General features: G+C 67.3%; 45 protein-coding genes (1 of these 45 running past the window's edge). 26 read left to right on the forward strand and 19 right to left on the reverse strand.

Features of this window, described 5'->3' with window-relative positions; all coding sequences use genetic code 11:
• Nucleotides 1–145 precede the first annotated feature (145 nt).
• The 12 genes from OXR60_RS14535 (at nucleotide 146) to OXR60_RS14590 (ending at nucleotide 15,737) form a co-directional block, all read left to right on the forward strand.
• Nucleotides 146–1,216: a putative urea ABC transporter substrate-binding protein gene (locus tag OXR60_RS14535; RefSeq protein WP_267396655.1), complete on the forward strand. Its 1,071-nt coding sequence runs from the start codon at nucleotides 146–148 to the stop codon at nucleotides 1,214–1,216.
• Between the two features lie 146 nt (nucleotides 1,217–1,362).
• A complete protein-coding gene (locus OXR60_RS14540; protein WP_267396656.1) occupies nucleotides 1,363–2,181 on the forward strand; it encodes an ABC transporter permease subunit in 819 nt (272 codons plus the stop codon).
• Nucleotides 2,178–2,966, forward strand: coding sequence for an ABC transporter ATP-binding protein (locus tag OXR60_RS14545; RefSeq protein ID WP_267396657.1), 789 nt, complete (start codon nucleotides 2,178–2,180; stop codon nucleotides 2,964–2,966). Before OXR60_RS14540 ends, OXR60_RS14545 begins: the two co-directional genes overlap by 4 nt.
• Nucleotides 2,963–3,772, forward strand: coding sequence for an urea amidolyase associated protein UAAP1 (locus OXR60_RS14550; protein WP_267396658.1), 810 nt, complete (start codon nucleotides 2,963–2,965; stop codon nucleotides 3,770–3,772). The genes OXR60_RS14545 and OXR60_RS14550 overlap by 4 nt, the downstream gene beginning before the upstream one ends.
• 4 nt (nucleotides 3,773–3,776) lie before the next feature.
• The gene (locus tag OXR60_RS14555; RefSeq protein WP_267396659.1) at nucleotides 3,777–4,400 is read left to right on the forward strand and encodes an urea amidolyase associated protein UAAP2; all 624 of its coding nucleotides are present in this window, start codon (nucleotides 3,777–3,779) and stop codon (nucleotides 4,398–4,400) included.
• A complete protein-coding gene (uca, locus tag OXR60_RS14560; protein WP_267396660.1) occupies nucleotides 4,400–8,005 on the forward strand; it encodes an urea carboxylase in 3,606 nt (1,201 codons plus the stop codon). Before OXR60_RS14555 ends, uca begins: the two co-directional genes overlap by 1 nt.
• Complete coding sequence (gene atzF / locus OXR60_RS14565) at nucleotides 8,002–9,783, forward strand: allophanate hydrolase (protein ID WP_267396661.1); 1,782 nt, start codon at nucleotides 8,002–8,004, stop codon at nucleotides 9,781–9,783. The genes uca and atzF overlap by 4 nt, the downstream gene beginning before the upstream one ends.
• Entirely contained in the window at nucleotides 9,780–11,219 is a 1,440-nt protein-coding gene (locus tag OXR60_RS14570; RefSeq protein WP_267396662.1) for an ATP-binding protein, read from the forward strand. Before atzF ends, OXR60_RS14570 begins: the two co-directional genes overlap by 4 nt.
• The gene (locus tag OXR60_RS14575; RefSeq protein ID WP_267396663.1) at nucleotides 11,206–12,135 is read left to right on the forward strand and encodes a DNA-binding response regulator; all 930 of its coding nucleotides are present in this window, start codon (nucleotides 11,206–11,208) and stop codon (nucleotides 12,133–12,135) included. The genes OXR60_RS14570 and OXR60_RS14575 overlap by 14 nt, the downstream gene beginning before the upstream one ends.
• Nucleotides 12,136–12,144: 9 nt before the next feature.
• On the forward strand, nucleotides 12,145–13,728 hold the full coding sequence (locus OXR60_RS14580) for a tetratricopeptide repeat-containing sulfotransferase family protein (protein WP_267396664.1): 1,584 nt from the start codon (nucleotides 12,145–12,147) through the stop codon (nucleotides 13,726–13,728).
• 104 nt (nucleotides 13,729–13,832) lie between these two features.
• Complete coding sequence (locus OXR60_RS14585) at nucleotides 13,833–14,726, forward strand: sterol desaturase family protein (protein WP_267396665.1); 894 nt, start codon at nucleotides 13,833–13,835, stop codon at nucleotides 14,724–14,726.
• Between the two features lie 171 nt (nucleotides 14,727–14,897).
• On the forward strand, nucleotides 14,898–15,737 hold the full coding sequence (locus OXR60_RS14590; RefSeq protein ID WP_267396713.1) for a YncE family protein: 840 nt from the start codon (nucleotides 14,898–14,900) through the stop codon (nucleotides 15,735–15,737).
• Nucleotides 15,738–15,773: 36 nt separating this feature from the next.
• On the opposite strand, the gene OXR60_RS14595 is transcribed toward OXR60_RS14590, so the two are convergent.
• From OXR60_RS14595 to OXR60_RS14605, 3 genes are all read right to left on the reverse strand, one after another.
• The gene (locus tag OXR60_RS14595) at nucleotides 15,774–16,703 is read right to left on the reverse strand and encodes an MBL fold metallo-hydrolase (RefSeq protein WP_267396666.1); all 930 of its coding nucleotides are present in this window, start codon (nucleotides 16,701–16,703) and stop codon (nucleotides 15,774–15,776) included.
• A gap of 84 nt (nucleotides 16,704–16,787) precedes the next feature.
• Complete coding sequence (locus OXR60_RS14600) at nucleotides 16,788–17,117, reverse strand: UrcA family protein (RefSeq protein WP_267396667.1); 330 nt, start codon at nucleotides 17,115–17,117, stop codon at nucleotides 16,788–16,790.
• Nucleotides 17,118–17,230: 113 nt separating this feature from the next.
• Nucleotides 17,231–17,599 (reverse strand): hypothetical protein, encoded by a 369-nt coding sequence (locus OXR60_RS14605; RefSeq protein WP_267396668.1) that lies wholly within the window; start codon nucleotides 17,597–17,599, stop codon nucleotides 17,231–17,233.
• Between the two features lie 208 nt (nucleotides 17,600–17,807).
• Here OXR60_RS14605 and OXR60_RS14610 point away from each other — a divergent pair, with 208 nt between their 5' ends.
• The 3 genes from OXR60_RS14610 (at nucleotide 17,808) to OXR60_RS14620 (ending at nucleotide 21,974) form a co-directional block, all read left to right on the forward strand.
• The gene (locus OXR60_RS14610; protein WP_267396669.1) at nucleotides 17,808–20,255 is read left to right on the forward strand and encodes a TonB-dependent receptor; all 2,448 of its coding nucleotides are present in this window, start codon (nucleotides 17,808–17,810) and stop codon (nucleotides 20,253–20,255) included.
• A gap of 129 nt (nucleotides 20,256–20,384) precedes the next feature.
• Nucleotides 20,385–20,702 (forward strand): 2Fe-2S iron-sulfur cluster-binding protein, encoded by a 318-nt coding sequence (locus OXR60_RS14615; RefSeq protein WP_267396670.1) that lies wholly within the window; start codon nucleotides 20,385–20,387, stop codon nucleotides 20,700–20,702.
• Between the two features lie 27 nt (nucleotides 20,703–20,729).
• Nucleotides 20,730–21,974 carry an FAD-dependent oxidoreductase gene (locus OXR60_RS14620; protein ID WP_267396671.1) on the forward strand — a complete coding sequence of 415 codons (1,245 nt, stop codon included), beginning with the start codon at nucleotides 20,730–20,732 and terminating at the stop codon, nucleotides 21,972–21,974.
• Here the strand turns inward: OXR60_RS14620 and OXR60_RS14625 are convergent.
• Both OXR60_RS14625 and OXR60_RS14630 read right to left on the reverse strand, forming a co-directional pair.
• Complete coding sequence (locus OXR60_RS14625; RefSeq protein WP_267396672.1) at nucleotides 21,964–23,358, reverse strand: alpha-amylase family glycosyl hydrolase; 1,395 nt, start codon at nucleotides 23,356–23,358, stop codon at nucleotides 21,964–21,966. The two genes, OXR60_RS14620 and OXR60_RS14625, sit on opposite strands and share 11 nt — an antisense overlap.
• Entirely contained in the window at nucleotides 23,358–24,830 is a 1,473-nt protein-coding gene (locus tag OXR60_RS14630; protein ID WP_267396714.1) for an MFS transporter, read from the reverse strand. Before OXR60_RS14630 ends, OXR60_RS14625 begins: the two co-directional genes overlap by 1 nt.
• A 229-nt stretch (nucleotides 24,831–25,059) precedes the next feature.
• Here OXR60_RS14630 and OXR60_RS14635 point away from each other — a divergent pair, with 229 nt between their 5' ends.
• The gene (locus OXR60_RS14635) at nucleotides 25,060–25,731 is read left to right on the forward strand and encodes a DUF6445 family protein (RefSeq protein ID WP_267396673.1); all 672 of its coding nucleotides are present in this window, start codon (nucleotides 25,060–25,062) and stop codon (nucleotides 25,729–25,731) included.
• Nucleotides 25,732–25,749: 18 nt separating this feature from the next.
• On the opposite strand, the gene OXR60_RS14640 is transcribed toward OXR60_RS14635, so the two are convergent.
• Nucleotides 25,750–26,772 (reverse strand): substrate-binding domain-containing protein, encoded by a 1,023-nt coding sequence (locus tag OXR60_RS14640; RefSeq protein ID WP_267396674.1) that lies wholly within the window; start codon nucleotides 26,770–26,772, stop codon nucleotides 25,750–25,752.
• A 315-nt stretch (nucleotides 26,773–27,087) separates the two neighbouring features.
• Here OXR60_RS14640 and OXR60_RS14645 point away from each other — a divergent pair, with 315 nt between their 5' ends.
• The 6 genes from OXR60_RS14645 to OXR60_RS14670 all read left to right on the forward strand — a co-directional run bounded on the left by OXR60_RS14645 (nucleotide 27,088) and on the right by OXR60_RS14670 (nucleotide 38,912).
• Complete coding sequence (locus OXR60_RS14645; protein ID WP_267396715.1) at nucleotides 27,088–29,937, forward strand: TonB-dependent receptor; 2,850 nt, start codon at nucleotides 27,088–27,090, stop codon at nucleotides 29,935–29,937.
• 72 nt (nucleotides 29,938–30,009) lie between these two features.
• Nucleotides 30,010–31,521 carry a tryptophan halogenase family protein gene (locus OXR60_RS14650; RefSeq protein WP_267396675.1) on the forward strand — a complete coding sequence of 504 codons (1,512 nt, stop codon included), beginning with the start codon at nucleotides 30,010–30,012 and terminating at the stop codon, nucleotides 31,519–31,521.
• The gene (locus OXR60_RS14655; protein WP_267396676.1) at nucleotides 31,518–33,317 is read left to right on the forward strand and encodes an alpha-amylase family glycosyl hydrolase; all 1,800 of its coding nucleotides are present in this window, start codon (nucleotides 31,518–31,520) and stop codon (nucleotides 33,315–33,317) included. The genes OXR60_RS14650 and OXR60_RS14655 overlap by 4 nt, the downstream gene beginning before the upstream one ends.
• 5 nt (nucleotides 33,318–33,322) lie before the next feature.
• On the forward strand, nucleotides 33,323–34,936 hold the full coding sequence (locus OXR60_RS14660) for an alpha-amylase family glycosyl hydrolase (protein WP_267396677.1): 1,614 nt from the start codon (nucleotides 33,323–33,325) through the stop codon (nucleotides 34,934–34,936).
• Nucleotides 34,933–36,435, forward strand: coding sequence for a tryptophan halogenase family protein (locus tag OXR60_RS14665; RefSeq protein ID WP_267396678.1), 1,503 nt, complete (start codon nucleotides 34,933–34,935; stop codon nucleotides 36,433–36,435). Before OXR60_RS14660 ends, OXR60_RS14665 begins: the two co-directional genes overlap by 4 nt.
• A complete protein-coding gene (locus tag OXR60_RS14670) occupies nucleotides 36,432–38,912 on the forward strand; it encodes a TIM-barrel domain-containing protein (RefSeq protein WP_267396679.1) in 2,481 nt (826 codons plus the stop codon). Before OXR60_RS14665 ends, OXR60_RS14670 begins: the two co-directional genes overlap by 4 nt.
• Nucleotides 38,913–39,264: 352 nt before the next feature.
• On the opposite strand, the gene OXR60_RS14675 is transcribed toward OXR60_RS14670, so the two are convergent.
• The 4 genes from OXR60_RS14675 to OXR60_RS14690 all read right to left on the reverse strand — a co-directional run bounded on the left by OXR60_RS14675 (nucleotide 39,265) and on the right by OXR60_RS14690 (nucleotide 42,073).
• Entirely contained in the window at nucleotides 39,265–39,768 is a 504-nt protein-coding gene (locus OXR60_RS14675; protein WP_267396680.1) for an SRPBCC domain-containing protein, read from the reverse strand.
• A 108-nt stretch (nucleotides 39,769–39,876) separates the two neighbouring features.
• Nucleotides 39,877–40,386: an SRPBCC domain-containing protein gene (locus tag OXR60_RS14680; RefSeq protein ID WP_267396681.1), complete on the reverse strand. Its 510-nt coding sequence runs from the start codon at nucleotides 40,384–40,386 to the stop codon at nucleotides 39,877–39,879.
• A gap of 29 nt (nucleotides 40,387–40,415) precedes the next feature.
• Entirely contained in the window at nucleotides 40,416–41,534 is a 1,119-nt protein-coding gene (locus OXR60_RS14685) for an NADH:flavin oxidoreductase/NADH oxidase (RefSeq protein WP_267396682.1), read from the reverse strand.
• Between the two features lie 38 nt (nucleotides 41,535–41,572).
• Entirely contained in the window at nucleotides 41,573–42,073 is a 501-nt protein-coding gene (locus OXR60_RS14690; RefSeq protein WP_267396683.1) for a lactoylglutathione lyase family protein, read from the reverse strand.
• Nucleotides 42,074–42,159: 86 nt separating this feature from the next.
• On the opposite strand from OXR60_RS14690, the gene OXR60_RS14695 reads away from it, so the two are divergent.
• Nucleotides 42,160–43,035: a LysR family transcriptional regulator gene (locus OXR60_RS14695; protein WP_267396684.1), complete on the forward strand. Its 876-nt coding sequence runs from the start codon at nucleotides 42,160–42,162 to the stop codon at nucleotides 43,033–43,035.
• Nucleotides 43,036–43,166: 131 nt separating this feature from the next.
• Nucleotides 43,167–44,294, forward strand: coding sequence for a zinc-dependent alcohol dehydrogenase family protein (locus OXR60_RS14700; RefSeq protein ID WP_267396685.1), 1,128 nt, complete (start codon nucleotides 43,167–43,169; stop codon nucleotides 44,292–44,294).
• A 61-nt stretch (nucleotides 44,295–44,355) separates the two neighbouring features.
• Here the strand turns inward: OXR60_RS14700 and OXR60_RS14705 are convergent, their stop codons facing one another.
• Nucleotides 44,356–44,790, reverse strand: coding sequence for a MarR family transcriptional regulator (locus tag OXR60_RS14705; RefSeq protein ID WP_267396686.1), 435 nt, complete (start codon nucleotides 44,788–44,790; stop codon nucleotides 44,356–44,358).
• 114 nt (nucleotides 44,791–44,904) lie between these two features.
• Here OXR60_RS14705 and OXR60_RS14710 point away from each other — a divergent pair, with 114 nt between their 5' ends.
• On the forward strand, nucleotides 44,905–45,330 hold the full coding sequence (locus OXR60_RS14710) for an organic hydroperoxide resistance protein (protein WP_267396687.1): 426 nt from the start codon (nucleotides 44,905–44,907) through the stop codon (nucleotides 45,328–45,330).
• A 105-nt stretch (nucleotides 45,331–45,435) separates the two neighbouring features.
• On the opposite strand, the gene OXR60_RS14715 is transcribed toward OXR60_RS14710, so the two are convergent.
• The 5 genes from OXR60_RS14715 to OXR60_RS14735 form a co-directional block, all read right to left on the reverse strand.
• Nucleotides 45,436–47,283 (reverse strand): Tad domain-containing protein, encoded by a 1,848-nt coding sequence (locus tag OXR60_RS14715; RefSeq protein ID WP_267396688.1) that lies wholly within the window; start codon nucleotides 47,281–47,283, stop codon nucleotides 45,436–45,438.
• 408 nt (nucleotides 47,284–47,691) lie between these two features.
• Nucleotides 47,692–48,183 (reverse strand): metallophosphoesterase family protein, encoded by a 492-nt coding sequence (locus tag OXR60_RS14720; protein ID WP_267396689.1) that lies wholly within the window; start codon nucleotides 48,181–48,183, stop codon nucleotides 47,692–47,694.
• Between the two features lie 67 nt (nucleotides 48,184–48,250).
• The gene (locus OXR60_RS14725; protein WP_267396690.1) at nucleotides 48,251–49,237 is read right to left on the reverse strand and encodes an aldo/keto reductase; all 987 of its coding nucleotides are present in this window, start codon (nucleotides 49,235–49,237) and stop codon (nucleotides 48,251–48,253) included.
• Nucleotides 49,238–49,305: 68 nt separating this feature from the next.
• Entirely contained in the window at nucleotides 49,306–50,532 is a 1,227-nt protein-coding gene (locus tag OXR60_RS14730; protein WP_267396716.1) for a multidrug effflux MFS transporter, read from the reverse strand.
• Nucleotides 50,533–50,651: 119 nt separating this feature from the next.
• On the reverse strand, nucleotides 50,652–51,968 hold the full coding sequence (locus OXR60_RS14735; protein ID WP_267396691.1) for an NAD(P)/FAD-dependent oxidoreductase: 1,317 nt from the start codon (nucleotides 51,966–51,968) through the stop codon (nucleotides 50,652–50,654).
• A gap of 86 nt (nucleotides 51,969–52,054) precedes the next feature.
• Between OXR60_RS14735 and OXR60_RS14740 the strand changes: the two genes are divergently transcribed.
• Nucleotides 52,055–52,681 carry a TetR/AcrR family transcriptional regulator gene (locus OXR60_RS14740; RefSeq protein ID WP_267396692.1) on the forward strand — a complete coding sequence of 209 codons (627 nt, stop codon included), beginning with the start codon at nucleotides 52,055–52,057 and terminating at the stop codon, nucleotides 52,679–52,681.
• A gap of 14 nt (nucleotides 52,682–52,695) precedes the next feature.
• Here the strand turns inward: OXR60_RS14740 and OXR60_RS14745 are convergent, their stop codons facing one another.
• From OXR60_RS14745 to OXR60_RS14755, 3 genes are all read right to left on the reverse strand, one after another.
• Nucleotides 52,696–54,084, reverse strand: a complete 1,389-nt coding sequence (locus OXR60_RS14745) for a carbohydrate porin (protein WP_267396693.1) — start codon at nucleotides 54,082–54,084, stop codon at nucleotides 52,696–52,698.
• An 80-nt stretch (nucleotides 54,085–54,164) separates the two neighbouring features.
• On the reverse strand, nucleotides 54,165–56,612 hold the full coding sequence (locus OXR60_RS14750) for a membrane-bound PQQ-dependent dehydrogenase, glucose/quinate/shikimate family (protein WP_267396694.1): 2,448 nt from the start codon (nucleotides 56,610–56,612) through the stop codon (nucleotides 54,165–54,167).
• Between the two features lie 263 nt (nucleotides 56,613–56,875).
• Nucleotides 56,876–57,671, reverse strand: partial view of a substrate-binding domain-containing protein gene (locus OXR60_RS14755; protein ID WP_267396695.1) — the 3' portion only. 11 nt of this gene lie beyond the right edge of the window; 796 of the gene's 807 nt are visible here — the last part of the coding sequence; the start codon falls outside the window, past its right edge; it ends in the stop codon at nucleotides 56,876–56,878.

Below are 57,671 nucleotides of genomic sequence, written 5' to 3' on the forward strand. Positions count from 1 at the left end.
GTACCGCGGCAACCCTATTGCCAGGGGTAATGCCTTGAACTGCTGTTCTGATTTGGCCGCGTCCGCCTGTCGGGCGCCGCCGTGTCGGGTCGCGTCAGGCTGATGAAGGGACGCGTTTATGGTAGGTCGATCGTGGCTTGGCGGCGTGGCGGCGATAGCCGCCTTGCTGGCGCTCGGCGGCTGCAACAGCAAGCCGGCCGGCTCGACAGCCGCGGGCGCGGGCGTCGCCAAGAAGGATTTCACGATCGGCTGGTCGATCTACACCGGCTGGATGCCATGGCCCTACGCCCAGCAGGCGGGGATCGTGAAGAAATGGGCCGACAAGTACGGCATCAACATCCGCGTGCTGCAGGTGAACGACTATGTCGAGTCGGTGAACCAATATGCCGCCGGCAAGCTTGATGGCGTGGTCGCGACGACCATGGATGCGCTCACCATCCCGGCGGCGGGCGGCAAGGATACCACCGTCCTGCTGATCGGCGATTATTCCAACGGGAATGACGGCGTGGTGCTGAAGGACGGCCGCAGCATGGCCGACATCAAGGGCCGCTCGGTCAAGCTGGTCGAGTTGTCTGTGTCGCACTTCCTGCTTGCCCGCGGCCTCGAGCTGAACGGCCTCAAGCTGGCTGACGTCAAGACGGTGAACACCGGCGATGCCGATATCGTCGGCGCCTTCGCCTCGCCCAGCGTCACCGCGGTTGCCACTTGGAACCCGCAACTGTCGACGATCCGGGCGACGCCGGGTGCGACCGAGGTGTTCGACAGCTCGAAGATCCCCAACGAGATCCTCGATACGCTCAACGTCAGCACCGAGACGCTTAAAGCCAATCCGAACCTCGGCAAGGCGCTCGCCGGCATCTGGTATGAGACGATGGCGATCATGGCCCGCAACGACGCCACCGGCCGCGCCGCCCGCGCTGCGATGGCCAAGGCCGCCGGCACCAGCGAGGCGAGCTTCGACGATCAGCTCAAGACCACGCATCTCTATGCCCGCGCGCAGGATGCGGTGGCCTATGCCGAGAATCCGGATCTCGTCACCGTCACCGACCGGGTTCGTCAGTTCAGCTTCGCACATGGCCTGTTCGGGCCGAGCGCCAAGTCGGTCGACGCGATCGGGATCAGCTTCCCCGGCGGCAAGGCGCTCGGCGATCCCAAGAACATCAAGCTGCGGTTCGACCCGAGCTACATGAAGCTGGCGGCGGACGGCAAGCTGTAGCCTAGCGCCAAGCGACGGAACGGCGACGCCGGGGCAGGGGGTCTCGGCGGAGGAGGCGATGCGCCCGCAGGGCGCCGCACGGAATGTGGGAATGCGATGAAGCTGCTGCCTGTCCATTCTGATCGCTTGCCGACGCGGCGCCGGCCGTGACGCGGCTGGTCGACCTGCGTCCGCGGCGGACGGTGCGGCTGCTGCTCGGCGCGCTGCCGATCCTCGCGCTGCTGCTGCTGTACCTCGTCGCCTCGGAAGCGCGGCACGCCGGCAATCCCGCCGACAAGGTGCTGCCGACCTTCGCGGCGATGGCCGAGGCCGTCCACGGCTTCACGACCGATCGCGACCCTGCTAGCGACCGCATCGTGCTCGTCGCCGACACGCTGGCGAGCCTGTACCGCCTCGGCATTGGGCTCGCCATCGCCACCGCGAGCGCGCTGATCCTTGGACTGCTGCTCGGCACCGTGCCGCTCGCCCGCGCCATCTTGGGGCCGGTTGTCGCCATCGTCGCGGTGATCCCGCCGGTCGCGGTGCTGCCGATCCTGTTCATCGTGCTCGGGCTCGACGAGGCCTCCAAGATCGCGCTGATCGCGATCGGCATCGCGCCGTTCATGACCCGCGACCTCACCGGCTTCGTCGCCGGGCTGCCCGCCGAGCAGTTCGCCAAGGCGCAGACCTTGGGCGCGAACAGCTGGCAGATGGCGATCAGGGTCGCGCTGCCGCAACTGATGCCGCGGCTGATCGAGGCGCTGCGGCTGTCGATGGGCCCGGCCTGGGTGTTCCTGATCGCCGCCGAGGCGGTCGCCTCCGATGTCGGGCTCGGCTACCGCATCTTCCTGGTCCGTCGCTATTTCGCGATGGACATCATCCTGCCCTATGTCGCCTGGATCTCGCTGCTCGCGATCCTGGCAGACGCGCTGCTGCTGTTCGTCAGCCGGCGCGCCTTCCCCTGGGCGCACGGAGGCGGCCGATGATCCCGCTGCTCGAATTGCGCGACATCTGGGTCGAATATGGCGACAAGATCGTGCTCGAGCGGGTCTCGCTCCAGCTCAATGAGGGCAGCTTCGTCGCCGTGGTTGGCCCATCAGGTGCCGGCAAGAGCACCTTCCTGCGACTGATCCTGGGGCAGGAGGCGCCTACCCGGGGCCAGGTGCTGCTGGCGGGCACGCCGATGCGCGCCGAATGCGGCCCGGATCGTGGCGTCGTGTTCCAGCGCTATTCGGTGTTCCCGCACCTCACCGCGCTCGGCAACGTCCTGTTCGGGATCGAATGCGCGCAGGCGCCGGTGACGGCGCGGCTGTTCGGCGCGCAGCGGCGCGCGGCGCGCGACACCGCGATCGCGATGCTCGCCGCCGTCGGCCTCGAGCACAGCCTCGATGTCTACCCGGCGCAGATGTCGGGCGGCATGCAGCAGCGGCTCGCGATCGCGCAGGCGCTCGTCAAGCACCCGCGGGTCCTGCTGCTCGACGAGCCGTTCGGCGCGCTCGATCCCGGCATCCGCCTCGACATGCACGCGCTGATCACCCGATTGTGGGCCGAGCATGGGCTGACCATCGTCATGGTGACCCACGACATCGGCGAGGCGTTCAAGCTCGGCACCCGCGTGCTCGCCTTCGACAAGCGCCGGCACGACCCGCATGCGCCGCACCGCTTCGGCGCCACCGTGACCTATGATCTGTCGCTCGATCGCAAGACCCTGCCGCCGCCGGCGCTGGTCGACGCGCTCGGCGGCGAGCTTGCACAGAGAGACCTCGCATGACGACCAGCACCGCCGATCCGTCCGGCGCCCGTGAACACGCCCGCGCCATGGCGGGCACAAGGGTCGAGGCGATGCCGACGCTCCCCGCCGCCGCGGCCGACGCGCCCGGCACCGTCACCTGGGAAGAGACGATCGCCGCGGGCGGCTATGCATCACGCCGCGTGGCGCGCGGCAGCCGGTTGCGGCTGATCGATCTCGCCGGCGATGCCTGCGCCTCGATGCTGCTGTTCAACGCCGAGATGCCCACCGAGCGGCTCAACGTCGCCGACACGCTGAAGGTGCAGTGGAACGGTTATCTCGGTGCCGGCCGCCTGCTGCTGTCGGATCTCGGCCGGGTGATGATGAGCATCCTCGAAGACGATGCCGGCACTCACGATGCGTTCTGCGGCGCCTCCAATGAGGCCTCGAACGCGCGGACCTACGGCAGTGGCAAGAACTATGGATCGCAGCCCAACGCCCGCGACCGCTTCATGCTTGGCGTCGCCAAGCACGGGCTCGGCCGCAAGGACGTCCACCCCTGCATCAACTGGTTCAAGGGCGTGCGCGTCGCTGAGGACGGCACCACCGAGCCGCAGATCGGTCCGTTCGCGGTCGGGCGCACGCTGCTGCTGCGCGCCGAGATGGAGCTGATCGTGGTGATCGCCAATTGCCCCCATGTGCTCGACACACGGCCCGGCTATGCCGTCACCCCGTTGCGCGCGACCGCCTGGCGCGGCGACCCGGCGGCGGCCGATGACGCGATCCGCACCGCGACGCCGGAGGGCCTGCGCGCCTTCCTCAACACCGACGATCTGTATGCGCGCTGAAGAGATGACCACCATGACCATGCCCGGCACCATCCGCCACGACGAGACCGTGCCTGCGCGCGCGCCGTGGATGCACCGCATCAACGCCGGCGAGACGCTGCGCATCATCGATCTCGAGGGCAATCAGGCGGTCGACTTCCTGATGTACGCCGCCGCCGACGATGCCGAGCGCTACAGCGCGCAGGACACGATCGCGGCGCAGCGCAACCTGTTCTTGCGGACGGGTACGGTGCTTCTGTCCAACGAAGGGCGCCCGATGATGACGATTACCGGCACCAACGTCGCCTATCACGACACGATCGGCGGCGCCTGCTCCTGCGAATCCAACACCCTCCGCTACGGTCATCACACCAAGTCGCAGCATAGCTGCGTCGACAATTTCCTCGACGCGAATGTCCGCGCCGGCCGCGGCAAGCGCGACATGGTGTCGAACATCAACTTCTTCATGAACGTGCCGGTCGAGGCCGACGGCACGCTCGGGATCGTCGACGGCATTTCGGCGCCGGGGCTGACGGTCGACCTGCGCGCGGAGATGGACGTGATCGTCGTCGTCTCCAACTGCCCGCAGATCAACAATCCGTGCAACGGCTTCAACCCGACGCCCGTGCGCATGCTGGTGTCGGCGTGATGTTCACGAAAGTCCTTATCGCCAATCGCGGCGCGATCGCCTGCCGCATCATCCGTACGCTCAAGGACATGGGCGTCGGTTCGGTCGCCGTGTTCAGCGACGCCGATGCCAGCTCCGCGCACGTCGCGCAGGCCGACGAAGCTGTGCGCATCGGCCCCGCGCCCGCGGCGGAAAGCTATCTCAATGTCGAGGCGATCCTCGCCGCGGCCGAGGCGACCGGCGCGCAGGCGATCCACCCGGGCTACGGCTTCCTGTCCGAGAACACCGCCTTCGCCGAAGCGTGCGCGGCGCGCGGCATCGCCTTTATCGGCCCGACGCCCGACAATATCCGCGCGTTCGGGCTGAAGCATACCGCGCGCGATCTCGCCGCCGCACAGGGCGTGCCGCTCGCGCCGGGGACCGACCTGCTGCGCGATCAGGACGCGGCAGTCGAGGCAGCCGCCGCGATCGGCTACCCCGTGATCCTCAAGGCGACCGCCGGCGGCGGCGGCATCGGCATGAAGGTGTGCGCGGACGAAGCCGACATCCGCGAGGGCTTCGCCACCGTCGCCCGCCTCGGCGCGGGCAATTTCGGCGACGGCGGCGTGTTCCTCGAACGCTATGTCGCGCGTGCGCGGCATATCGAGGTGCAGGTGTTCGGCGATGGCGCCGGTCATGTCGTGGCACTCGGCGAACGCGATTGCTCGCTCCAGCGCCGCAACCAGAAGGTGGTGGAGGAAACCCCGGCGCCGCTGCTCCCCGCCGCCACGCGGCAGGCGCTGATCGACGCCGCGGTGCGCCTCACCAGCGCCGCGCACTATCTCTCGGCGGGGACGGTCGAGTTCCTCTACGATTCCGAACGCGACGACTTCTTCTTCCTCGAGGTCAACACCCGGCTGCAGGTTGAGCACGGCATCACCGAGCAGGTGACCGGCGTCGACCTCGTCGCCTGGATGGTGCGCGGCGCGGCCGGGGACTTCGCGTTCCTCAACGGCTTCGAGGCCAAGCCCGAGGGCGCGTCGATCCAGATCCGCCTCTATGCCGAGGATCCCGCGCAGGATTACCGCCCGAGCTCGGGCCGCCTCGTCGGCGTGTCCTTCCCGCAAGGCCCGCGCGTCGACAGCTGGATCGCCGCCGGCACCGAGGTGTCGGCCTGGTACGACCCGATGCTTGCCAAGCTGATCGTCACCGCCCCTACGCGCGACGCCGCAGTGGCGGCGATCCAGGACGCGCTCGACCACACGATGATCGCCGGAATCGAGACCAATCTCGACTGGCTGCGTACCGTCGTGCGCTCTGACGTGTTCACCAGCGGCGAAGTATCGACACGTGCGCTTGCCGACATCGCCTATACGCCGCGGACGATCCGCGTGCTCGCCGGCGGTGCCTCGACCACGGTGCAGGACTATCCCGGCCGCCTGGGGCTCTGGGACATCGGCGTGCCGCCGTCGGGGCCGATGGACGCGCTCGCCTTCCGCCTCGGCAACCGCCTGCTCGGCAACGACGAGGGCACCGCAGGACTCGAGATCACCGCCGCCGGGCCGACGCTGTTCTTCAACACGCCCACGCGCCTGTGCCTGACCGGCGCCGACTTCGGTGCGAGCCTCGATGGCGCGCCGGTCGCTACCTACCTCCCCATCGACATCGCCGCCGGCCAGACGCTCAAGATCGGACGCGTCACCGGCGGCGGCATGCGCGGCTATATCGCGGTCGCGGGCGGGCTCGACGTGCCGCTGTTCCTCGGCAGCCGCAGCGCCTTCACGCTCGGCGAGTTCGGCGGCCATGCCGGTCGCGCGGTGATGACCGGCGACACGCTGCACCTCGCCCGCACCGATCCGGCGCAGGCACCGACCGCCGCGCTGGCCCCCGCGGACCAGCCCGCGATCACGCGCGAATGGACGCTGGCGGTGCTCTACGGCCCACATGGCGCGCCCGATTTCTTCACGCCCGACGACATCGCGATGCTGCGCGAGACCGCGTGGAAGGTGCATTACAATTCCAACCGCACCGGCGTGCGCCTGCTCGGCCCCAAGCCGCATTGGGCGCGCCAGGACGGCGGCGAGGCGGGGCTGCATCCGTCGAATATCCACGACAATGCCTATGCGATCGGCGCGGTCGATTTCACCGGCGACATGCCGATCATCCTCGGCCCCGACGGCCCGTCGCTCGGCGGCTTCGTCTGCCCGTTCGTGGTCGCGCAGGCGGATCTGTGGAAGGTCGGCCAGCTCGCCCCCGGCGACAGCGTCCGCTTCCTCCCCATCGACAATGCAACCGCGGTCGCCGCCGAAGTGGCGCAGGATCAACTGGTCGCCACGCTCGCCGGCGCGCCGGCGCATGACGTGGCAGACCATCTCGGCTCGCCGATCCTGCGCGCGATCGACGCGCAGGGCGTGCGCCCCGCCGTCACCTATCGCCAGCAGGGCGATCGCAACCTGCTCGTCGAATACGGCCCGATCATGCTCGATCTCGAGCTGCGGCTGCGCGTCCACGCGCTGATGCTCGAGATCGACACGTTGGGCCTGCCCGGCATCATCGACGTGACGCCCGGCATCCGCTCGCTGCAAATCCATTACGACAGCCGCCAGCTGAGCCAGGCCGCCTTGCTCGACGCGCTCGCCGCGGCTGAGGATCGGCTCGGCGGGCTCGACGATTTCGAGATCCCCTCGCGCGTCGTCTATCTGCCGCTGTCGTGGAAAGATCCGGCGATCTACCAGACGATCGACAAGTACATGGAGTCGGTGCGCGACGACGCGCCCTGGTGCCCCGACAATATCGAGTTCATTCGCCGCGTGAACGGGCTCAAGAGCATCGACGACGTTCAGCGGATCGTGTTCGACGCCGAATATCTCGTGATGGGTCTCGGCGACGTCTATCTCGGCGCGCCGGTGGCGACGCCGATCGACCCGCGCCACCGCCTCGTCACCACGAAGTACAATCCGGCGCGCACCTGGACCCCGCCCAACGTCGTCGGCATCGGTGGCGCCTATATGTGCATTTACGGGATGGAGGGCCCGGGCGGTTACCAGCTGTTCGGCCGCACCATTCAGGTGTGGAACGCCTGGCGCCAAACCGACGCGTTCCGCGACGGCAAACCGTGGCTGCTGCGCTTCTTCGACCGAATCCGCTTCTTCCCCGTCAGCCATGACGAGCTGGCCGAATGGCGCCGCGACTTTCCGCTCGGCCGTCGCGCGATTCGCATCGAGGAGGAGGTGTTCCGCCTTTCCGAATATCGCGCCTTCCTCGCCGACAATGCCGGCTCGATCGACGCGTTCCAGGCGCAGCGACAGGCCGCGTTCGACGAGGAGCGCGCCGACTGGGAGCGTTCCGGTGAGTTCGACCGCGTTGCCGCGCTGACCGAAGAGGCCGGTGGCGGCGCCGCGGTCGCCGAGATCGACCTGCCCGACGGCTGCGAGCTGGTTGAAGCCCCGTTCGGCGGCAGCCTGTGGAAATTGCTCGTCGCCGAGGGTGCGCATGTCACGGCGGGCGAGACAATCGCCGTGATCGAGGCCATGAAGATGGAATCGGCCGTGACCAGCCCGGTCAGCGGCACGGTGCGCCGCCTGTATGTGCAGGAAAAGCAGCCGCTCGCACCCGGCGGCGCGATGCTGGCGGTGGAGGTGGCATGACGGACGTCCTTGAAGTCGGCGCCATCGCCGCCGCCGTCTCATCCGGCCAGACCGACGCGGTGACGGTCGCCGGCGAGGCGCTCGCGCGTATCGACGCCTATGCCGCGGTCCAGCCCGCCGTGTGGATCACCCGCATTGCCCACGCCGACGTGCTTGCCGCCGCCAGCCGCGTCGATGCGCGGATCGCCGCGGGTGAGATCCTGCCGCTCGCGGGCGTGCCGTTCGCGATCAAGGACAACATCGATCTCGCCGACGTGCCGACCACCGCCGCCTGTCCCGACTTTGCCTATACCCCTGCCGTCTCGGCGGAAGTGGTCGAACGCCTTATTGCGGCCGGCGCGATTGCGATCGGCAAGACCAATCTCGATCAGTTTGCCACCGGGCTCAACGGCACGCGCAGCCCCTATGGCGCACCCGCCTGCGTGTTCAATCGCGCCTATGTCAGCGGCGGCTCGAGCTCCGGCTCGGCGGTGGCAGTCGCGGCGGGGCTCGTCGCCTTCGCGCTCGGCACCGATACCGCAGGCTCGGGCCGCGTGCCCGCCGCGTTCAACGGCCTGGTCGGCATGAAACCGACCAAGGGTCGCTGGAGCACGACCGGTCTCGTCCCCGCCTGCCGCACGATCGACTGCATCACCGTCCTTGCGCACAATATCGCCGACGCGCGCATGATCGATGCCGCTGTCGCCGGCTTCGACGCGACGGACTCCTATTCGCGTCCCCAGGAGGATCGCCCCATCGCCCCGCGCCGCATCGGCGTGCCGCGCCCGGACCAACGCCTCTTCCTCGGCGACGCCGCCGCCGAGCGGCTGTACGAACAGGCACTGGCGACGCTGGCTGCGGACGGCGCCGAACTGGTCGACATCGACATCACCCCGCTCCGCGAAGCCGCGATGCTGCTCTACGGTGGTCCTTGGGTCGCCGAGCGTACTGCCGCCGCGCTGCCCCTGCTCGACGACCACCCCGAGGCGATCGACCCCACGGTCCGCGCGATCATGGAAGAGGGCAGGTCCATCAGCGGCGTCGACGTGTTCGAGGGCCAGTATCGCCTCGCCGCGCTGCAGCGCCTCGCCGAGGCGATGTGGCGGGACATCGACCTGCTCGCCTTGCCGACCACGCCGACCATCTACCGCATCGCCGAGATGCGCGCGGCGCCGATCGCGCTCAACAGCAACCTCGGCATGTACACCAACTTCGTGAACCTGCTCGACATGGCCGCGCTGGCGCTGCCCGCGGGCTGGCGCGACAATGGCACCGGCTTCGGCATCACGCTGATCGCACCCGCCTGGACCGATCAGGCGCTGCTCGACGCCGGCGAGGCCTATCTGGCGGCGGCCGATCTTTCCCCACCTCCGCCCCTGAACATCGAGGACCCTATGGAAACCGTAAAGCTCGCCGTTGTCGGCGCTCATCTCGAAGGCATGCCGCTCCACTGGCAGCTCACCTCCAGGAATGCGCGTCTCGTCACCGCGACCACCACCGCGCCGACCTACAAGCTCTACGCGATTGCCAATTCGACGCCGCCCAAGCCCGCGCTGATCCATGACGCCGACGGCGCCGCGATCAAGGTGGAGGTCTATGAGCTCGACGTCGCCGCGTTCGGCAGCTTCGTCGTCGAGGTGCCCGCACCGCTCGCGATCGGCTCGGTCACGCTCGCCGATGGATCGACCGTCAAGGGCTTCGTTGCCGAACCCCGCGCGATCGCCGGCGCTGCGGACATCACCGACCTCGGCGGCTGGCGCGCTTATATCGACACGCTGCAACGCCCGGGGGGATCATGATCCCGCAGGACGTACCCACTGCACCGGCACTGGAGGCGCTTCAGCGTGCCAAGGCGAGCGCCGAGGCCGCGAACGAGGCCAAGACCCGCTATCTGGTCGCGGTCAGCCACGAGATCCGCTCGCCGCTGAACGTGATCTACGGCTATGCCCAGCTGCTCGAGCGCGACCAGGGCATCTCGGGCGCCGAGGCGGGAACGATCATCCGCCGCTCGGCCGAGCATGTCACCAATCTCGTCGAGGGACTGCTCGAGATCTCGCGGATCGAAAGCGGCGTGCTGACGATCCGCGCCGATCTGGTCGATTTTCGCGGGATGCTGCACCATGTCATCGACATGTTCCGCATGCAGGCGGCGGCCAAGGGACTGTCCCTGACGCTGGAGATTGATCCGAGGCTGCCCGTAGAGGTCAAGGCCGATGGAAAGCGGCTGCGCCAGATCCTGATCAACCTGGTGTCCAACGCGATCAAATATACCCAGGCGGGCAGCGTCGCGGTGACCGTCGGCTATCGCAGCCAGGTCGCCGACGTCGCGGTGAGCGACACCGGTATCGGCATCGCCGCCGATGACCTGGAGCGCGTGTTCGCTCCCTTCGATCGCGGCAGCTCGGCGGAGGCGCAGCTTCAGCCGGGGATCGGGCTCGGTCTCGCCATCACTCGGGTGCTCGCCAGCGTGTTGGGTGGGGACATCGCGGTGACCAGCACCCCCGGCGTCGGCAGCGTGTTCCGGTTCAGGGTGATGCTGCCTGCCCCCGTCTTCGCCGCCAAGGCAGCAGGGCAGGGGACGCGCATCATCGGCTATGAAGGGCCACGGCGCAGCGTGCTGGTGATCGACGACGATCCCGCGCAGCGCACGATCCTGTGCTCGCTGCTGGAGGCGCTCGGCTTCCAGGTGGCGACGGCCGCGGATGGCGTGGACGGTCTGGCACGCGCCGCGGCATCGCGGCCCGACATCGTCCTGCTCGACATCCAGATGCCCGGGATCAGCGGGTGGGAGGTCGCGGCGCGGCTCCGCGCCGACCATCAGGGCGCGCTCCGCATCGTCATGGTCTCGGCCGACGCTCACGAGATCCAGGCCGGCGGCGATGGCCGCAGCAGCCACGACGCCTTCATGACCAAACCGGTCGAGCTCGACGCGTTGGTGACGCTGATCGGCAGCCAGCTCGATCTGCGCTGGGAAAGGGCGGAGGCGACTGCGCCGCGCGAGGCGCCGCGGCCTTCCACCATATCGTCTGACGCCCTTCCGTCCGAGGCCCGGCCCTGGCTCGAGCAGCTGCGCGGCGTCGCCAAGGTCGGGCATGTCCGTGGAATCGAGCGCGCGCTCGACGACCTCGACAAGGCCGTACCGGCCGCCGCCGATTTGGTCGCGGTGCTCCGGTGCCAGCTGGGTGATTTCGACCTCCGCTCGCTGTTGAAGACGATCGACGATGCCGCAGGTTAGATCCCGCGAGCCGACCCGGCCGACGATCCTGGTGGTCGACGACACGCCAGAGGCACTGCGCTTCCTCACCGCGACGCTGGAGGACGCAGGGATGAGCGTGCTGATCGCGATAGACGGCCTCGCCGCGCTCGATCTGCTGAAGAGCGTCACCCCCGATCTCGTCCTGATGGACGCGGTGATGCCGCAGCTTGACGGCTTCGAGACGACGCGACGGATCAAGGCCCAACCTGCCTTCCAGCACCTGCCGATCATCTTCATGACGGGGCTTACCGAAACCGAGCATGTGGTGCGCGGGCTCAACGCCGGCGGCATCGATTTCGTCGGCAAGCCGATCGTGATCGACGAACTGCTGGCGCGGATCCGCGTTCACCTCGCCACCGCGCGGGTCGCCCACGGCAGCCAGCTTGCGCTTGACACGAGCGGTCGCCCGGCGCTGGCGGTCGATGGGGCAGGGGAGCCGCACTGGCTGACCCCGGCGGCGGCCGACATGCTCGAGCGGCTGTTTCCCGGCTGGTCGTCCGCATCGGGCGCGCTGCCGGCCCCCTTCCTGTCGGCGCTGCGGGAGCTGCAGGCGCGCGCGCCAACACCGGGCGCCCGCGTCATGGTAGCCGCGGGCGAGCGCACGCTGGAAGCCGGCCTGCTGCGCTGCACCGCCGCGGGGCAATGGGTGTTCCGCCTGTCCGAGCGTCACGAGGGCGAGGAGAAGACGATCCTCGCCGCACAGCACGGGCTGACCTCGCGCGAGGCCGAGGTGCTGCTGTGGATCAGCCGCGGCAAGCAGAACCGCGAGGTCAGCGAGATCCTCCAGATCAGCCCGCGCACCGTGAACAAGCATCTCGAACAGATCTTCGAGAAGATGGGGGTGGAAAATCGCGCGTCGGCCACGGCGATCGCGGTCACCACCCTGACGCGCTAGGGCCAGCCCATGGATCAATCCCGGCCCACCACCGCGCGCGCCGCGGCCATCCGCGCCTCGCTCGCCCGCGGCGGCATCGATGAGGCGTTCGCGGCTGCCACCCGCTGGCGCATCGAGGCGCCGCATGCCGCCGAAGCCCATTTTCTCGCTGGCATCAGCGCCGCGATGCTCGGCAAGGTGACCACCGGCATTGCCTTGGTCGAGGCGGCGGTCGCCCGTGACGGGCAGGGCGAATACCTTGCCCAGCTCGCCCGCCTCTATACCTTGGTGCGCCGCGACGAGGACGCAGCCCGCATGCTCCAGGCCGCCGAGGCGTCGCCCCCGGCGGATGCGCTCGGGCGGGACACGATGGGCTGCGTCTATGCGCGGCTCGGCGATCATGCCGCCTCGCTGCCGCATTTCGCCGAAGCGGTCCGGCTCGAGCCGGCCAATATCGCCTTCCGCTACAACGAGGCGGCGGCCTTGAGCTTTGTCGGGCAGCCGCAAGCCGCTGAGGCGGCGCTGGAAGCGCTGATCGCGCTGGCGCCGGCCGATGCGCGCGCGCATCATCTGCTCGCCGGGCTGCGCAAGCAGACCCCGGACAGCAACCATGTCGACCGGCTCGTCGCCGCGCGCAAGGCGGCGCGCGCGCCGCGCGACCGGCTGCTGCTCGGCTATGCGCTCGCCAAGGAGCTCGACGATCTTGGCGATCCAACCGGCGCCTTTGCGATCTTGGCAGAAACCAACGCCGAGCATCGCGCTACCTTGCCCTATCGCTTCGGCGACGATGCGGCGACGTTCGACGCGGTCGAATCCTGCTGGCCGCAGGTCGCCGCCGCGGTAGTGGTGAGCGCGCCGCAGGCCGCGCCGATTTTCGTGGTCGGCATGCCGCGGACCGGCACAACTCTGGTCGACCGTATCCTTTCGTCCCATCCCGATGTGGAAAGCGCGGGCGAGCTCCAGGCGATGCCGCTGGCGGTTAAAGCCGCCGCGGGCACCCGCAGCCCCACGGTGCTCGATCCCGCGACAATTGCCGCGGCGGCCAACGCCGAGCTTGGCGCGATCGGTCGCGATTACCTCGCCCGTGCCGCCGCGCATGTCGCGGGCGGCAAGCCCCGCTTCATCGACAAGTTTCCCGGCAACTTCCTCTACGTCGGCCTGATCGCGCGCGCGCTCCCCGAGGCGACGATCGTGTGCCTGCGCCGCAACCCGATGGACACGATCCTCGCGAATTTCCGCAACCTGTTCGCGATCGGCTCGCGCTACTACGATTACAGCTACGACCTGCTCGACATCGCGGCTTATTATCATCGTTTCGACCGGCTGATGGCGATGTGGCACGAGGCGCTGCCGGGGCGCGTTCTCGAACTTCACTATGAATCGCTCGTCGCCCGCCAGGAGCCGGAAACCCGGCGCCTGCTCGACCATTGCGGGCTGAGCTGGTCGGACGCCTGCCTCGACTTTCAGGCCAACGCCGCGCCGGTGTCGACGCCCAGCGCCGCGCAGGTCCGCCGCCCGCTGTACAAGGATGCGGTGGATCGCTGGCGGCGTCACGCCGAAGCGATGGCGCCCGCGCGCGCCTTCCTCGGGGATCACGGCATCGTCGTCGACTAACGGGCGGGGCTACGTCATTTGCCCACCTGTGCCGATTACCCCTCGCCTTATCGTCAGACGCTGATGCCGGGCCAGGGTGCTCGCCGGCGTTCGGGGCAGGTGTGATGAAGAAGACCATGTTGAGCTACGTGCAGCCGGTGATGGTCGCGGCTATCCTGCTGGCATGGGCATTCGCGCCCGCCGCCTGGACCAACAATCCCTGGTCGATCGTGGTCGCGACCTTGCTGACGACATCGCTGATCCAGGGGCTAGAATGGGTCAACGAGCGCCATTCCAGCTGGCGCCTCACCAAGCGCGAGTTTGCCACCGACGTCTTCTACGTGACGCTGAACTATACGGTGATCTCCTGGCTGTCGCGCACGCTGGCCGATGATCCGCTGACCGCGGCCAAGCAATCGCTCGGCATCGCCACCCCTTGGGCGATGCACCTGCCGTTCGTGGTGCAGGTGGCGATGGTGATCGTGCTGATTGAATTCGGGCAATATTGGATGCACCGGCTGATGCACAATCAGGCGTTCTTCTGGTCCACTCACGCGCCGCACCATCACATCACCCAGCTCAACGCGATGAAGGGCGCGGTCGGCAATCCGATCGAACTATTCCTGATCAGCCTCAGCGTGCTCGCGCTGTTCGATCTGCCGCTGCCGGCCGAGTTCTGCGCGCTCAACATCCTGGCGGTGATCTCCACCTTTGCCCACGCCAACACGCGTTTCGATCCGCCCCGCTGGTATGCCTTCTTGTTCACGACCATCCAGCACCACAGCCTCCATCATTCGGTGAGTTACGAGGACACGCGCTGCAACTACGGCAATTCGCTGATCCTGCTCGATCGCCTGTTCGGCACCTATAGCGATGGCGAGGCCGAGCTCGTCGGCCAGGACGAGCGCCGGCGCCTATCGATCCGCGAACAGTTCCTGTTCCCGGCGCAGCCCCTGATCGACCGGGTCAAGGCGCGCCGCGGCGATCGCGAGGCGGAAGGCACCGAAGTCGCGGCCTAATCGAAGCAGAGACGATCAACGACACGCGGGCGGACCATCCGGGCTGCCTGCCAGGGGAGGCATGGATTGAGCATGAGATTGCTGACGACGACCTGGGGTACCATCGCGATCGCGAGTTGTTGCTGGGCGGTGACGCCGGCGCGGGCGGAAGCGCCACGCGAGCAGGTGCAGATGGTGCCGGGTTTCGCCGATTTCCTGGCGGTCGATGGCAAGACGGTGTGGGCGACCAATGTCGGCCGCGTCGAGCGCTGGTCGCGCCACGGCAAGCGCGCAGAGGTCGCCCTGGCGCATCCCTGCGGCGCGATGGCGATAGCGTTCAAGTCGCTCTGGGTCGCGGACTGCAAGCAGCGCACGCTCAACCGCATCGATCTCAAGACGGCCAAGATAACAGCGACCATCGCCACGGGGATCGCCAACCCCAAGGGCGAGCTCAACGTCGTCGCCGGCGCCGGATCGATCTGGGTAGCGAGCGAGGAGGGCGGCGCGATCGCGCGCGTCGATCCCGCTACCAATGGCGTGATCGCCTCGATCCACGCCAATCCCGGCAGCTATTATCTCGCGTTCGGCCTTGGCGCGCTCTGGGCGGTCAGCGGCACCCAGCAGAGCGTCCAGAAGATTGACCCTGCCACCAACAGCGTGGTGGCGACCACGGCGCTCGGGCGCGAGCCCGGCTTCCTGGTCGCGGGCGAGGGTGCGGTGTGGGTCCAGGAGCAGGGCGACGGCACCGTGGCGCGGATCGACCCCGCGAGCGGCGCGGTATCGGGGCGGGTCAAGGTGGACGAGACGCTGAAATATGGCGACATCGATGCCGGTGGCGGCAAGGTGTGGCTGCGCACCACCGCCGGCCAGACCTTTGTCGTGATCGATCCGGTGACGCTCGCGATCAAGGCGCGCGTCGGCGCGGCGGCAGGCAGCGGCGCGCTGCGCTACACCCGTGCCGGCGTGTGGACGACCGCGCATGACGCGCACACGCTGTCGTGGTGGGGCAAGCCGGGCAAGATCGGCGGCTAGCCTCCATCGTGCCTGACCGCTGCCCGTCGGCGGCGGTCAGGCAGGTTTCGGCGCGACCGGGTAGACGATGAAGTCGGCATGGCGATCGATTGCCGGTGGCGACGGGGCTGCCGTCACCGCTTTGTCGAGTTCGTCGATCGCGGTCGGTGGCAGCGCCAGGCCATGCTCGGACGGGTGCGCCGAGGCCTGCATCGGATAATCCTGCCCCGGCGTCGTTGTCATCTCAATATGAGCGCCGAGCAGCGCGCGGATGGGGTGGGTCTTGGCAAAGGAGGCGAGCCGGTCGGCGCTCGCACGGAAGACGTTGAACCGGTCGCGCGGCACGTAGAGCCGCCCCGGATAGAGCATGTCGCCCGAGAACAGCAGACGGGTGCGGGCATCGTAGATCATGATGTGCGCAGGCTCATGACCGGGCGTCGGCACGATGGTGAGCCGGCGGCCGCCGAGATCATAGCCGCCGATCGCCTGTGGCCATTCACGGATGGCGAAGAAGGCGGCGACCTGCTCGGGCTTGAGGCCGACCACCTCGGTGTCGGGACGAACGCGGAACTCGTCGTCGCCGGCGTGATGATCGCCGTGGCCATGCGAATGGGCGACGATCAGGCGGATCGGGCGCCCGCCGTGCCGTGCCTGCCACGCGGCGATCAGCCGGTCCACCATCGGCCGGACGAGGAGCCCGCCTGCGCCGCTGTCGATCAGCAGGGCACGGTCGTGGCCAAACAGCAGATAAAGGAACGGTGCCTCGAAGTTGGTCTCCACCGACTGGCGGATGACGAACGTATCGGCGTCGATACGCTGAACCTGGGTCTCGGGCTCATGCGGCGTGGTGCCGTTGATCCAGGGGGCAAAGCGGGGCCCGGTACCGCCCGGCGCCGCGCCGATCAGGATCAGCGCGGCGGCGGCCAGCGTGCTCGCCCGACACAGGGTGGCACCATGACGGCTGGCGTTCGTAATCTGTCGTTTCATCCCGCCAGCCTAGATACGGCGGGCCGCCCGACCATGAGGCGTTTGACGGAGCCGTTACCCGAGGCAGCGGCTCCGATCAGATCGTCAGCGCATCGCCAGCTGCGTGCCGCGGCCGGTGTCGCGGGCCGCGGTGGCTGTCGCGATTTGGCTGCGGATGTTGGCAATAACGTCGGCGCGGCAGCCACGAGCCTGCTCGCCGAGCGCGAGATGGATGCTGCTCATGCCTTCGCCGCACACCTTGCTGGCAACCTGATCCATGCGGATCGCCAGGCGCTGCTGACCCTCGACGCTGGTAAGATCGATGCCGCGAAGGTTGAGCACGGCGCTATCGGCCGAGAAGGGGTTGGCGCCGGGGGTGGCGACGGCGGGGGCTGCCGCCAGGATTGCGGCGCAAGCCGCCAGACCGATCTTCATCATCATCTCCTGCATTCACTGGCCCCTCGCTCTTGCGGCGATGAGGTGGCAACCATGTAGGGATTGCCCTGCGCCTCCACAAGCGCAACGCGGATGGAGCGGAGGGCTGAGGCTCAGTGGGCGCTGATCACCAGCGAGGCGAGTTCGAGCCGAGCGCCGAGCGCGCCAGGGGGTAGCAGCACCGTCATGCGCCGCTCCTTACCCGCGTCCGCCAGCGTGACGTCCAGCCTATCGCCACGCGCGATCGGCCAGGTCCGCGCGACTGACAGCGGTACGGTCATCCACCAGGCACGGCCGCCTTCGACGGCAAGGTCGCGCCCGTCGACGCGGACTGCAATGGCGACGCGCTCGCGATGCCCCGAGAGACGCAGGCAGGTGTCGGCGCCGCAATGGACCAGAGTCGCCCGGGGCGCACGCTCTGCCATCGCCGGTGCTGCCGTCACCGCCATCATCGAGGCGAGAAGAAGAGCGCGGTCTGCCATGGTCGGTGCGTAGCCCGCCTGCACTGAGAGCGGCATTCGCCGTTTGACGTAGGTCGCGTCCACATCGGCCGCTTACGTCAAACGCCCCATATGGCTTCGCCGCCAATGTCCACAGTCTGTCGCTCGAGCGAATGGCCCCGTCCGAGGCGCCGACGCCGACCAGCGCTTCGCGGAGGGGCGACGAGTTTTCGGTTTCAAGGGGGCATTGATGGCAGTAGGTTTCTCTCGCGCAGGCTTATTGTGCGCGACCGCGTTGATGGGCGTTGCCGGCACACCGGCACTGGCACAAGAAGCCCCCACCGACCCCGCTACCACCACCACGACGACAGCCATCACCGCCGATGCGAATGACATCGTGGTCACCGGCAGCCGGCGCCGGACGACGCTCCAGGATGCGCCGATCAACATCAGCGCGGTGTCCGCCGACACCATCAAGTCGCAGCGGCTGGACGATATCCGCTCGCTCGCCAACTTCACCCCGGGCGTTACCGTGGCGGACACCGGCCCGGCGAGCACCGGGCGGATCATCCTGCGCGGCATTTCCTCCAGTGACACCAACACCGGGGGCGCCAACAGCGCCAATGCCGTCGGCGTGTACCTCGGCGAAGTGCCGCTCTACCTCGATTTCAAGCTGATCGACGTCAACCGGGTCGAGGTGCTGCAGGGGCCGCAGGGCACGCTTTACGGGCTCGGCACGCTCGCCGGTGCGGTGCGCTACATCCCCAACCGCCCCGATACGGACAAGTTCACCGTCGATGTCCATGGCCGCGGCTATGCGGAATCGCATTCCGACGATTTCGGCGGGGTCGGCGATGTCGCGATCAACGTGCCGATCGTGAAGGATCACATCGCGTTCCGCACCGCCACCGGCTATTACGACAACGCCGGCTTCATCGATTACAACTATCTGCTGCAGCAGCCGGGCGTCTCCGACCCGCAGCCCGGCCGCGCCACGGCGACCTCGACCGGGTCGCTCGGCACCAACGCCGATTACCTCGCCAATTTCAAGCGTAAGGAGGATGTGAACTACGAGCACACCTTCACCACGCGCAACCAGCTGCTGCTTGAGGTCAACCCCGACATCAAGGCGTATCTGACCTATGCCCATCAGAGCACCAAGACCGGCGGCAGCCAGTCCAACGGCGCCGGCGTGCTCGGCACCGGCAATTACGAGTCGCCGGGGCGTTACCTCGAGCCGGTCAACCGCAAGGCTGATCTGTTCGCCGCCGAGTTCAACATCAACCTCGGCAACATCGCCCAGCTGGTCAGCACCACGGCCTATACCAAGCAGCACGTCACCAGCACCGAAGACAATACCGATCTGCTGCTCGATCTGGACTATGGTTATGAGGCGTTTCCCGCCTTCTCCTCCTACGCCAACAACGAGCAGCATTATAAGCAGTTCAACCAGGAGGTCCGCCTGGTCTCCACCCATGGCGGGCCGTTCAGCTGGGTGCTCGGCGGCTTCTACAACCGCCTGAAATATGATAGCAACCGTCATGAATACACGCCGGGCTTCGCCGAATATTTTGACATTCCGCGGCCGGATAATCTTGAGTATATTTCGCAGCTCAACACCAAGACAGTGGAGAAGGCCGCTTATGGCGAGCTGACCTTCCACCCGACCCACGCATGGCAGATCACGGGCGGCCTGCGTTACTTCAAATATGACGCCGACGTGGTGGGCGGATCGGCCTTGCCGCTGATCGGCGCGGGTATCGGCGATTACCCGTCCACCACCATCAATGCCAACCGGTTCCAGCCGGGGACGACCGGCAAGGACGGCCTCGTGTGGAAGGCGAACACCTCCTACAAGTTCAGCGACAATCTGCTCGCCTATTTCACCTATTCGACCGGTTATCGGATCGGCGGCGCCAACCAGGTGGTGGCGTGCACCGATGAGGATCTGGCACGGGCCGCCGCTGGCGGCCAGGTGCTCTGCGCGCTGCCGAACGAGCGGTTCTATGGACCCGACAAGACCCGCAACAAGGAGATCGGCGTCCGCGGCAGCCTGTTCGACAAGAAGCTCCAGTTCACCGTCGACGGCTTCGAGATCAACTGGACCGGCGTCCAGGTGCCGAGCCAGACCCTCAACGGCGCGATCGGCATCACCGTCAACGGCGCCGATGCGGTGTCGCGCGGCTTCGACGTCCAGGCGACCTTGAAGCCTGTTCGCAACCTCACGCTGATCGGCACCTATTCCTATGTCGACGCGCATCTGACGCAGGATGTCGCCGGCCTGGTGGTGAGCCAGGGCGAGCGGTACGGCGCATTTGCCGGCGATCGCTTGCCGGGCTCGGCCAAGAACTCGGGTAGCGCGCAGCTGATCTACACCTATCCGCTCGATGACGACCGGTCGATCGAGGCCAGCTGGGCGACCATCTATCGTGGCGACATCTATTCGCGCGTCGGCTTGCGCGGCAATGGCGAGATCATTCCCAGCTATGTCACCCATAGCGCGTCGCTCAACTACATCACCAAGCAGTTCGAGATCGGCCTGTTTGCCGACAACATCTTCGACAAATATGCGGTGACGGCGATCAGCAACGACATCTCCTCGTACAATCAGGTCCGCACCGACGTGGTCGAGCGTTACTATGCGCGCGGTGTGCTGACCCCGCGGCGGGCAGGGGTGGAGTTCCGGATCCACTATTGAGCCACGGCCGGGCGGCCCCGCTGCCGCCGCTGACCGACGTTTGACCCTTGATGATGAAAGCGGGGGCCACCACGCGTGGACGCCCCCGCTTTTCTTTCGTAGCCACCGTTCCCAACCTGCAAGGACCTTATGACCCAGTTGATCGTGACGACGCGCGAAGGTGACACGCGCGAATTGACCGCCGGCGCCGGCCTGTCGGTGATGGAAGTGATCCGTGACGGCGGGATCGACGAGCTGCTGGCGCTGTGCGGCGGCTGCCTGTCCTGCGCCACCTGCCACGTCATCGTCGATCCGGCGGATGCCGCGCGATTGTCGCCGGCGAGCAGCGAAGAGGAAGACCTGCTCGATGGCCTCGATCACCGCGCGCCTACATCGCGGCTGTCGTGCCAGATTCCGTTCGATGACGATCTGGATGGTCTGCGCGTAACGATCGCGGCTGACGCATAAGCGGGTGAGGCGGCTTGGTCGGATGTGATGATGAAGCATTTTGATGTGGTGATCGTCGGCGCCAGCCATGCCGGCGCTCAAACCGCAATCATGCTGCGGCAGCTCAAGTTCGCTGGCACCATTGCGCTTGTCGGCGACGAGACCAGCCTGCCTTACGAACGTCCGCCGCTGTCCAAGGAATATCTCGCCGGCGACAAGCCCTTCGAACGCCTGCTGATCCGCCCTGCCGCCTTCTGGGACGACAAGGCCATCGAGCTGAAGCTCGGTTGCCGGATCGTCGCCGTCGATGCGGTCGCGCGCCGCATCACCAGCGCCGACGGCGAGACCATCGGCTATGGCACGTTGGTGTGGGCGGCGGGTGGGACGCCGCGGCGTCTCTCCTGCCAAGGGCATGATCTCGCCCGCGTCCATGCGGTCCGCTCGCGCGACGATGTCGACCTGCTGGCCGCCGAACTACCGTCGGTGTCGCGCGTGGTGGTGATCGGTGGCGGCTACATCGGGTTGGAAGCGGCGGCCGTGCTGGTCGCAGCGGGCAAGCAGGTGACGATAGTGGAGGCGCAGCAGCATGTGCTCGCGCGCGTCGCGAGCGAGCCGCTGGCGCGCTTCGTCGAAGCCGAGCACCGCGCCCGGGGCGTCGACATGCGCCTCGGTGCGACCGTCGACTGTGTCGAGGAAGCCGATGGCGCGGCGTGCGGCGTGCGGCTGGCCACGGGCGAGGTGCTGCCGGCCGACATGGTGATCGTCGGGATCGGCATCAATCCGGCGGTGGAAGCGCTGATCGCCGCCGGCGCGCGGGCCGGCAATGGCGTGGAGGTCGACGCCTGGTGTCGCACGAGCCTTCCCCACGTCTATGCGATCGGCGATTGTGCAGCACATGCCAGCGATTTCGCCGGCGGCGCGATGATCAGGCTCGAATCCGTGCAGAACGCCAACGACATGGCAGCGACCGTGGCACGTGCGGTGGTCGGCGACGCACAACCCTATCGTTCACTCCCGTGGTTCTGGTCCAACCAATATGATCTCCGCCTGCAGACCGTGGGTCTCTCCCTCGGCCATGACGACGCGGTGGTCCGCGGCGACACGAGTGCGCGCTCCTTTTCAGTCATCTATCTCAAGCAGGGCAGGGTCGTGGCGCTGGACTGCGTCAATGCGACCAAGGATTATGTGCAGGGTCGCAAGCTCGTCGAAGCAGGGATGAGGCTGCCTCCGGCCGTGCTTGCCGATAGCGCGATCGCGCTCAAGGACATGATGCAACCGGCTGCTATTGAGTAGCGGCGAGCAACGTCGCGCCCCAGGCGGGCATCGTCAGGCTCTCTCCCGCTTTGATCGTCACCGTCTCACCGGTGCGAAACGCCCGGTAGCGCCCGGCCTGGAGCGCCGTCGGGAAGGTGACGGTCACCGGCTTGGCGGAGAAGTTGAACGCGGCGAACACCTTGTCGCCGCCCTGGGCGCGAACGAAGCTGAACACCTGAGCGGGCTTGTCATTCTCGACCTTGACCATGGTCGCGCCCCAGCGTCCGTTGGCGAGCGCCGGATGCGCTTTGCGGAAGCCGATGAGGTCACGATAGAGATCGTTGAGCGGGCATGGCGTCGTCCAGTCGATCGGATCGCGCTCGAAGAACTTCAGCCGGCGCCGATTGCAGGCTTCCTGACCGTCATAGATCATCGGAATGCCCTCGCTGACCATCTCGAGCGTGATGGCGGCGTTCAGCATCGGCCCGAAGGCTTCGAACTGGGTCTTGTGCCAGGCATTGATGTCGTGGTTCTCGATCCACAACATGCGCATGCCCGCCTTCGGCCACGCTTTCTCATTCTCGGCATAATATTCGTAGAGCCCGGTGGCATCGGTCGGGCCGGCGGCGATGCGCTCCATCGTTTCATACCATTGCCAGCTGTAGGTCGCGTCGAACGCGCGCGCGAGCAGGTCCGGCGTCTTCCATTCGGCAAGCATGAACACCGGGCGGATCTTCTCGAGGTCGGCGCGGGCACCTTCCCAGAAATCGAGCGGGACATAACCCGCGGCATCGGCACGATAGCCGTCGATGCCGACATCGCGCACCCAATAGGCCATGGCCTCGGTCATCGCCTTGCGCAGCGCCGGCTTGGAATAATCGAGGTCGATGATGTCGTCCCAGTCCCACCATGGGGTCGGGTGGAAATCGCCCTTCCAGTCGCGCTTGTACCAGTCGGGATGCTGGGTGACCCAGGCATTGTCCCAGGCGGTGTGATTGGCGACCCAATCGAGGATGACGTGGAAGCCCTGTGCATGGGCAGCGTCGACAAAGGCCTTGAGATCGGCCTTGGTGCCGAACTCGGGATTGACCGCGGTATAGTCGCGCACCGAATAAGGGCTGCCGAGCGAGCCCTTGCGGTGCTTGGCGCCGATCGGGTGGATCGGCATCAGCCACAGGATATCGACACCGAGTTTCCTGAGGCGCGGCAACTGCTGTTGCGCCGCGCGGAAGGTGCCCTCCTTGGTGAACTGGCGCGTGTTGATCTGATAGATCACCGCGTTCTTGGTCCAGGGCGCGTTGGTCAGGCTGACATAGGGGCGGGGCGTGTAATCGGCCTCCGTCCGCTGCTCGATCGGCGGGCGCTGGGCAAGCGCCGGCGCCGCGGCGAGCAGAGCAAGCGTCGTCGCGAGGGTACGCAGCATCAGGAAAGATCCTCGGCAAGAGAGGGAGGAAGGGTTTCCGGCACCCGCAGCGCCGCGGCGGCCGCCAGCGCCATGACGATCGCGGCGAAGGCCATCGTCCAGATCGGCTCGGTCGGGAAAAAGGCCTTGAGCACCGACCCCATGACCGTTGCGACCAGCAACTGCGGCAGCACGATGAAGATGTTGAACAGGCCCATGTAGATGCCAAGCTTGGCCTGGGGCAGGCTGGAGGCGAGAATCGCATAAGGGAGGGCGAGGATCGACGCCCAGGCGATGCCGATGCCGAGTTCGCTGACGATCAGCCAATGCGGATCGCGCACCACCAGGAAGCTCGCAAAGCCGGCGGACCCGCACAGCAGGCAGGCAATGTGGGTCTTCACCTGGCCGATCAGCCCGGCGAGCCGCGGCAGCACCAGCAACGCGGCGGCCGCGGCGACCGCATTGTAGACCGCGAACAGCACGCCGACCCAATCGCCGCCCGCATTATAGGCGGCGCTGTGCGGATCGCTCGACCCGTACATGTACTGCGCCACCACCGGGGTGGTGAAGATCCACATGATGAACAATGCCGACCAGCTGAAGAACTGAACCAGCGCCAACCGCTTCATGATCTGCGGCATGCCGACGAAATCGGCCACGATCAGGCTCAGCGCATTGTCCGGCTTGCCGCCGCGCGCGAGCGCGATCCCGGCGATACCGGCGCCGCCGTAAAAGACGAGCAGCGCGCCGAGCAGGTAAACCTCCTTTTGCAGCGCGAGTTCGGGCACGGCGATCATCACGGCAACACCCGCTACGATCCAGCCGATGCTCCGGCCAAAACCCCGGGCTGCGAGCGCAGGGGCCGCATGGGTTGTGACAGGGCTCGGTGTGTCTTCGCCGAACCCGGCCATCTCGGCCGGGCTGTATTCGCGGGTGTTACCGATCGTCCACAGCACCGCGAGCAGCAGCGCGGCGCCGCCGAACCAGAAGCTGTAACGCACGGTGTCAGGGACGCCGGCCAGCGCGCTTTCCGACACGCCGAGCCGGGCGAGCACGAAGGGGAAGATCGATCCAACCACGGCGCCGGTGCCGATGAACACGGTCTGCAGCGCGTAGCCCGCGGTGTGCTGGCGGCGCGGCAGCATGTCGCCGACAAAGGCGCGGAACGGCTCCATCGAAACGTTGATCGAGGCGTCCAGCACCCACAAGGTGAGCGCTGCCATCCATAACACCGGGGTCTCCGGCATCACCAGCAGGGCGATTGCCGCCAGCACGGCACCGGCGAAAAAGTACGGCCGGCGGCGGCCGAAGCGGTTCCAGGTGCGATCGCTGTAATGACCGATGATCGGTTGGACGAGCAGGCCGGTGAGCGGTGCCGCGACCCAGAGGTAGGACAGGTCGTCGAGCGAGCCGCCGAGCGTCTGGAAGATCCGGCTCATGTTGGCATTCTGCAGCGCAAAGCCGATCTGGATACCGAGGAAGCCGAAGCTCATGTTCCACAGGCCGGCAAAGCCCTGGACTGGTTTCTCGATCAACAATCGGCTCTCCGTCACCGTCGCCGCTTGCGATGCGACGATCTGAGCAAAGCAGCCTGCCGGCAAGGGCGCGCGCCGACAAGGCTGCATACGAATACCTAACGCTCGTGGCGCGACGAAAGCGTGCGGCTGGCGACCGGCCGCGGCGGCTTGCGCGCGCGCGCGGGCTTGAGGCACAAGCGCGCCCATGGCCGCTCCCATCCTCCACCGCCAAGGCAATGAGCAGCGCCCGCTGATCGTGCTCGACGACTTCTGGTCCGATCCCGAGGCGTTGCGCGAGGATGCGGCGAGCCTGAAGATGGGCGAGATCGGGCCGCATTATCCCGGCGTGCGGGCAGAAGTGCCGGCCCGACTGGCCGAGACCATGCGCCGCCGCGTCGCGCCACTGCTTGCTACCCACTTCGGGCTCGACCCCGCACCCGCAGTGTCGGAGGCCTATTATTCGCTTGTGACGACACCCCCGGCGCAGCTCGCGCCAATCCAGCGACTGCCGCATTTTGACGGCGTCGAGCCGCGCCGCATCGCGCTGCTGCTGTTCCTGGGGCGTGGCGAGCAGGGCGGCACCGCTTTCTATCGCCAGCGCGGCACCGGCTATGAAAGCGTTGATGCGGCGCGACTCGCATCGTTCAAGGAGACACTCGACGCCGGCGTGCGGCACCATGGCATGCCCGCGCCCTCCTACATTGCGGGTGACACACCGCTGTACGAGCAGGTCGCGATCCAGCCGGCGCGGTTCAATCGAGCGTTGGTCTACGCCGGCAACACACTGCATTGCGCCTATCTGCCGCAAGAAGTGACCTTGAGTACCGATCCGCTCGCCGGGCGGCTGACGCTCAATCTCTTCCTGTTCGACGACTAGGCCGCTGTCTGGCGCGGCTTAACCGCCGCTGCTGGCGCGGATAACCAGACAGGTGGGCAGCGGCGCGACCTCGGCCGTCTCGCCGCGCAGCTGCGCGAGCAGGGTCCGGACCAGCGCCTCGCCGGCTTTCCGCGCGTCCTGGGTCACGGTCGACAGCGGCGGCGCGGTCAATTGCGCCGAGGGAATATCGTCGAAGCCTACGATCGCGACCTCGCCGGGGACGCTGCGGCCAAGCGCGGCGAGCCCGCGCATCGCGCCGATCGCGATGCTGTCACTGGCGGCGAAGATCGCATCATAAGCGACACCGCGTGCACCAAGCTCGGCGATCGCGTCCTGTCCCGCCTCCTCGGTGGTGATCGCGTCGGCCTGCAACCGTGGATCGGCGGCGATGCCCGCCGCGGCGAGCGCGTCCAGATAGCCGCGGTACCGGTCTTCGAGTTCGGGGTAGCGGCTGTCGGCGGCGCCGAGGAAGGCGATGGCGCTGCGCCCTTGCGCGATCAAATGCGCGGTTGCTTGCGCGCCGCCGCCGCGGTTGTCGGAGCCGACCGTGATCCCGGCAGGCCCGGTGCCGACCGCCCCCCAGCGCACCACATGGGTGCCCTGTTCGGTGAGATGATCGAGCCGCGCCCGATAGGCCTCGTAATCGCCATAGCCGAGCAGGATGATACCGTCGGCCTTGCGGCTGTCCTGATAGTCGACGTGCCAGTCGCCCGAGAGCTGCTGGAACGAGATCAGCAGGTCATAGCCGGCGCGCGCGCAGGCATGGGTGATCGAGCCCAGCATCGACAGAAAGAAGGGATTGATGGTCGAATCGTCCTCGGCCGGCTCCTCGAAGAACAGCAGTGCGAGGGTGTTGGCGGCCTGGCTGCGCAACGAGGAGGCATGCTTGTCGACCGCATAATGCAGGCTGCGCGCGATCTGCTCGATCCGCTGGCGGGTCTGCGCATTGACCGATTTCACCCCGCGCAGCGCGCGCGATACTGTCGGCTGCGACACGCCGGCAAGTTGCGCGATGTCGAACGAGGTGGGTCTCTTGCTCATCGCCAAGGTCGATAACGGACAAGGCGGGCGAGGACGAGAAGGCGCCCGATCTGCATTCTGCCGTGAATACGTATGCCCGCGCCTTTTGCAACGGACCATGCCCAAATATAGCCGATCCAGGCCAATCGACACGCATCAACGATGTCGAATGAACCGAAACGTTGGGTCGAGGATGTGCGGACCATGGGTCCGCCGAAGGGGAATAGTATCATGGTGGCAACGAACCGCGCGGACGCGACGTCCGGCGCAACCGTCGGCGCATCGACTCGTGGCCGGTTGGCCTTGCGGGCCAGCGCGATCGCCCTGTCCGTGGCAATGATGATCCCGGGCCAGGCGGCGTTCGCGCAGGTGACGGCGCCGACCACGCGCAACGCCGACCCCACCGGCGCCGCGCAGGTCGATGCACCCACCCAGACCGTTCAGCCGACGCCGCAGCCCGACGATGCGGCCCCCGCGACCGCGCAGGATGTCGCCCAGGACGTCGCCGGCGGTCCCGACATCGTCGTCACCGGCATCCGCGCCGGCCTCGAATCCTCGGCGAAGATCAAGCGCCAGTCGGTGCTGATCGTCGACTCGGTTTCCGCCGAGGATGTCGGCAAGCTCCCCGACGTGTCGATCGCCGACTCGCTGGCCCGCCTGCCGGGCGTCACCGCGCAGCGCCTCGAGGGCCGCGACCAGCGCCTGTCGATCCGCGGCCTCGGCCCCGATTTCTCGACCACGTTGCTCAACGGCCGCGAGCAGGTCACCGTCGGGGACAATCGCGGCGTCGAGTATGACCAGTATCCGTCCGAATTCTTCAAGACGGTGAACGTCTACAAGTCGGCCGATGCCTCGCTGATCGCCGCCGGCATCGCCGGCACGGTCGACCTGCGCATGCTCCGCCCGCTCGACCAGTCCGGCCGCATCTTTGCCCTCAGCGCGCGCGGCCAGATGAACGGCATCGACAAGCTCAACCCGGATGGCTCGCGCTACGGCTATCGCGGCTCGGCGACCTATGTCGACAAGTTCGCCGACGACACGCTCGGCATTGCGATCGGCGTTTCGGCGACCGACGCGCCGTCGCAGGACGAGCGCTACAACGCCTGGGGCTATAACGGCACTGGCACCGCCGCCGACCCCTATGTCGTCACCGGCGCCAAGCCCTATGTCCAGTCCAACTCGCTCAAGCGCTACGGCGGGGTAGCGACGATCGAATGGCAGCCGTCGGAAAACTTCCACTCGACCTTCGATGCGCTCTATTCGCACTTCGAGGAAATCCAGCGGCTGCGCGGCATCGAGTTCCCGCTCGCGGGCAACGTCGGCACGGCGAACACCGCGATCGGCAGCGTCAACGATGGCTATGCCGACGACATCACCTTTTCCAACGTCCATGCCATCCAGCGCAACGACTATAACCGCCGCAAGGCGGAGAATTACTCGCTCGGCTGGAACAACGATCTCAAGCTGACCGACAAGATCCACCTCAACGTCGATGCGAGCTGGAGCCACGCGACCCGCACCGACTTCACGCTCGAGACCTATACCGGCACCGGCTATCAGGCGACCGGCCCGGGCGACACCGTGCATCTGACCCAGAATTCGAACGGCACCTACAAGATCGTGCCGACGCTGGACTACACCAATACCGACATCTTCAAGCTCACCGATCCGCAGGGCTGGGGCTATAACGGCACCCAGGCCGTGGTGCAGGCCGGCTTCCTCGGCAATCCGAACTTCAAGGACGACATGAAGTCGCTCCGTGCCAGCCTCAACGGTGAGTTCGACAACAGCATCGTCAAGAGCTGGGAAGTGGGCGGCAACTACAGCCGCCGCGAGAAGACCAGCGCGTACAAGTCCTACTTCCTGTGCCCCACCGGCGCCGGCGTGGATTGCACCGTGGCGAGCGGCACCAACACCTCGGCCGCCGTGCCGGCCGAAGCGATGATCGGCACGATCCCGCTCGACTATCTCGGCGTGCCCGCGGTGCTCGCGCTCAACCCGCTGTATCTCTACAACAACAGCCTCGACAGTTATTATGACAACCGCCCGGACTCGCTGGTCCGCGACAACACCGTCACCGAGAACGTGTTCACCGGCTATGCCAAGATCACGCTGGATGGCGAGCTCGGCGGCAAGGCGCTGAAGGGATCGCTCGGCGCGCAGGTGGTGCATAGCGAGCAGAGCTCGGACGGCCAGATCGCCAGCGTGGTCGGCGGCGTGGTGACGATCGCGCCGGCGACGCAGAAGGTGAACTACACCAACTTCCTGCCCTCGGCGACGATGTCGGTCGAGCTGATCCCCCTGGGCTTCGTCAAGATGGGCGCGTCGCAGACCATGGTCCGGCCGCGGCTCGACCAGGAGCGGGTCACCCAGGCGGTCGGCATCAACGTCGCCAACATCCAGGCCGGCAACCTGAATGCCGGGCTCAACCCGGTCTTCACCTCCACCGGCGGCAATGTCGCGCTGAAGCCCTATCAGTCGACCAACATCGATCTGTCGTTCGAGAAGTATTTCGAAGGCGGCGGCTATGTCGCGCTGTCGGGCTATTTCAAGCACCTCACCGACTTCGTCGATCCGAACAACAGCTATGCCTATGACTTCAGCTCGCTGCTCGGCGCGCTGACGCCGGCCCAGCAGGCGATCGTGATCGCCAACGGGCTGCAGACCGGCGTGGTCAGCGCACCGGCCAACACCGGGCGCGGCACGGTGATCGGCGTCGAAGGTACCTTCTCGCTGCCGTTCCGGACGCTGACCACCAAGCTCGACGGATTCGGCGTGTTCGTGTCGGGCAATTACACCGACTCGGAGATCAAATACGCCAACAATGCGCTCGATGCGATCACCTTGCCCGGCTTGTCCAAGGTCACCGGCAGCGGCACGCTCTACTTTGAGAAGCACGGCTTCCAGGCACGGGTGAACTATCGCTACCGTTCATCCTTCCTCGCCGAAGTCGCCGGCATCTCGTCGACGCCGACCTATCGCACCGCCAAGGCGGAGGCGATCCTCGATGCGCAGATCGGTTACGACTTCCAGGGCGGGTTCCTGAAGGGGCTGGGTATCCTCGTCCAGGCCAAGAACCTCACCGATCGTCCGTTCGTCACCTATCAGAATGGCGACTCGCGGCAGGTGATCGATTACCAGCGCTATGGCCGTGATTATTACCTCGGCATTACCTACAGGTTCTGACGGCGGATGCGGGGCAACGGTGTCGCCCCGCCAGTCCGGTGCCTGTTTGATCGCGGAGCGGGGACGCGGACGATGACCAGTGACAATCCGATCCGCATCGTCATCGCTGGCGGCGGCACCGCCGGCTGGATGACCGCGGCGACCTTTGGCCGCTTCCTCGAGGTCGGGTTCGAGATCGACTTGGTCGAATCCGAGGAGATCGGCACGGTCGGTGTCGGCGAGGCGACGATCCCGCAGATCCGGCTGTTCAACGACGCGCTGGGGCTCGACGAGGATGCGTTCCTCCGCGCCACCCAGGGCACCTACAAGCTCGGCATCGAATTCGTCGACTGGCTGCGCCCGGACACGCGCTATATGCACGCGTTCGGCGCGGTCGGCCGCGATGTCGGCTTGCTGCCGTTCCACCATTACTGGCTGCGCGCCAGCACGCTGGGGCTGGCTGGCGACCTTGCCGCTTATTCGCTCAACAACCAGGCGGCGCTGGCGGAGCGGATGCAGCGCGGGCCGGCGCGAACCGCACGGGTGCTACCCGACATGCCGTCTGCCTTCCACTTCGACGCAGGCCTCTATGCGCGGCACCTGCGCCGTTACAGCGAGACGCGCGGCATCAACCGTATCGAGGGCCGGATCACCCGCGTCGAGCAGGACGACACGGGCGATGTCTCGGCGCTGGTGCTGGAGGATGGCACGTCGCTCAGCGCCGATCTCTACATCGACTGCACGGGGTTTCGCGGCCTGCTGATCGAGCAGGCGCTCAACACCGGCTATGAGGATTGGACGCACTGGCTGCCCTGCGATCGCGCGCTCGCGGTGCCGTCGGCCCGCAGCGCGGCGTTCACGCCCTATACCCGCTCCACCGCCAAGGCAGCGGGCTGGCAGTGGCGCATCCCGCTCCAGCACCGCACCGGCAACGGCCTGGTCTATTCCTCCGCGCATCTGAGCGACGACGAAGCGACCGCGATCCTGCTCGACGGGCTCGACGGCGAGGCGCTGGCCGAGCCGCGCGCGATCCCGTTCCGCACCGGCAAGCGCAAGCAGATGTGGAACCGCAACGTCGTCGCGATCGGCCTCGCCGGGGGATTTCTCGAGCCGCTCGAATCGACCAGCATCCACCTCATCCAGTCGGCCATCTCGCGGCTGCTGAAGCTGCTGCCGGGGCGCACCATCGCCGAGGCCGACCGCGTCGAGTTCAACCGGCAGAGCGATTTCGAATATGAGCGGATCCGCGACTTCATCATCCTCCATTACCACGCCAACGAGCGGCCCGAGCCGTTCTGGCAGGCGTGCCGCGACATGGAATTGCCCGAGACGCTTTCCGCCAAGATCGCGCTGTGGCGCGGCAACGGCCATATCACCCGCGAGCATGAGGAATTGTTCACCGAGGTCGGCTGGCTGCAGGTGTTCGCCGGCCAGGGCATGATACCGACGGGCTATCATCCGCTCGCCGATGCCATTCCCGCGCCCGATCTCGGCGAGTTCCTCGGCATGATCGACCAGTTGAACGCCCGCGAGGTCGCGCAAATGCCCAGCCACGCCGAGTTCATCGCCCGCCACTGCGCCGCGCCGCAGCCGGTGATGGCATGAGCATCGCCGCCGCGCTGCTGCTCGCGCTGGCTGCGCCCGCCACGGTGCCGCTCGCCGACGTCCGCGCCCGTGCGCCCGAGGACGAGATCATCTATTTCGTCCTGCCGGATCGGTTCGACAACGGCGATCCCTCCAACGACCGCGGCGGCCTTGCCGGCGATCGGCTGACCACCGGCTTCGATCCCACCGCCAAGGGCTTCTATCATGGCGGCGACCTCAAGGGGCTGATCCGCCGATTGGATTATATTCAGGCGCTCGGGGCCACCGCGCTCTGGGTCGGGCCGATCCTCAAGAACAAGCCCGTTCAGGGCGGCAAGGGGCATGAGAGCGCCGGCTATCACGGCTATTGGATCACCGATTTCACCACCGTTGATCCTCATTTCGGCACCGAGGCCGAGTTCAAGGCGCTGATCGATGCGGCGCACGCGCGCGGCATGAAGGTCTATATGGACATCATCGCCAACCACACCGCCGACGTGATCCAATATCGCGAATGCATCGGCGCGCCGTGTGGCTATCGCAGCAAGGCGGATTATCCATACACGCGCCGCGGCGGAGCTGCCGGCGCCGCGATCAACCCGGGATTCGCGGGCGATGCGGTGGCGACCCCGGAGAATTTCGCTAGGCTGGTCGATCCACGCTATGCCTATACGCCGTTTGTGCCGACGGCCGAAGCGCAGGTGAAGGTGCCGGCGTGGCTCAACGATCCGCGTTACTATCACAACCGCGGCAACTCGACCTTCGCCGGTGAATCGGCGCGCTACGGCGACTTTGCCGGGCTCGACGATTTGATGACCGAGGACCCGCGCGTCGTCGACGGCTTCATCGCGATCTATGGCAGCTGGATCGACCGCTTCGGCATCGACGGCTACCGGATCGACACCGCGCGCCACGTGAACCCCGAATTTTGGCAGCGCTTCGTCCCCGCGATGCAGGCGCGCGCCGCTGCGCGCGGCATTCCGCATTTCCATATCTTCGGCGAGGTCTATTCGGAAGCGATCGACCCCGGCTACACCGCGCAATATACCCGTCGCGACAAGCTGCCGGCGGTGCTCGATTTCTCGTTCCAGGCGGCCGCGCGCGCGCTGCTGTCCGGCAAGGCAGGAACCGACGTCTTCGCCAAATGGGTCGATGGCGACGTCTTGTACGAGGGCGGCGAGGCCGGCGCGCGGCAGTTGCCGACCTTCCTCGGCAATCACGACATGGGGCGGATCGGCTATATGCTCGACCAGGCCTGGCCGCACGCGACCGAGGCCGAGCGGCTCCAGCGGCTGACGCTCGCCCATGTGCTGCTGCTCGCCGCCCGCGGCGTGCCGACGATCTATTCGGGCGACGAACAGGGCTTCACCGGCCATGGCGGCGACCAGGATTCGCGCGAGGACCTGTTCGCGAGCCAGGTGGCGAGCTACAACGACAACCGGCTGATCGGCACCACGACCACCACCGCGACTGCGCATTTCGGGCAGGACAATCCGATCTTCCGCTCGATCGCGATGCTCGCCCGGCTGCGCCGCGACCATGAGCAGCTCCGCCACGGCCGCACGCTGGTGCGCTTTGCCGGGGACACGCCGGGGCTGCTCGCCTTCACCCGCGGCGACGACGATGGCCATGAGATACTGGTCGCGATCAACACCGGCTCCACCACCATCATCCAGAATGTCGAAGTCGGTGCCCGATCGGCGCGGTTTGCTGCGTTGGCCGGGACCTGCCCCGTCACGGTTACTGCGCCGGGCACCGCCCGCATCACCCTCCGGCCGCTCGACTATGCCGTCTGCGCTGCCCTGCCGAGCGAATGAAGCCCATGACCGATTCCCATGCCGTTGCCGCGACCCCCTGGTGGAAGGGCGCGGTCATCTACCAGATCTACCCGCGCAGCTTTGCCGACTCGAACGGCGATGGCATCGGCGATCTCAACGGCATCACGGCGCATCTCGATCACGTCGCCTCGCTGGCTGCCGATGCGATCTGGCTGTCGCCCTTCTTCACCTCGCCGATGACCGATTTCGGCTATGACGTCGCCGATTATCGCGATGTCGATCCGATCTTCGGCTCGCTCGCCGATTTCGATGCGCTGATCGCGCGCGCGCATGCGCTCGGGCTGCGCGTCATCATCGATCAGGTCTATTCGCACACCTCCGACCAGCATGAGTGGTTTCGCGCCAGCCGCGCCAGCCGCACCAACGACAAGGCGGACTGGTACGTCTGGGCAGACGCCAAGGCCGATGGCAGCCCGCCGTCCAACTGGCAGTCGGTGTTCGGCGGCCCGGCCTGGACCTGGGATGCGCGCCGCCAGCAATATTATTTGCACAATTTCCTCAAGGACCAGCCGCAGCTCAACGGCCACAATCCCGCGGTTCAGGACGCCTTGCTGGCGACGGCACGCTTCTGGCTCGATCGCGGCGTCGACGGCTTTCGCCTGGATGCGATCAACTTCGCGATGCACAACCCTGGCCTGACCGACAACCCGCCGGCGCCCGCGACCAACCGTGCCCGCACCCGGCCGTTCGATTTCCAGCTCAAGCTTCACAACCAGGGGCATGCCGACATCCCGCTGTTCCTCGAACGCCTCCGCGCGCTGCTGGACGACCATGGCGGCTGCTTCACCGTCGCCGAAGTGGGGGGCGACGAGAGCGATCGCGAGATGAAGCTGTTCACCGCCGGCGAGACGCGGCTCAACAGCGCCTACAGCTTCGCCTTCCTGTACGCCGACCGGCTGACCCCCGAGATGATCGTCGATGCGGTCGCGGCATGGCCGGATACGCCGGGGCTGGGCTGGCCGAGCTGGGCGTTCGAGAACCATGATGCGCCCCGGGCGCTGTCGCGCTGGGCGTCGCCCGACCAGGCGGATGCCTTCGCGCGGATGAAGATGCTGCTGCTGCTCAGCCTGCGCGGCAACATCTTCCTCTACCAGGGCGAGGAACTGGGCCTCACCCAGGTCGACATTCCCTTTGCCGATCTGCTCGATCCCGAGGCGATCGCCAACTGGCCGATGACGCTGTCGCGTGACGGCGCGCGGACGCCGATGCCCTGGATCGGCGACGCGCCCGACCTGGGGTTCGGCAGCGGCGCCGCCAAGCCCTGGCTCCCCTTCGGCCCCGATCATCGCGCGCTCGCCGTCGACGTGCAGGAGGCGGACGCGAATTCGCTGCTGCACTGGACGCGCACCGTGATCGCCGCCCGCACGGCGCATCCGGCGTTGCGCCATGGCAGCCTGCAGGTGGTGCACAGCGACGATGCGTTGATCGCGTTCGAGCGGGCCGGTGAGGGCGAGCGCCTGGTCTGCGTGGTCAATCTCGGCGCCGCGCCGCGCGACTGGCCGGCGGGGCTGGCGACGGACGGCGTGCCGATCCTCGTCGCCAATGGCGCAAATACCACCGTGCTGCCCGCGTTCGCCGGCCTGGTGCTGCGGCGTTGACCGATATCGTCATCCTCGGCGGCGGCACGGCCGGATGGATGACGGCGTGCCTGATCGCGCACCGCTGGCCGACCGCGACCGTGACGCTGGTGGAAAGTCCGGCAATCGGCATCATCGGGGTCGGCGAGGGATCCACCCCGCAGCTGAAAGGCTTCTTCGACACGCTCGGCATTGCCGAGAGCGCGTGGATGCCGGCGTGCGACGCGACCTACAAGCTCGGCATCGGCTTCCACGGTTGGTCCGATCGGCCGGGGTACGAAGATTATTTCCACCCGTTCCCGACCGCGCTCGACATCCACACCGCTGCGCGCTTCTTCTACAACACCCGCGCCCGGCGCACCGGTCGCGATGTCGATGCCCGCCCCGACCATTTCCTGCTGCCCGCGCGGCTCGCCGCCGATCATCGCGCGCCGCAGCCGGCGCACAGCTTTCCGTTCGAGGTCAGCTACGGCTATCATTTCGACGCGCACAAGATGGGCGCGTTTCTTGCGCGCCATGCGACCGGCACGCTCGGGGTCGTTCACCGCCAGGCCGGCATCACCGCCGTCGCGCGCGGCGCCGATGGCAGCGTCGCATCGCTGATCGGCGATGACGGAGACCGGATCGACGGCGACGTGTTCGTCGACTGCAGCGGCTTCCGCAGCCTGATCTTCACCGCGCTCGAGGTGCCGTTCGTCAGCTACGGCGAGACGCTGTTCAACGATGCCGCGGTGGTGATGCCCACCCATCGCGCGGCGGGGGCGCCAATTCCCAGCCAGACGCGGGCGACGGCGCTGTCGGCGGGGTGGGCATGGGACATCCCGCTCACCAGCCGGACCGGCAACGGCTATGTCTATTCGAGCCGTCATCTATCGGCAGCGCAGGCCGAGGCCGAACTCCGCGCGCACCTGGATGTCGGCGACGCGGGCGAGGCCCGCCACCTCGCGATGCGGGTCGGGCGGATGCGGGATAGCTGGTCGCACAATGCGCTGGCGGTCGGGCTTGCCCAAGGCTTCCTCGAGCCGCTCGAGGCGACCGCGCTGCATCTCGTCATCGCCACCGTCGAGGCGTTTCTCGATGCGGTCGAGGCGCGCGGGATGACGGCAGAGGCGCGCAACGGCTTCAACGCCCGGATTGCCGAGCGCTACGATGGCGTGCGCGACTATATCGTCGCCCATTACCGCCTCAACCAGCACCACGACGATCCCACCGGCTATTGGGCCGAGGCGCGCGCCGTATCGGGCCTGTCCGACACGCTCAGGGCGCTGATCTCGGCCTGGTTTACCGGTGCCGACATGGCGGCGGCGGTGGAGGCCGGCGGCATTGGCCGCTATTATTCCGCGATCAGTTGGCATTGCCTGATGGCCGGCTATGGCACCTTTCCCGACAGCGCCCGCCTGGTGCCGCCCGGTCCCGACATCGATCGGGTCGACATGGCCGGGATCGACGACTTCCTCACGCGCTGCGCGCTCAACTTCGTCGCGCACGATCGCCACTTGCCGCACAAGGACCGCTCATGAAACGTCTCGCCCTGCTTCTCGCCGCCTCGACGTGCCTGTGCAGCATCCCCGCCGCTTATGCCCAGCAAAGCACCGCGCTCGCGCCGCGCAGCGATGGCGTCGAGTTCCGCGCCGGGGCGACCGCGATGCGCGTCACCGCGCTCACCGACGGGCTGATCCGCGTCCGCGTCGCCAAGGACGGCATCTATCCCGAGGATGCGAGCTGGGCGGTGTCGCCCGCGCAGCGCAAACAGGCGGTCAAGGTCACCGCCACCGCCGACGGCTTCACCACCGCCAGCGTTCGCGTCCGGATCGGCGCGACCGGCGGCGTCACCTTCGAGACGCTCGACGGCAAGGTCATCTCGGCTGATGCCGCGCCGGCGAAGCTCGACGGCAAGGCGTTCACCATCGCCAAGACGCTGCCGTTCTCCGAACACTTCTTCGGGCTCGGCGACAAGACGCAAGGGCTCGATCGCCGCGGGCATGATTTCGTCGACTGGAACACCGACGCGTTCGGCTTCACCAGCGCCGACGATCCGATCTACAAGTCGATTCCCTTCTTCATCGGCACCGGCGGGGCAGGGGGCAGCTACGGCATCCTGCTCGACAATACCTATCGCACCTGGTTCGACTTCGGCCACCGCGACGCCGAGACCCTGTCGTTCGGCGGCCCCGATGGGCCGATCGACTATTATTTCATCGCCGGGCCCTCGGTGGCCGAGGTCACGCGCCGCTATGCGACGCTCACCGGGCGTCCGCCGCTCGCGCCAAAATGGGCGCTGGGGTACCAGCAGTCGCGCTACAGCTACATGTCGGCCGACGAGGTCCGCGGCATCGCAGCGCGGCTGCGCAGCGACCGCATCCCGACCGACGTGATCTGGCTCGATATCGATTATCAGGACCGCAACCGGCCGTTCACCACCAACCCCAAGACTTTCCCCGATCTTCCCAAGCTGGTCGATGACATGGGGAAGGACGGCATCAAGCTGGTCGCGATCACCGATCTGCATATCGCGGCGGTGGACAAGGACTATGCGCCCTATCAGAGCGGCCTCAAGCGCGACGCCTTCGTGAAGAACCCGGACGGCACCACCTATGTCGCGCCGGTCTGGCCGGGGCCGTCAGTGTTCCCGGAATTCACCCAGACCAACGGCCGTGATTGGTGGGGCACGTTGTTCAAGGGCTTCGTCGACGCCGGGGTTGCCGGCTTCTGGAACGACATGAACGAGCCCGCGATCTTCAACACGCCGACCAAGACGATGCCGCTCGACACCCGCCACCGCATCGGCAGCGACGATTTCGCGGCCCGCGCCGCGGATCATCGCGAGATCCACAACGTCTACGGCATGCAGAATACCCGCGCGACGTTCGATGGCCTGCGCACGCTGCGCCCGAACGAGCGGCCGTTCGTCATGACCCGCGCTAGCTACGCCGGCGGGCAGCGCTATGCCGTCACTTGGACCGGCGACAACAGCGCGACCTGGGATCACCTCAAGCTGTCGGTCCATCAGATCATCAACCTCGGCCTGTCGGGCTTTGCCTATAGCGCCGCCGACGTCAGCGGCTTCGCCGGCGGGCCAAGTGCCGACCTGCTCACCCGCTGGTTCGAGATCGGCGCCTTCACGCCGGTGTTCCGCGATCATTCCGCCAATGGCACGCCCCGCGTCGAGCCATGGGTGGACGGCCCCGAGCATCTCGCGATCCGCCGCCGCTTCGTCGAGGAGCGCTATCGGCTGATGCCCTATTTCTACGCGCTCGCGGATCAGAACAGCCGCACCGGCGATCCGATCATGCGGCCGGTGTTCTACGATTATCCATCGGCGCTCAATGCCTCGTGTGACCAGTCGATGGCCTTCACCCTCGGCAAGAGCCTGCTGATCGCGCCGCCGCCGAGCCCGGAATCGCCGCGCGTCTACGACGTGTGCCTACCCGCCGGCGGCTGGTACGATTATTGGACCGGCATGCCCGCGGGCACGCCCGAGCCGGCGGCCGAGGGGCCGATCCAGTCGGCGACGCAGGCGGTGCCGACCGCGCACAGCCGCGGTGACCGAGTCACCGAGACGCCGCGGCTCGATCGCCTGCCGATCTTCGTGCGCGCCGGCACCATCCTGCCACGCCAGCCGCTGGTCCAGAGCACCGCACAGACGCCCACCGGCCCGCTGCGGCTCGACATCTACCCGGGCGCGGACTGCCAGGGCACGCTCTACGAGGACGACGGCAAGAGCCTCGCTTATACCCGCCGCGGCTATCTGCGTCAGACCGTACGCTGCTCGGCAACGCCGCAGGGGCTGATGATCGAGTTCGACAAGCGCGAAGGCGACTTCCGGCCCTGGTGGCAGACCATCGCCATCACGGTGCACGGCTGGACGGGCGGCAAGACCGTCACCGTCAACCGCAAGGCGTTGGCCGCCGAGGTCGATCCTGCGGCGCTGACCGTCGCCTTCACCGTCGATGCGCGCAGCGCGCATGCGTCACGCATCATGGTCGGCACCGACTAGCGAACAATGGCACGACCCCGGTGGCTCGTGATGGCCACCGGGACATCGTGGGGAGCTGCAAGCAGCACGCTCTATCCGGCGACACCGTTGAACAGGTCGAGCAATCCGGCAGGGCTGGTGTCGCCGAGCATGCGATGGAGGCAATCGCGGCGCCGTGGGGCGCAGCTGTCTGCGTGGCGGCGCGCAGCTCATCGGCCATGGCACATCGACGCGCGCGACCTCGTCCACCGGCGCGAGCTTGAGCGGTGCCACCGGACGTGTTCGGTCGGCCCACCACGCGTTCGTCGTCCTTGAACGCTGTTGCCGCCGATACGGCCACCGACAGCGCTTTGCGCAACGGCGGCCAGACCCGCTATTCCGCCATGCCTGACAGAAGTTTGTCGAGCTGCTCGAGCTGTTCCGGCAGCGCGAGTGCCGATCCCTGCAAGGCTTGCTCGAGCGCCTCGTTCCAAGGGTAGATCTCGCGGAACGTCACCGCGGTCCCGTCATCCTGATCCTCGAAGGTCACGGTCGTCACTGCGCCGTCGTCGGCCTCGTCGTTGGTCCAGACGATACGCTGATCCGGCGTGACCGATAGATATTTGCCGTGGAAGGTCATCATGGCTGAACCGCCGGTGCCGAACCCCAGCCGGTAGGTGCCGCCGGTACGAACGTCCATTTCACACAACACGAGCGCCACGCCTGACGCTGATTCCGGCATCCACCAGCGCCGAAACAGCTCGGGCTGGCTCCATGCTGCGTAGACGGTGCTTCGTGGTGCCTTGAACAGGCGCGTGATCACCAGCTCGCGATCCCCGCTGCGCGCAACCGCCCTGCGGTTCTGCTCGCCACCTGTGCTGCTGCCTTGCTGATCCATCGCCGTGCTCCCGACCAACCCATCACCGATCAGCCGGATACTCACACAACAAATCGTGTCTTGCCACCGTTCAGGCGCGGCGCGGCACCAGCGACCGTTGCGTCATGCTCAGCCGTGCGCCACCCGCGCGGCGGCGATCAGACCGACCAGCCAATCCTGATGGCCGTTGATCATCGGGTTGGGGTTCGCCTGGGCGAGCTCCTTGGCGGGCCGGCCGTTCTGCGTCTCCTGGGTCAGGATCCGAACGCGACCGCCCGACAGATCCTCGATCAGCCAGGCATGGTGGACGTCGAGGCGATCCGCGCCCTCGCCGGACCAGCCGTGCCAGGCGACGCGCGCCGCCTGGCCGGTCACCGGTGCGACATGCTCGACGACCTGCGCCTCGACCGGGAAACCGAAGGTCGAGAAGAAGAAGCGCACCGCCGGCTCGAGCTCGGGGCCCTTGCCGTCATGGAAGCGGACGTCCGCCGAATTCGGGTAATAGCTCGGCCAGCGCGTCGGAATGTTGAGGAACGGCCAGATCTGGGCGGCGGTAAGCCCGGTGACGATCATCTCGTTGGAACAGAAATTGTCGGTGAAGCCGGGCACGTAGCCGGCGGGCCAGATGATGTCGCTCATGTCTTGTCCTTGGTGTTCTTCAAGCCGGATCAATCGATCGGGTCGCCGTTTTGCGGGCTCGGGTAGCGCGCGAGCCAATAGGCATATTGATCGGGCAGCACCGACGACGCCTTCGGCACCCCGAGCTCGCGCGCGGCGCGGAAGGGGTAATGCGGATCGGCAAGGTGCGCGCGCGCCATCATCGGCACGTCGAGCTGCTCGTCGACGATCGATCGCTCGGCATCGGCGGGCACGTCCATGCCCCAGGCGGTGCCGACCGGAAGCCCGGTCTCGGCACGGACGCGCGCGGCGATCGGCGCCATGAAGGCGGGGCCCCAGGGGATGTTCGCCTCGATCGTCGAAAAGCCCATGCTGACGCTCAGGAAGTCGAGGCCTGCCGCCTTGAACTGGTGGACGAGCGCGATCGCCTCCTGCAGCGTTTCCTCGTCGCGGCCGTCGAACTCGAGCACGCCGAAGCGCGCGGTGAGCGGCAGGTTCTCCGGCCATACGGCGCGCACGGCTTGCAGCGTCTCGAGCAGGAAGCGGCCGCGATTCTCGGCACTGCCGCCATATTGGTCGGTGCGGGTATTGGCATGGACCGAGAAGAAGCTCTGCGCGAGATAGCCGTGCGCGAAATGAAGTTCGAGCCACTCGAACCCGGCATCACGGGCGCGTTCGGCTGCTGACACGAAGTCGGCCTTCACCCGCGCAATGTCTTCGAGCGACATCTCGGTCGGCACCTTGGGCAGGCCGCCGCCGAAGGCGATCGCCGACGGCGAGATCGTCCGCCAGCCGCCGGGGGCGTCGTCGGCGATATGGTCGTCGCCTTCCCATGGCTTGTTGGCACTCGCCTTGCGGCCGGCATGGCCGATCTGGATCCCGGCCACCGCGCCGGCAGCCTTGATCGCCGACGCGATGGCCGCCATGCCCGGCGTCTGCGCGTCGTTCCACAGCCCGGTGCAGCCCGGGGTGATGCGGCCTTCGGGCGAGACGGCGGTCGCCTCGACGATCACCAGCCCGGCGCCGCCGCGTGCCAGCCCGGTATAATGCGCCAGGTGCCAGTCGGTGGTGACGCCGTCGACGGCGCTATACTGGCACATCGGCGGCACGCCGATGCGGTTGCGAAGGGTGACGTCCTTCAGCGTGAAGGGCGTGAACAGGGTTGCCATGGACGGTCTCGCTTGATGGAAGGGGAGCGGGCGGGCGCTCAGGAGTAGGCGCCGGCCGAATAGGTCAGCTCGTAGCTGTGGCTGTAGAGCTCAAGGATGTTGCCGAACGGATCCTCCATATGGACCATCCGGAACGGCTTCTCGCCGGGGAAATATTCGCGCACCGGCATGCGCTGCTTGCCGCCGGCGGCGACGATCCTGGCGGCGAGGCCCTCGACGTCCGGGTCCTGCACGCAGAAGTGAAAGATGCCCGACTTCCAGTATTCGAAATTGTTCTCCCGCTTCGCCGCGTTCCGGAATTCGAACATCTCGACACCGACGCGGTCGCCGGTCGACAGATGCGCGATCCTGAACGATCCCCAGCCGGCACCGAACACGTCGGTGCACATCACGCCGATCGCGCTGTCGTCCTCGGTCACCACCGTCGGCGGCATGATCAGATACCAGCCGAGCACGTCGGTGTAGAAGGCAACGGCCTGGTCGAGGTCGGTGACCGACAGGCCGATATGCGAGAAGCTGCGGGGATAGGGAGCGGTCATGATTGTCCTTAGCTGCCTAGCCCAGATGGGCACCGCTGATTATTAGCGAAAGCGGTGCATCCTTATTGCAGCTATAAAAGGCCGTTATGTTGAACCCTCTCTGGATTCGCAGTGCGGTTGCATTGGCCGACGCGGGCAGCTTCACCCGCGCTGCCGCGGTGCTCGACCTGACCCAGGCCGCGGTCAGCCAGCATGTCGGCCAGCTCGAGACACGCCTCGGCCCGATCGTGATCCGTCGCGCGCGACGGTTGGAATGGACCCCGGCCGGCCTTGCCCTGCTCGATTACGCCCGCGAGATGGAGGCGGCCGACAAGCGGCTGGCGGCGCGGCTGGCGGATACCGACGCGTTGCTAGGCGCCTTGGATCTGGTCACGCCCGGCAGCGTCGGGCTGTTGCTCTACCCGCTGCTGCTCGACCTGCAACAGGCGCAGCCCGGACTCGCCATCCGTCATCGCTTCGCGCCTGATCGTGAGGTGATCGATGCGGTCGTGTCCAATCGGTCCGAGCTCGGCATCGTCACCGCGCAGCCCGAGGACCCGCGGCTGGCGGCCACGCCGTTCCTCGAGGAGCCGCTCGAACTGATCGTTCCGGTAGGCGAGACGGTGGGCGACTGGCGCGATCTGGAGCGCATCGGCTTTATCGATCACCCCGATGGCCAGGCGATGGCGACACGGCTGCTGTCGCGGCGGTTCGACGGCAATCCGGGTGTGCGCCGCCTGCCGGTCCATGGCTTCAGCAACCAAGTAAGCCTGATTTTAGAGCCGGTCGCGCGCGGGTTGGGCTTCACCGTGCTGCCGCGCTATGCACGGCAGGCGTTCGGCCGGGCATCGGAAATCCAGCTTGTCGACGGGGTAGCGGTGGTCGACACCTTGTGGCTGATCCACCGTTCGGAGTGGCCGCTGTCGGCGCGGGCAGGCCATGTCCTGAGGCATCTGCGCGACCGGATCGGCGACAAAGGCTGAGTGGCGAGTTCTCTTCACCGATGTGACGATCACCTCCTCGCGGCAGCGTCAACATCCGCTATCATCGGATGTCGGCAACCGAGATCGTCATGCAAGGCGACACGGTGGCCGCCCGATCGGGAGGATGAGACATGAAGATCAAGGCCGCGGTGCTCCGCACCATGAGCGCGGCGCTGCCCTATGCGGACAGCCGGCCGCTCGTCATCGAGGAACTGGAGCTGGCGCCGCCGGGGCGCGGCGAGGTGCTGGTGAGGATCATGGCGGCGGGGCTGTGCCATTCCGACCTGTCGGTGGTGAATGGCGACCGGCCCCGCCCGCTGCCGATGGCGCTGGGCCATGAGGCGGCGGGGATCGTCGAGGCGCTGGGCGAGGGGGTCGACGATCTCGGCATCGGCGATCATGTCGTCATGGTGTTCATGCCTAGTTGTGGTCATTGCGCGCCCTGTTCCGGCGGGCGGCCGGCGCTGTGCGAGCCGGGTGGCGCTGCGAACGCCAGGGGGGAGCTGCTGTCCGGCAGCCTGCGGCTCACCGATGCCCAGGGCATGCCCGTCCATCATCACCTCGGATGTTCGGCCTTTGCCGATCATGCGGTCGTGTCCCGTCGTTCGCTGGTGAAGGTCGATCCTGATCTGCCGCTGGCGGAAGCGGCCTTGTTCGGGTGCGCGGTGCTGACCGGGGTAGGCGCGGTCGTCAACACCGCGCAGGTCCAGGCCGGGCAGAGCGTCGTCGTGGTCGGTCTTGGCGGGGTCGGCCTGTCGTCCGTTCTCGGCGCGGTCGCCGCCGGCGCAGCCCAGGTCGTCGCGGTGGACCTGTCGACCCATAAGCTCGATCATGCGCGGCGGATGGGCGCCACGGCGACGGTGGATGCCAGCTCACCCGACCTGGTCGACCAGGTCCGAGCGCTCACCGGCGGCGGGGCGGATGTCGTGCTGGAGATGGCGGGCTCGGTTCGCGCGCTGGACAGTGCGGTGAAGATGACACGGCGCGGCGGGACCACGGTGACTGCCGGGCTACCGCCGCCCGGGGCGGCGCTGGCCGTGAACGTGGTCGGCCTCGTCGCGGAGGAGCGCACGCTCAAGGGCAGCTATATCGGCACCTGCGTGCCGGTGCGCGACGTGCCGCGCTATGTCGCGCTCTACCGGGCTGGTCGCTTGCCGGTGGATCGGCTGTTGACCGGTCAACTCGCGCTCGAGGACATCAACCTGGGCTTCGACCGCCTCCATGCGGGCGAGGCGGTGCGGCAGATCATCACCTTCTGACCAGCGCGGCCGGTGGATGCGCGGCCACAGCGCGCTGTAACCATCCGTTCCGCTACGGCGCCTAATCCGCCGCCAGCGCGCGTCGCAGCGCCGTGACCTCGGTGTTGAGGGCGGCGAGGCGGGCCGGGGACATGCCGGTGCGCTCGACGATCAGCGGAGCAAGACAGCCGGTCTCTGCCCAGCGGGCCTTGCCCGTCTCGGTCAGGCGAACGCGCACTTGGCGCTCGTCGGCGGGATTGCGCAGCCGCGTCACCAGCCCCGCCGCCTCCAGCCGCTTGGCGAGCGGGGTGATGGTGCTCGGCTCCAGCGCCAGCCGATCGGCAATCTCGCCGATCGGACAGCCATCATCGGCACCGTTCAGCACCTGCAGCACCAGAAACTGCGGATAGGTGATGCCAAGCCGATCGAGCACCGGCTTGTAGGCGCGGTTGATCGCGATGGTGGCGGCGTACAGCGAAAAGCAGAGCTGTTCGTCGAGCGGCAGGGGATCGGGCATTAGCTCTCCTCGGCACGGCAGATACCACGGTTATGATTATCGCGGCAAATAGTTCTGGACAGGCAATGGCGCCGACCCTAAATCCTTATCGCGATAACAAACTGGAGCTACATCATGTCGATCGACGTCAAGTACAGCACCGTGGCCACCGCGACCGGCGGCCGTGACGGTCATGCCCAGTCCGAAGACGGGCGGTTCGACGTCAAGCTGTCGACCCCCAAGGAGCTCGGCGGCGCCGGCGGCGATGGTACCAACCCCGAGCAGCTGTTCGCGGCGGGCTATTCGGCCTGTTTCATCGGCGCGCTGAAGGTCGCCGGCCAGCAGCTCAAGATCAAGGTGCCTGACGATGTCGCGGTCACCGCCAACGTCGGCATCGGGCCGCGCGCGGCCGGCGGCTTCGGCATCACCACCGATCTGTCGGTATCGCTGCCCGGCGTCGAGCGCGATCAGGCGCAGCAGCTGGTGGATGCCGCGCACCAGATCTGCCCCTATTCCAACGCGACCCGCGGCAACGTCGACGTCGGCCTGACCCTCGCCTGATCGTCTCCTCAGGAATGCGGGCCGCTGCAGTGCGGCGGCCCGCCGTTCCCGCCGTCAGGCCGGCATCCCGATCGGCTGAGGGCCGGCGCGCCGTGCCGGCCCGGCCTATCGCTCGAGCCGTAACTGCGCGATCCGCGCCGCGATAGTCTGGAAGGCGGTGCCCAGCGCGGTCGCATCGGTGGCGTCGAAATAATGATCGGCGTCGCTGGCGCAGGTCTTGAGGCGATCCTTGGTGGTCTGCACGATGCCCTGGCCGCCGAAGGAAATCACCCACAGCAGCGTGTTCGGCTCGTTCTTCACCGAATTGCACAGCGCTGCCAGCCGGGTGTTGACGTCATTGGTCAGATCGGTGTCCTCGTTGATCGTGCAGGATGCCAGCAGCTTCGGGTTGGTCCGCATATCCCACCAGGCCACGCCATAGGTCGTATAGTCGCAGGGACTCGCCTGGGCGTCGCCGTCGGTCATGAAGATGAGATGGCGCTGGATGACGCCGCCGTTCGGGGTGGCGGCATTTTCCGACGCGAACATTCCTTCCGGTGACAGCAATCGGCCGCCCCACAGCATGCCGATGTCGTGATAGGTGTTGCCCGAGGGGGTGAGGGTGTTGACGTAGGCGTCGAAGACGGTGGGCGTCCACACGCTCGTGTCCTTCAACTTCTCCGCCGGCGTGGGGCAGAAGTAGCGATACCCGCGCATGTTGTTGTAATAGTCGTTGCTGTACGTCGAGGGATCGCGTGACACTGACGCATTATCCGGCGTTGTCGTCGCGGCGCGCATGTAGATGGCTTCGGGCAGCACCGGGCCATAGAGCGTCAACGGCTTCGACGGGTCGGGCACCTGGTTGATGTCGGCGGTCGCGCCCAGTTCCTCGACGCAGCCGTCCCAGAGAACCGGCCGATCGGTGTAGTTGATGCCGATCCCGGCCAGCGTAACGATGGCGGAGGCCGGCGCGTTGGGCACCTTGTAGCCGGCGAACGACGACAGTGCGGAGGTAACGTTGATGGCAAGAGGCGTCGGCCCATACAGCCAGGTCGAACCCGACAGCGTCCGGGTCTGGACCTTGCACAACACAAACAGGGCCGTCACGCCCTGATACTGCTGGGTCGCTGTATCGGCAGGCTGGTTCTTGCACGATACGCCCTGGACGGCCCAGGTGCCGATGGTCCCCGTGTCAGACCACGCGCCCCAGGCGGGCGTCTTGGCGCGCGACTGGTAGCTCCAATTGGTCGCGAAATAGCTGGCAGGCAGGTTGAGCTGGCTGATGTCGACGTTGGCCGAATAGGGCACGAAGCCGAAGCGCAGCTGCGAGCCTGAGTTGATCCCCTGATAGCCATTGGTCGCGCAGCCGGTGCCGTCGGTCTTGGTCTGGGCGAGCGCCTCGTAAAAGCATTTCACCGCATTTTTGAGCACGGTGATCTTCGATCCCGAGCGAATGTTGGTGGCCGAGCATGACGATTCGTTGGGTAGGCAGGCCATCGAGCCGGTGACGTCGAGCACGAACATGACATCGGTATTGGGCAATTGCATCGCCGTCTGGCAGGTGACGGTTATCGTCTTGGGGCCGAACTTGAAGACCTGCATCACTGTCATCGGCACGGTGGTGGTGACCGTGCCCTGCACGTCCGAGCCGGAGGAGGTGAAGGCGGGGGTGGTGGTGCCGGTGCCATAGGCGCCCTGCAGGAAGTTGCCCCAGAAATACTGCGTCGCGCTCGCCTGCGCCGTCGCATCCCACGAGCCGCCGCCCATCTGCTTGCGGCCCGCCAGGGCGCCGGCGTCGCAGGCATGCTGCAGGCGGACCTTGGTCATGTACAAACGGCTGAGATCGAGCGCCCCGCCGACCATGCCCAGCAGCGGCAGCATCGCCGCGGCGGCCAGCGCCAGGGTGTTGCCGGCGACATTGCGGCGAAGCCTGATCAACAGGCCCAGCGCCTGGGTGGCTGCCTTTATATTCACACGTCCTGCTCCAGCCGTTCGTCGGCACGACGTGGTAAATGCAGCGTGATTCCATAGAATAGTGTCGATTTGTATGGTTAACTTTACGTGAAAATTGGTGCAAGCAACACTATCGAATAGTATAGTTATGACTTAACTGCGGTATTTGCTGATAAATAATCCGCCAAGCGGCGCAGTATTGCCCACGACTACTGTGAGATAATTCATGCCGAGTGCGATGTATTCGCAGGGTGGCGGTTAGTAGACCATGTCGAGCAGGTACTATGCTGCGCAAATTTGTTTTGATGTGTTCAAAATGGGAGGCGCGCTTGCTGTGACGCACCCATAGTGGGTCGGGTTCGACTTGAACGCGGCAGCCATGGTCAGGAACCCGTTCCCTGCTTCACAACCAAGCGGGGCGGCTGCCGTTCAGCCGGGCGTAGGGCTCAGCGCGTCGAGCGTAACCGGGGTGAACCCATGATTATCCACGCCGACGTCGAACTGACGCGGCATCGGCTTCAGCCGGCCGTGGCTGTGGCCGTGGAGGTTGATCGCGCCGCGATGCTGGCCGTTCCAGCTTCGGAACGGATAATGGCAGAGCACGAGGCGCCGACCGTCGAGGTCGAGTTCCACATAGTCGCCGACGCTCGCCCAGCCTTCGGCCGCAAGTGTGGCATCCGGGTCGTTGTTGCCGCGCACCAGATGCTTGGTGCCGTTGAGCCGCGCCAGCAGCGCAGCGACATCCCCCGGCCGGCGCGCGACATCGCCAAGGTGCCAGACGATGTCGTCGACCCCGACCACCGCATTCCACCGCGCGACCAGCGCCTCGTCCATCTCGGCGGTGTTGGCGAACGGCCGGCGGGAGATGTTGATGGTGCGATGATCGCCGAAATGCGTGTCGGCGGTGAAGAGCACGGTCACCGGCGGGACGGGGCGAGCAGGCCGCTCACCTTCCCGCGGCCCGCCGCGCGCCAACGGCCGCGCGCGCTCACTGGTTGACGCTGGCCATCGTCGCCATGGGATAGCGGGTGCCGCTCGCCGCCCCGGGTGGCAGCACCTCGTCGATCCGCGCCAACTCGCTATCGGTCAGCGTGATGTCGAGCGCGGCGAGATTGTCGTCGAGATAGCTGCGCCGCTTGGTACCGGGGATCGGCACCACGTCGTCGCCTTGCGCCAGCACCCAGGCGAGCGCGAGCTGCGCCGGCGTGCAGCCCTTATCCGCCGCCATCGCCGCGATCGCGCCGACCAGATCGAGGTTGCGCTGGAACGCTTCGCCCTGGAAGCGGGGATGGCTGCGGCGGGTGTCGTCCGCGGCGAGATCCTCGGGCGTCTTGATCTGCCCGGTGAGGAAGCCGCGGCCGAGCGGGCTGTAGGGGACGAAGCCGATGCCGAGCTCGCGCACCGTCGGCAGCAGCGCCTCCTCGGGATCGCGGCTCCACAGCGAATATTCGGTCTGCAACGCGGTGATCGGATGCACGGCATGGGCACGGCGGATCGTCTCGGGTGCCGCCTCGGACAGGCCGAGATACTTCACCTTGCCCGCGGTCACCAGCTCGGCCATGGCGCCGACGGTCTCTTCGATCGGCACGTCAGGATCGACCCGGTGCTGGTAATAGAGATCGATGATGTCGAGCCCGGTGCGGCGCAGGCTGGCATCGCACGCCGCGCGCACATAGTCCGGCCGGCCGTTGACGCTGCGTCCCTTGCCGTCGGGGCCGCGGACGATGCCGAACTTGCTCGCCACCACCACCCATTCGCGGCGCGTGCGCACGACCCGGCCCACCAGCTCCTCATTGGCGCCGAGGCCATACATATCTGCGGTGTCGAGCAGGGTCACGCCGCGGTCGAGCGCGAGGTTGATCGTCGCCACCGATTCCGCCTCGTCGCGGCTGCCGTAGAAGTCGGACATGCCCATGCAGCCGAGGCCCAGGGCGGATACTTCCAGGCCTTGGCGGCCGACCTTGCGCGTCCTCACTCAACGTCTCCGATGCAATCTATGCACGTTGAATGATCGAGGCGCGCCAGGGTTGCGGCGCGCGATGCTTATCTGCCCGGCTCCTCGCGCGCCGGCGTCGCGCCGGAATGGTGCGGCTGGAACAGCCTGCGGCCTTCGGTGAAGTAGACCACGATCAGCACGCCGACGCCGATCGCAAGATAGCCGATCGCGAGCGGGTATGTGGTGCCGTCATAGGCCTGGCCGATCAGCGAGCCGACGATCACCGCGCCAACGCTGGTGATGAAGCCTTGGATTGACGACGCGGTGCCGGCGATATGGCCGACCGGCTCCATCGCCATCGCGCCGAAGTTCGACCCGCACAGGCCGATGCAGGTCATGCTCAGCGCCTGAAACAGCATGTAGGTGATGAGCGTTTCCGTGCCGGTCGCGATCACGGCGAGATGGAGCAGCGACAGGGCGATCAGCGCCAGCACCGCCGATTGCGAGATCAGCCGGGTGCCGAGCCGCTCGACCAGTCGGCTGTTGGCGAATGACGCGCAGCCCATCGAGAAAGCGCAGACCGCGAACAGGATGGTGAAGCGCTGGCCGGCGTGGAACTCGTCGACGAAGATCTGCTGCGCTGACGACACGAAGGCGATGATGCCGCCAAAGGTCATCGACGCCGCTACCGCATAGCCGGCCGAGAAGCGGTTGGTCAGCGTCAGCCGGTAGGCCGCGGCCAAGGAGGCGAGCGACAGTGGCGAGCGGCGCTCGACCGGCAGCGACTCGCGCAGGCGCAGCGACGACCAGGCGAGCACGAACGCCGCGAAGGTCGCCAGCGCGTAGAAGATGAAGCGCCACGGCCCGAACGCCAGCAGCACTTGGCCAAGGCTCGGCGCCATGATCGGCACCAGGAAGAAGATCATTTGCGCCACCGACAGCGTGCGCGCCATCTGCCGGCCCGAATAGCGATCGCGCACGATCGCGACCGCGAGCACGCGGGTCGAGGCGGACATCAGCCCTTGCAGCAGCCGCGCGCCCAGCAACGCCGGAAACGTTTGCGAGCTGGCGGCGAAGATGGTCGCGGCGACGAAGCCGGCCAGCGTCGCGAGCAGGATCGGCCGGCGGCCGAAGCGGTCGGCGAGCGGGCCATAGACCAGCTGGCCCGCGCCGAAGCCGAGCATATAGGCGGTGATGATCCATTGCCGGTGGTTGGCCGTGGTGATCGCGAGCTGGCGTCCGATGTCCGCCAGCGCCGGGAGCATCAGGTCTACCCCCAGGGCATTGACCGCCATCAGCGCGGCGACGAACGCCACGAACTCGCCGGCCCGCATCGCCGTGCGGCTCTCTTGATCGTTCATCGCGCCCACCTAGAGCGGCAGCCGGGCGCTGGCCATGGCCGATCGCGCGCGAGCGGCTGCGCGCCGGCGCCTGGCGGCGCTGCCCGGGCTGATCAGTGCAGCTTCAGTCGCGGCCGCACGATCCGGTTGACGTGGCCGATCAGCACCAGCGCCACGCCCTTGAGCCAGCCGTGGATCGCGATCAGGTGCATGCGATAGAGCGAAAGATAGACGATCCGCGCCAGCCGCCCCTCGATCGCGAGCTTGCCGCCGACCAGATTGCCCATCAACGTGCCGACCGTCGAGAAGCGGCTGAGCGACACCAGCGAGCCATGGTCCTTGTAGACGAACGGGCGGGGCGGCCTGCCCGCCATCAGCCGGGTGAGGTTGGTGAACACCGCCGCCGCCATCTGGTGAGCGGCCTGCGCGCGCGGCGGCACCGGGCGGTCGCTGCCCGGCAGCACACACCAGGCGCAGTCGCCGATCGCGAACACCCGTTCGTCGGTGACGCTCTGCAAGGTCGGTGTCACCACCACTTGGCCACCGCGTGCTAGCGCCAGCCCGTCGAGTCCCCTCGGGATCGGCGCCGCCTTCACCCCCGCCGCCCACACCTGGAGGTCGGCATCGATCCGCTGGCCGCTGCCGGTGGTCATGCCGTCGCGATCGGCGGCGACGACGGGGGTGTCGGTGAGGACGCGGACACCGAGGATCTCGAGCTCGCGTTGCGCCGCGGCAGCGAGCCGTTCGGGCAGCGCCGGCAGGATGCGCGGCCCCGCCTCGATCAGTGTCACGTCGAGCCGGCTGCCGTCGAATACCTCGAGGCCATAGTAACCGAGCGCCGCCGCGGCGTTGAACAGCTCGGCGGCGAGCTCCACCCCGGTAGCGCCGCCGCCGACGATAGCGACGCGCACCCGCGCATCCACCGTCTGATCGGCGGACATCGCCCGCGAGACGCGCAGGCACTGGTCGAGCAACCGGTCGCGGAACCGATCGGCCTGGGCGCGGCTGTCGAGAAAGGTGCAATTCTCCGCCACCCCCGGCGTGCCGAAATCGTTGGTCACCGAGCCATAGGCGAGCACCAGATAATCGTAGCGGATCGCGTGGGCGGCGATCACCTCGCGGCCCTGGTCGTCGAGCACCGGGGCGAGATGAACCTGGCGCGCGGTGCGGTCGATCGAGGCGAGCGCGCCATAGAAGAAGCGATAGCCCCAGCGATGGCAGTGGCTGCGATAGCCGACCTCGTCCATGTTGGCGTCGAGCGAGCCGGTCGCGACCTCGTGGAGCAGCGGCTTCCAGATGTGGGTGCGGTTGCGGTCGACGACGATGATGTCGTGGCGCTTGCGGCCGTAGCGGGCGCCGAGCCGGGTGGCGAGCTCGAGCCCTGCGGCGCCGCCACCGACGATGACGATCTGGATCTTGGTCACGGCCATGGTGCAGCTACTCCTGTGAAGGGCTCGGGCCACCGCGCGGTCTGATGATAGTTGCCATGGCCGGCGGGTGTCGCCAAGGCGGCGGCGTGGAGCAGGACACGTTTACCGAGCGCAACCGCCGGGAGATCATCGCGGTCGCTACCGCGCACTTTGCCGACAAGGGCTTTGCCGGCGCGCGCGTCGACGAGATCGCGGCGGCCACCGCGACGTCCAAGCGGATGATCTATTACCATTTCGGCAGCAAGGACGGGCTTTACCGCGCCGCGCTCACCGAATCCTATCGCGGCATCCGGTCTGCCGAGATCGATGCCGCGCTCGACGAGCTGGCGCCGATCGCGGCGCTGGAGCGGCTGGTCGGGCTCACCTTCGACTATCATTTCCGCCACCCGGAACTGGTGCGGATGGTGATGGACGAGAACATGCGTCACGGCCCGCACGTCGGCTCGGTCGCCGAGGCCCGCAACGAGCTGGTGCTGCCGAACACCCGGGCGCTGATCGAACGCGGCGTTGCCGACGGCAGCTTCCGCCCGGGCATCGACCCGGTCGATCTGCACATGACGATCAGCGCGCTGTCCTTCTACTTCGTCGCCAATCGCTACACCTTCGGGACGCTGTTCGGGGTCGATCTGCAGCAGGAGGAGGCGGCAACCCGGCGGCGGGCGCAGGTGATCGACACGGTGACGCGCTACTGCTGCGCCGATCCCGCGCGCTGACCGGCGCCCGATCATCAGAATTGCGCCTTGATCTGGCTGCCGATCGCCAGCGCATTGGGTGTCGAGCGGAAGCTGAACGCGCCGGGGTCGATGATATATTGAACGTCGGGGCGGATGTTGAGCCAGCGCCGCAGCTGGACGCCGTAGCTCAGCTCGAGCGCGGTTTCGCCCATCGGCAGCGACGCATAGCCGCCGCTGAGCGCCACCGTGTCGGCATGGAAGCGGCGTAGCCGCGGATCCACCGTGGCGCTGATCAGCCCGAGGGCGAGCGTGTCCGCGTCGCGCCCGGCGAAGGTGCCGGTCTTGACCAGGCCGCCGGCATACCAGCGGGTGATCTGCGCAGAGGCCTGGGGGTTGGCGGTGAACTGGGCGAAGACCGAGAGGCCCCGGCTGCCGCTGCCGCGCACGATCATCTGGTCGGCGAGCAGATAGACGCCATGGCGGCCGGTGAGCGTGCCGGCCTCGCCCTGACGCGCGGCGCGCGAGGTGTCGTAGTAGAAGCCGAGCTTGTAATGGCCCGGCATCACCCGGCTGCCCGGCCGGGCGCCGGGGTCATATTCGATCTCGATCGGCAGCAGTATGCCGGTGGTGCCGCCGGCAAACGGATCGAACGCATTGTCCTCGAGGCCAAGGCGGGTGTTGACCTGATAGACGCCGGTGCGGACGGCGAGATCGGCGCGGGGTCGGTAGCGGAGCGCAAGTCCCCAGCGAGCATTGGGATAATTGTACCAGCCGCTGTTCCCCGACATCGACAGCGGATGCGCGCAGAAGGCCGCGTTGACGAAGTTGCAGCCCAGCGGCATCCCGCCGAGATCATTGCCCATCGCGAAATAGCCCAGCCGCAGGTTGAGCTTGCCGCCCGCGAGATTCTGCTCGACGCTGACCTCGCTCAGCCTGGTGTACTGGCCGCCATAGGCTTCCTGGATCGGTAGGCGGTTGCCGACGAAGTCGGACGAGATGCCGTCCCCGCGGCGGTCGTTGAGCGTGACGTGGACCAACGCCCCGGACCAGCCGGCAAGCGCGCCCAGATCGAGGTCGACGCCGGCCCGGATCTGCTGGGTGTAGGCCGTGCCGCGGCGTAGCCCGCCGCTTACCGCGGCAAAGCTCTCCGAGACGTAATCGGCACGCAGGCTGATCCCGGCCTCGGCGAGATCGGTCCGCACGCCTCCCCAGTCGCCGGTCAGCGTGTCGCGCGCGGGGGAGGGGGCGAGCGGCTTGGCGACGCCTGCCGCCTTGGGCACGGCGGTGTCCTCGGGCTGGTGCGATTGCACCACGGTGCCGTCAGTGGGCGCGACAGTCGCCGGCGCACTCGTCGCCGCGGTCTGCGCGGCGGCGGGCATGACTGCCGCGATCATCAGCCCGCAGGCGGTGGCGCGTGCCAGCGTTCGATGGTGCTTGATCAAGCAGGCTCCTTCCCGCACGCGAGCCTCGCCACCGGGATCATTCGACAGGGATGGCCGGGGGGCGTGGCCCCACCCGGCGGTCACGACAGGCTGTAGGCGATCACATAATCGCCGCGGTCGGGCGACTGGCGCGCGCCGCCGGCGGTGATCACGACATATTGCTTGCCGCTCCTTGGCGACTTGTAGCTCATCGGGCCGCCCTGGCTGCCGACGGGCAGGCGCGCCTTCCACACTTCCTTGCCCGTCGCCGAGTTGAAGGCGCGCAGGTAGAAGTCCTGGGTGCCGGCGATGAACACCAGCCCGCCCTGGGTAGCGAGGGTGCCGCCGAGCGTGGGCATGCCGATTGGGATCGGCAGGCCCATGCGGATGCCGAGCGGGCCGGTATCCTGCACCGTCCCGACCGGCACCTGCCATTTGATCTGGCGGGTGGTCATGTCGATCGCGGTCAGCGTGCCGAACGGCGGTGCCTGGCACGGGATGCCGAGCGCCGAGAGGAAGCGATCCTTGATCACCGAATAAGGCGTGCCCTTCATCGGCACGCTGCCCATGCCGGTGTTGGGTGCCTCACCGCCGGTGTTCTTGAGCGCCTGCTTCTCGCCCGGCTTGTTCTGCGTGGTCGGCTGCGGCACCATCTGCTCCCACAGGCCGAGGCGCATGTCGTTGGCGAAGATGGTGTTGGTGGTGGGATCGACCGACAGGCCACCCCAGTTCATGCCGCCGAGCGAGCCCGGGAAGCTCAGCGCCTTGTCGGTGCCGGGCGCGGTGTAGAGCCCCTCGTAGCGCATGCCCTTGAAGGCGATGCGGCAGAGCAGCTGGTCGAACGGCGTTGCTCCCCACATGCTCGCCTCGGTGAGCGGGCCGACCCCGATCTGGGGCATGCCGACCGACTTTGGCTGAGTCAGCGAATAGGGCTCGCCGGGGATGTTGGCGGGCTTGACCGAGACATTGTCCACCCTGGTCAGCGGTTTGCCGGTGGCGCGATCGAGCACGTAGAGCTGCCCGGCCTTGGTACCGAACACCAGCGCCGGCACCGTCCGCCCGCGACCGGCGGGAAAGTCGATGAAGCTCGGCTGCATCGGCACGTCGAAGTCCCACAGGTCGTTGTGGACGGTCTGGAAGTGCCACTTCTCCTTGCCGGTAGTGGCATCGAGCGCAAGCATCGACGCACCGAAGCTATGGTCGAGCGCGGTACGCGGCACGCCGTAGATATCGACCGAGGCGCTGCCCACCGGCATGAACACGGTGTTCGACGCGGCGTCATAGGACATCGCGGCCCAGACGTTGGGCGTCGAGCGCGTATAGGTCTTGCCCGCCGGCGGCATGCCGGTGAGCGCGGGGTTGCCCGGATCGAACGCCCAGCGCAGCCGGCCGGTGATCACGTCGAAGCCGCGGATCACGCCGCCCGGCATGTCGACCTGGACATTGTCGGCGACACGGCCGCCGACGATCACGGTGGTGCCCGCCAGGGTGGGCGCCGAGGTCAGCTGATACTGCGGATCGGGGGCGCTGCCGAGCCCGGCCTTGAGATCGACATGGCCGCTGGTGCCGAAGCCGGCACAGAATTTGCCCGTATCGGCGTCGAGCGCGATCAACTGGGCGGTGATGGTGTTCATCAGGATGCGGCGTTGGCACGGTGCGCCGTCCGCGACTGCCGCGGGTACAACGGGGGTCGAGCCGGGGGCGCTGGGCTGCAGCAGCGGCTGGCGGGCGTCGAAATAGGCAAGCCCGCGGCAGCGCATCCACACCGACGTGTGGGCGTTGATCACGGTCTTCCACTTCTCGCGACCGGTGTCGGCATCGAGCGCGATGACATTGTTGTGGGGCGTGCAGATGAACACGGTGTCGCCAATCTGCAGCGGCGTGTCCTGGTCCTCGGCGCCATTGCCGTCGCTCGTCGCGATGTCGCCGGTGCGATAGGTCCAGGCGACCTTGAGCTTGTCGACATTGTGGCGGGTGATCTGGTCGAGCGCGACGAAGCGGCTGCCGCCGCCGGTGTTGCCATAGGCCGACCAGTTCTTCTGCTCGTGCGCGGGATCGACTGGCGCCAGCGCTCTTTCGACGCCGGCGAAGGACACCGGCGCGTGGGGCACGAACATGCCCGCCGCGCTACCGGCCGAGGCGAGCGCCAGCACCGCCGCGACCGCCAGCGCCGGCCGCCATGCCGGCGATCGGCCGGCTGCCGCCCGCAACAGCGGGTAGGACAACGCCACCACGGTGGCGCCGACGCCCATCGCCAGCAGGCGCGACACCAATGGCCAGAAGGTGATGCCGACCTCCCACAAGGCCCACGGCACCGTCACCGCGAAGGTGGCGCCGAACAGTAGGGCTCCAGCCGGCCGGCGACGGATGATGAGGACGCCCGACGCGAGCAACGCGAGGCCGGCGAGCACGAAATAGAGGCTGCCTCCAAGCACGGCGAGCCTGGCACCGCCGACCGTGAAGAACAGCCCTGCAGCCAGGATCACGATCCCGACCAGCCAAAGCCAACTTTTGGCCAGCAGGCCCTGATGAATGTTCGTGCCCGACACGCGGCACCTCCTTTGGCTTCGATGCGCTGGAGGAACGCAGGGTTCGCGGGACAACAGGCGGACCCGAATTGCCGAACCACACGACGGCGGCACCGTTCTGGTGTACTAGTTAGTACACTGTCGCCCGTGCTGCAAGTCGCCCGCTGGGCGAGATGCTGGCGTGAAGATGCCATTTTGGCACGTAAGCCCCTGGGGTTCCGGCGCTGCCCTGGGGTGAGGCAAGGAGCCAAACACGATCGCTGCGCTTGCCCGCGCCGCTCGAACTAGCGTGGGGCGCGAAGCAGCCCCGAGGCGGCGACCAGCGTCTGGCCATCCTTGCCGAGCAAAAACCGCACGATCTGCGATGCTGCCGGGTTGGCGTGGAGCAGGATCAGCCCGAACACCGGCTTCGGGTCGAACCGTGCGGGCACGGCGACGGCGACCAGCCCTGGCGCCGCTCGGATCACCTCGCTCGTGGCGCTGCAATAGGTCACCGCGATGTCGACGAAGTGGCCGTTGAACAACGCGGCGGTGGCATTTCCTCCGGCGCCGGCCGCTGGCGCGGTGACGGCCATCTGTCGCTCGGCATTGGCGCGAAGCCGGGCAGCCGCGCCGGGGTGGCGCTTGTCGATCAGGCCGAACATCGCAAAGGCATAATCGCCGGAGGGATCGGCTACCGGGCGTGAGGTTTTCAGGCGAACCGCCGGATCAAGCAACTTGTCCACCATGTTGCGCCGGGTCAGTCCAAGCGATGCAGGGGCGATCAAGCACAGCCGGTTCTGCGCGAACGCCAACGGTGCGCCGATCGCCCGCCCTTTGGCCATCAGCGCCTGCGGCGCCGCCATGTCCGCCGACAGGAACAGGTCGGGGGTCGCGCCCTGCTCGATCCGCGTGCGGAGATCGCCGGAGCCGCCGAAGGTAGGAACGATCGTGATGCCGGCCTTTTCCGCATCCACGGCCACACGTCCCACCAACGGCCGCAGGCTGCCTGCGGCATAGATCTCGACCCGCTCTCCAGGCGCTGCGGCCGTGACCGGGCCGGCTGAGATCGCCGCAACGCCGGCCGCCAAACCGAGTAGC

The organism is Sphingomonas sp. GC_Shp_5 (assembly GCF_026540855.1).
Lineage (GTDB): Bacteria > Pseudomonadota > Alphaproteobacteria > Sphingomonadales > Sphingomonadaceae > Sphingomonas.

Excerpts from the sequence above, each read along its gene's own strand:
- OXR60_RS14605 (WP_267396668.1), bottom strand. The coding sequence starts at position 17,599 with ATGGCAGACCGCGCTCTTCTTCTCGCCTCGATGATGGCGGTGACGGCA.
- OXR60_RS14570 (WP_267396662.1), top strand. The coding sequence starts at position 9,780 with ATGATCCCGCAGGACGTACCCACTGCACCGGCACTGGAGGCGCTTCAG.
- OXR60_RS14615 (WP_267396670.1), top strand. The coding sequence starts at position 20,385 with ATGACCCAGTTGATCGTGACGACGCGCGAAGGTGACACGCGCGAATTG.
- OXR60_RS14695 (WP_267396684.1), top strand. The coding sequence starts at position 42,160 with ATGTTGAACCCTCTCTGGATTCGCAGTGCGGTTGCATTGGCCGACGCG.
- OXR60_RS14555 (WP_267396659.1), top strand. The coding sequence starts at position 3,777 with ATGACCACCATGACCATGCCCGGCACCATCCGCCACGACGAGACCGTG.
- OXR60_RS14600 (WP_267396667.1), bottom strand. The coding sequence starts at position 17,117 with ATGAAGATCGGTCTGGCGGCTTGCGCCGCAATCCTGGCGGCAGCCCCC.
- OXR60_RS14595 (WP_267396666.1), bottom strand. The coding sequence starts at position 16,703 with ATGAAACGACAGATTACGAACGCCAGCCGTCATGGTGCCACCCTGTGT.
- OXR60_RS14580 (WP_267396664.1), top strand. The coding sequence starts at position 12,145 with ATGGATCAATCCCGGCCCACCACCGCGCGCGCCGCGGCCATCCGCGCC.
- OXR60_RS14645 (WP_267396715.1), top strand. The coding sequence starts at position 27,088 with ATGATGATCCCGGGCCAGGCGGCGTTCGCGCAGGTGACGGCGCCGACC.
- OXR60_RS14620 (WP_267396671.1), top strand. The coding sequence starts at position 20,730 with ATGATGAAGCATTTTGATGTGGTGATCGTCGGCGCCAGCCATGCCGGC.
- OXR60_RS14710 (WP_267396687.1), top strand. The coding sequence starts at position 44,905 with ATGTCGATCGACGTCAAGTACAGCACCGTGGCCACCGCGACCGGCGGC.
- OXR60_RS14550 (WP_267396658.1), top strand. The coding sequence starts at position 2,963 with ATGACGACCAGCACCGCCGATCCGTCCGGCGCCCGTGAACACGCCCGC.
- OXR60_RS14545 (WP_267396657.1), top strand. The coding sequence starts at position 2,178 with ATGATCCCGCTGCTCGAATTGCGCGACATCTGGGTCGAATATGGCGAC.
- OXR60_RS14630 (WP_267396714.1), bottom strand. The coding sequence starts at position 24,830 with ATGAGCTTCGGCTTCCTCGGTATCCAGATCGGCTTTGCGCTGCAGAAT.
- OXR60_RS14575 (WP_267396663.1), top strand. The coding sequence starts at position 11,206 with ATGCCGCAGGTTAGATCCCGCGAGCCGACCCGGCCGACGATCCTGGTG.
- OXR60_RS14700 (WP_267396685.1), top strand. The coding sequence starts at position 43,167 with ATGAAGATCAAGGCCGCGGTGCTCCGCACCATGAGCGCGGCGCTGCCC.
- OXR60_RS14730 (WP_267396716.1), bottom strand. The coding sequence starts at position 50,532 with ATGCGGGCCGGCGAGTTCGTGGCGTTCGTCGCCGCGCTGATGGCGGTC.
- OXR60_RS14610 (WP_267396669.1), top strand. The coding sequence starts at position 17,808 with ATGGCAGTAGGTTTCTCTCGCGCAGGCTTATTGTGCGCGACCGCGTTG.
- OXR60_RS14590 (WP_267396713.1), top strand. The coding sequence starts at position 14,898 with ATGGTGCCGGGTTTCGCCGATTTCCTGGCGGTCGATGGCAAGACGGTG.
- OXR60_RS14735 (WP_267396691.1), bottom strand. The coding sequence starts at position 51,968 with ATGGCCGTGACCAAGATCCAGATCGTCATCGTCGGTGGCGGCGCCGCA.
- atzF (WP_267396661.1), top strand. The coding sequence starts at position 8,002 with ATGACGGACGTCCTTGAAGTCGGCGCCATCGCCGCCGCCGTCTCATCC.
- OXR60_RS14660 (WP_267396677.1), top strand. The coding sequence starts at position 33,323 with ATGACCGATTCCCATGCCGTTGCCGCGACCCCCTGGTGGAAGGGCGCG.
- OXR60_RS14705 (WP_267396686.1), bottom strand. The coding sequence starts at position 44,790 with ATGCCCGATCCCCTGCCGCTCGACGAACAGCTCTGCTTTTCGCTGTAC.
- uca (WP_267396660.1), top strand. The coding sequence starts at position 4,400 with ATGTTCACGAAAGTCCTTATCGCCAATCGCGGCGCGATCGCCTGCCGC.
- OXR60_RS14655 (WP_267396676.1), top strand. The coding sequence starts at position 31,518 with ATGAGCATCGCCGCCGCGCTGCTGCTCGCGCTGGCTGCGCCCGCCACG.
- OXR60_RS14585 (WP_267396665.1), top strand. The coding sequence starts at position 13,833 with ATGAAGAAGACCATGTTGAGCTACGTGCAGCCGGTGATGGTCGCGGCT.
- OXR60_RS14635 (WP_267396673.1), top strand. The coding sequence starts at position 25,060 with ATGGCCGCTCCCATCCTCCACCGCCAAGGCAATGAGCAGCGCCCGCTG.
- OXR60_RS14640 (WP_267396674.1), bottom strand. The coding sequence starts at position 26,772 with ATGAGCAAGAGACCCACCTCGTTCGACATCGCGCAACTTGCCGGCGTG.
- OXR60_RS14690 (WP_267396683.1), bottom strand. The coding sequence starts at position 42,073 with ATGACCGCTCCCTATCCCCGCAGCTTCTCGCATATCGGCCTGTCGGTC.
- OXR60_RS14650 (WP_267396675.1), top strand. The coding sequence starts at position 30,010 with ATGACCAGTGACAATCCGATCCGCATCGTCATCGCTGGCGGCGGCACC.
- OXR60_RS14680 (WP_267396681.1), bottom strand. The coding sequence starts at position 40,386 with ATGAGCGACATCATCTGGCCCGCCGGCTACGTGCCCGGCTTCACCGAC.
- OXR60_RS14625 (WP_267396672.1), bottom strand. The coding sequence starts at position 23,358 with ATGCTGCGTACCCTCGCGACGACGCTTGCTCTGCTCGCCGCGGCGCCG.
- OXR60_RS14685 (WP_267396682.1), bottom strand. The coding sequence starts at position 41,534 with ATGGCAACCCTGTTCACGCCCTTCACGCTGAAGGACGTCACCCTTCGC.
- OXR60_RS14675 (WP_267396680.1), bottom strand. The coding sequence starts at position 39,768 with ATGGATCAGCAAGGCAGCAGCACAGGTGGCGAGCAGAACCGCAGGGCG.
- OXR60_RS14670 (WP_267396679.1), top strand. The coding sequence starts at position 36,432 with ATGAAACGTCTCGCCCTGCTTCTCGCCGCCTCGACGTGCCTGTGCAGC.